The sequence below is a fragment of the Micromonospora sp. NPDC049645 genome, from assembly GCF_040675155.1.
Lineage (GTDB): Bacteria > Actinomycetota > Actinomycetes > Mycobacteriales > Micromonosporaceae > Micromonospora.
On the sequence record NZ_JBFAOI010000001.1, the window covers coordinates 112,769 to 170,439 of the forward strand.

Annotated in this window: 48 protein-coding genes and 1 pseudogene (1 of these 49 cut by a window edge); 25 read left to right on the forward strand and 24 right to left on the reverse strand. The window is 70.3% G+C overall.

Going from position 1 to position 57,671, the window contains the following annotated elements:
- Positions 1-48 precede the first annotated feature (48 nt).
- Positions 49-1,515 (forward strand): glycosyltransferase 87 family protein, encoded by a 1,467-nt coding sequence (locus AB0J33_RS00580; RefSeq protein WP_363608408.1) that lies wholly within the window; start codon positions 49-51, stop codon positions 1,513-1,515.
- A 4-nt stretch (positions 1,516-1,519) separates the two neighbouring features.
- Here the strand turns inward: AB0J33_RS00580 and AB0J33_RS00585 are convergent, their stop codons facing one another.
- From AB0J33_RS00585 to AB0J33_RS00605, 5 genes are all read right to left on the reverse strand, one after another.
- A complete protein-coding gene (locus tag AB0J33_RS00585; protein WP_363608410.1) occupies positions 1,520-1,948 on the reverse strand; it encodes a molybdenum cofactor biosynthesis protein MoaE in 429 nt (142 codons plus the stop codon).
- Complete coding sequence (locus AB0J33_RS00590) at positions 1,948-3,201, reverse strand: molybdopterin molybdotransferase MoeA (protein ID WP_363608412.1); 1,254 nt, start codon at positions 3,199-3,201, stop codon at positions 1,948-1,950. The genes AB0J33_RS00585 and AB0J33_RS00590 overlap by 1 nt, the downstream gene beginning before the upstream one ends.
- Positions 3,202-3,254: 53 nt before the next feature.
- On the reverse strand, positions 3,255-3,725 hold the full coding sequence (locus AB0J33_RS00595) for a MogA/MoaB family molybdenum cofactor biosynthesis protein (protein WP_363608414.1): 471 nt from the start codon (positions 3,723-3,725) through the stop codon (positions 3,255-3,257).
- Positions 3,722-4,213 carry a cyclic pyranopterin monophosphate synthase MoaC gene (moaC, locus tag AB0J33_RS00600; RefSeq protein ID WP_363608416.1) on the reverse strand — a complete coding sequence of 164 codons (492 nt, stop codon included), beginning with the start codon at positions 4,211-4,213 and terminating at the stop codon, positions 3,722-3,724. Before moaC ends, AB0J33_RS00595 begins: the two co-directional genes overlap by 4 nt.
- Positions 4,214-4,754: 541 nt before the next feature.
- The gene (locus tag AB0J33_RS00605; protein ID WP_363608418.1) at positions 4,755-4,889 is read right to left on the reverse strand and encodes a hypothetical protein; all 135 of its coding nucleotides are present in this window, start codon (positions 4,887-4,889) and stop codon (positions 4,755-4,757) included.
- A gap of 550 nt (positions 4,890-5,439) precedes the next feature.
- Between AB0J33_RS00605 and AB0J33_RS00610 the strand changes: the two genes are divergently transcribed.
- The 5 genes from AB0J33_RS00610 to AB0J33_RS00630 all read left to right on the forward strand — a co-directional run bounded on the left by AB0J33_RS00610 (position 5,440) and on the right by AB0J33_RS00630 (position 11,347).
- Positions 5,440-7,971, forward strand: coding sequence for a bifunctional diguanylate cyclase/phosphodiesterase (locus tag AB0J33_RS00610; RefSeq protein ID WP_363608420.1), 2,532 nt, complete (start codon positions 5,440-5,442; stop codon positions 7,969-7,971).
- 149 nt (positions 7,972-8,120) lie between these two features.
- A complete protein-coding gene (locus AB0J33_RS00615) occupies positions 8,121-9,488 on the forward strand; it encodes a glycosyltransferase 87 family protein (protein ID WP_363608422.1) in 1,368 nt (455 codons plus the stop codon).
- Positions 9,489-9,529: 41 nt separating this feature from the next.
- Positions 9,530-10,162: a phosphoribosyltransferase gene (locus AB0J33_RS00620; RefSeq protein WP_363608424.1), complete on the forward strand. Its 633-nt coding sequence runs from the start codon at positions 9,530-9,532 to the stop codon at positions 10,160-10,162.
- 22 nt (positions 10,163-10,184) lie between these two features.
- Positions 10,185-10,565, forward strand: coding sequence for a zf-TFIIB domain-containing protein (locus tag AB0J33_RS00625; protein WP_238670049.1), 381 nt, complete (start codon positions 10,185-10,187; stop codon positions 10,563-10,565).
- 104 nt (positions 10,566-10,669) lie between these two features.
- Positions 10,670-11,347 carry a maleylpyruvate isomerase N-terminal domain-containing protein gene (locus tag AB0J33_RS00630; RefSeq protein ID WP_363608426.1) on the forward strand — a complete coding sequence of 226 codons (678 nt, stop codon included), beginning with the start codon at positions 10,670-10,672 and terminating at the stop codon, positions 11,345-11,347.
- A gap of 24 nt (positions 11,348-11,371) precedes the next feature.
- Here AB0J33_RS00630 and dnaB read toward each other — a convergent pair whose 3' ends face one another.
- Positions 11,372-14,206 (reverse strand): replicative DNA helicase, encoded by a 2,835-nt coding sequence (dnaB, locus tag AB0J33_RS00635; RefSeq protein ID WP_363608428.1) that lies wholly within the window; start codon positions 14,204-14,206, stop codon positions 11,372-11,374.
- 381 nt (positions 14,207-14,587) lie between these two features.
- On the opposite strand from dnaB, the gene AB0J33_RS00640 reads away from it, so the two are divergent.
- The gene (locus tag AB0J33_RS00640; RefSeq protein WP_363608430.1) at positions 14,588-16,129 is read left to right on the forward strand and encodes a hypothetical protein; all 1,542 of its coding nucleotides are present in this window, start codon (positions 14,588-14,590) and stop codon (positions 16,127-16,129) included.
- 111 nt (positions 16,130-16,240) lie between these two features.
- On the opposite strand, the gene rplI is transcribed toward AB0J33_RS00640, so the two are convergent.
- The 4 genes from rplI to rpsF all read right to left on the reverse strand — a co-directional run bounded on the left by rplI (position 16,241) and on the right by rpsF (position 17,890).
- On the reverse strand, positions 16,241-16,687 hold the full coding sequence (rplI, locus tag AB0J33_RS00645) for a 50S ribosomal protein L9 (protein ID WP_088987066.1): 447 nt from the start codon (positions 16,685-16,687) through the stop codon (positions 16,241-16,243).
- 14 nt (positions 16,688-16,701) lie between these two features.
- Positions 16,702-16,941, reverse strand: coding sequence for a 30S ribosomal protein S18 (gene rpsR / locus AB0J33_RS00650; protein WP_013289355.1), 240 nt, complete (start codon positions 16,939-16,941; stop codon positions 16,702-16,704).
- Between the two features lie 41 nt (positions 16,942-16,982).
- Positions 16,983-17,519 (reverse strand): single-stranded DNA-binding protein, encoded by a 537-nt coding sequence (locus AB0J33_RS00655; protein WP_181518404.1) that lies wholly within the window; start codon positions 17,517-17,519, stop codon positions 16,983-16,985.
- 80 nt (positions 17,520-17,599) lie between these two features.
- On the reverse strand, positions 17,600-17,890 hold the full coding sequence (gene rpsF, locus AB0J33_RS00660) for a 30S ribosomal protein S6 (protein ID WP_036391391.1): 291 nt from the start codon (positions 17,888-17,890) through the stop codon (positions 17,600-17,602).
- A gap of 629 nt (positions 17,891-18,519) precedes the next feature.
- Here rpsF and AB0J33_RS00665 point away from each other — a divergent pair.
- From AB0J33_RS00665 to AB0J33_RS00675, 3 genes are all read left to right on the forward strand, one after another.
- Complete coding sequence (locus tag AB0J33_RS00665) at positions 18,520-19,311, forward strand: deoxyribonuclease IV (protein WP_363608434.1); 792 nt, start codon at positions 18,520-18,522, stop codon at positions 19,309-19,311.
- Entirely contained in the window at positions 19,308-21,638 is a 2,331-nt protein-coding gene (locus tag AB0J33_RS00670) for a hypothetical protein (RefSeq protein WP_363608436.1), read from the forward strand. Before AB0J33_RS00665 ends, AB0J33_RS00670 begins: the two co-directional genes overlap by 4 nt.
- 192 nt (positions 21,639-21,830) lie before the next feature.
- On the forward strand, positions 21,831-22,334 hold the full coding sequence (locus tag AB0J33_RS00675) for a DUF2690 domain-containing protein (protein WP_363608438.1): 504 nt from the start codon (positions 21,831-21,833) through the stop codon (positions 22,332-22,334).
- Positions 22,335-22,396: 62 nt separating this feature from the next.
- Here the strand turns inward: AB0J33_RS00675 and AB0J33_RS00680 are convergent, their stop codons facing one another.
- Positions 22,397-23,908 (reverse strand): glycosyltransferase 87 family protein, encoded by a 1,512-nt coding sequence (locus AB0J33_RS00680; protein WP_363608440.1) that lies wholly within the window; start codon positions 23,906-23,908, stop codon positions 22,397-22,399.
- A 484-nt stretch (positions 23,909-24,392) separates the two neighbouring features.
- On the opposite strand from AB0J33_RS00680, the gene AB0J33_RS00685 reads away from it, so the two are divergent.
- A complete protein-coding gene (locus AB0J33_RS00685) occupies positions 24,393-24,914 on the forward strand; it encodes a hypothetical protein (protein ID WP_363608442.1) in 522 nt (173 codons plus the stop codon).
- 265 nt (positions 24,915-25,179) lie between these two features.
- Here the strand turns inward: AB0J33_RS00685 and AB0J33_RS00690 are convergent, their stop codons facing one another.
- Positions 25,180-28,104: a transglycosylase domain-containing protein gene (locus AB0J33_RS00690; RefSeq protein WP_363608444.1), complete on the reverse strand. Its 2,925-nt coding sequence runs from the start codon at positions 28,102-28,104 to the stop codon at positions 25,180-25,182.
- Positions 28,105-28,301: 197 nt separating this feature from the next.
- Complete coding sequence (locus AB0J33_RS00695) at positions 28,302-28,751, reverse strand: DUF5318 domain-containing protein (RefSeq protein ID WP_363608446.1); 450 nt, start codon at positions 28,749-28,751, stop codon at positions 28,302-28,304.
- Between the two features lie 175 nt (positions 28,752-28,926).
- Between AB0J33_RS00695 and AB0J33_RS00700 the strand changes: the two genes are divergently transcribed.
- Positions 28,927-29,565, forward strand: a complete 639-nt coding sequence (locus AB0J33_RS00700) for a PadR family transcriptional regulator (RefSeq protein ID WP_030331823.1) — start codon at positions 28,927-28,929, stop codon at positions 29,563-29,565.
- Positions 29,566-29,588: 23 nt separating this feature from the next.
- Complete coding sequence (locus tag AB0J33_RS00705; RefSeq protein ID WP_238669615.1) at positions 29,589-30,668, forward strand: inositol-3-phosphate synthase; 1,080 nt, start codon at positions 29,589-29,591, stop codon at positions 30,666-30,668.
- A 79-nt stretch (positions 30,669-30,747) separates the two neighbouring features.
- On the opposite strand, the gene AB0J33_RS00710 is transcribed toward AB0J33_RS00705, so the two are convergent.
- Positions 30,748-31,227: a methylated-DNA--[protein]-cysteine S-methyltransferase gene (locus AB0J33_RS00710; RefSeq protein WP_363608448.1), complete on the reverse strand. Its 480-nt coding sequence runs from the start codon at positions 31,225-31,227 to the stop codon at positions 30,748-30,750.
- Between the two features lie 91 nt (positions 31,228-31,318).
- Between AB0J33_RS00710 and AB0J33_RS00715 the strand changes: the two genes are divergently transcribed.
- Both AB0J33_RS00715 and AB0J33_RS00720 read left to right on the forward strand, forming a co-directional pair.
- Positions 31,319-31,837, forward strand: coding sequence for a hypothetical protein (locus AB0J33_RS00715; protein ID WP_363608450.1), 519 nt, complete (start codon positions 31,319-31,321; stop codon positions 31,835-31,837).
- Between the two features lie 26 nt (positions 31,838-31,863).
- On the forward strand, positions 31,864-33,414 hold the full coding sequence (locus AB0J33_RS00720; protein WP_363608452.1) for an SPFH domain-containing protein: 1,551 nt from the start codon (positions 31,864-31,866) through the stop codon (positions 33,412-33,414).
- Between the two features lie 144 nt (positions 33,415-33,558).
- Here AB0J33_RS00720 and AB0J33_RS00725 read toward each other — a convergent pair whose 3' ends face one another.
- A complete protein-coding gene (locus AB0J33_RS00725; RefSeq protein WP_363608454.1) occupies positions 33,559-35,562 on the reverse strand; it encodes a S8 family serine peptidase in 2,004 nt (667 codons plus the stop codon).
- A 248-nt stretch (positions 35,563-35,810) separates the two neighbouring features.
- Positions 35,811-37,268 carry a CCA tRNA nucleotidyltransferase gene (locus AB0J33_RS00730; RefSeq protein ID WP_363608456.1) on the reverse strand — a complete coding sequence of 486 codons (1,458 nt, stop codon included), beginning with the start codon at positions 37,266-37,268 and terminating at the stop codon, positions 35,811-35,813.
- Between the two features lie 127 nt (positions 37,269-37,395).
- Here AB0J33_RS00730 and murJ point away from each other — a divergent pair, with 127 nt between their 5' ends.
- The 7 genes from murJ (at position 37,396) to AB0J33_RS00765 (ending at position 45,782) form a co-directional block, all read left to right on the forward strand.
- On the forward strand, positions 37,396-39,135 hold the full coding sequence (murJ, locus tag AB0J33_RS00735) for a murein biosynthesis integral membrane protein MurJ (protein ID WP_363608458.1): 1,740 nt from the start codon (positions 37,396-37,398) through the stop codon (positions 39,133-39,135).
- Positions 39,136-39,580: 445 nt separating this feature from the next.
- Positions 39,581-41,188 carry a protein kinase family protein gene (locus AB0J33_RS00740; protein ID WP_363608460.1) on the forward strand — a complete coding sequence of 536 codons (1,608 nt, stop codon included), beginning with the start codon at positions 39,581-39,583 and terminating at the stop codon, positions 41,186-41,188.
- A gap of 43 nt (positions 41,189-41,231) precedes the next feature.
- Positions 41,232-41,942 (forward strand): RNA polymerase sigma factor SigM, encoded by a 711-nt coding sequence (sigM, locus tag AB0J33_RS00745; RefSeq protein WP_363608462.1) that lies wholly within the window; start codon positions 41,232-41,234, stop codon positions 41,940-41,942.
- On the forward strand, positions 41,939-42,958 hold the full coding sequence (locus tag AB0J33_RS00750) for a hypothetical protein (RefSeq protein WP_363608464.1): 1,020 nt from the start codon (positions 41,939-41,941) through the stop codon (positions 42,956-42,958). Before sigM ends, AB0J33_RS00750 begins: the two co-directional genes overlap by 4 nt.
- Positions 42,959-43,141: 183 nt before the next feature.
- Positions 43,142-44,092, forward strand: coding sequence for a thioredoxin-disulfide reductase (gene trxB / locus AB0J33_RS00755; RefSeq protein WP_363608466.1), 951 nt, complete (start codon positions 43,142-43,144; stop codon positions 44,090-44,092).
- Between the two features lie 30 nt (positions 44,093-44,122).
- Complete coding sequence (gene trxA / locus AB0J33_RS00760) at positions 44,123-44,446, forward strand: thioredoxin (RefSeq protein ID WP_030331849.1); 324 nt, start codon at positions 44,123-44,125, stop codon at positions 44,444-44,446.
- Between the two features lie 172 nt (positions 44,447-44,618).
- Positions 44,619-45,782 (forward strand): N-acetylmuramoyl-L-alanine amidase, encoded by a 1,164-nt coding sequence (locus tag AB0J33_RS00765; RefSeq protein WP_363608468.1) that lies wholly within the window; start codon positions 44,619-44,621, stop codon positions 45,780-45,782.
- Positions 45,783-45,823: 41 nt separating this feature from the next.
- On the opposite strand, the gene AB0J33_RS00770 is transcribed toward AB0J33_RS00765, so the two are convergent.
- A complete protein-coding gene (locus tag AB0J33_RS00770; protein ID WP_363608470.1) occupies positions 45,824-46,489 on the reverse strand; it encodes a GNAT family N-acetyltransferase in 666 nt (221 codons plus the stop codon).
- A gap of 25 nt (positions 46,490-46,514) precedes the next feature.
- Between AB0J33_RS00770 and AB0J33_RS00775 the strand changes: the two genes are divergently transcribed.
- The 3 genes from AB0J33_RS00775 (at position 46,515) to AB0J33_RS00785 (ending at position 49,106) form a co-directional block, all read left to right on the forward strand.
- Positions 46,515-46,694 carry a hypothetical protein gene (locus tag AB0J33_RS00775; RefSeq protein WP_363608472.1) on the forward strand — a complete coding sequence of 60 codons (180 nt, stop codon included), beginning with the start codon at positions 46,515-46,517 and terminating at the stop codon, positions 46,692-46,694.
- 89 nt (positions 46,695-46,783) lie between these two features.
- Positions 46,784-48,097: a PLP-dependent aminotransferase family protein gene (locus AB0J33_RS00780; protein WP_363608474.1), complete on the forward strand. Its 1,314-nt coding sequence runs from the start codon at positions 46,784-46,786 to the stop codon at positions 48,095-48,097.
- Positions 48,098-48,104: 7 nt separating this feature from the next.
- Positions 48,105-49,106, forward strand: coding sequence for a D-alanine--D-alanine ligase (locus AB0J33_RS00785; RefSeq protein WP_363608476.1), 1,002 nt, complete (start codon positions 48,105-48,107; stop codon positions 49,104-49,106).
- A gap of 872 nt (positions 49,107-49,978) precedes the next feature.
- Here AB0J33_RS00785 and AB0J33_RS00790 read toward each other — a convergent pair.
- From AB0J33_RS00790 to yidD, 7 genes and pseudogenes are all read right to left on the reverse strand, one after another.
- Positions 49,979-50,569: pseudogene (locus AB0J33_RS00790) on the reverse strand (hypothetical protein); the annotation flags it as partial.
- 1,602 nt (positions 50,570-52,171) lie between these two features.
- Positions 52,172-53,188, reverse strand: coding sequence for a ParB/RepB/Spo0J family partition protein (locus AB0J33_RS00795; RefSeq protein WP_363608478.1), 1,017 nt, complete (start codon positions 53,186-53,188; stop codon positions 52,172-52,174).
- Positions 53,189-53,215: 27 nt separating this feature from the next.
- The gene (locus AB0J33_RS00800; RefSeq protein ID WP_363608480.1) at positions 53,216-54,541 is read right to left on the reverse strand and encodes an AAA family ATPase; all 1,326 of its coding nucleotides are present in this window, start codon (positions 54,539-54,541) and stop codon (positions 53,216-53,218) included.
- Positions 54,542-54,797: 256 nt separating this feature from the next.
- A complete protein-coding gene (gene rsmG / locus AB0J33_RS00805; RefSeq protein ID WP_363610148.1) occupies positions 54,798-55,508 on the reverse strand; it encodes a 16S rRNA (guanine(527)-N(7))-methyltransferase RsmG in 711 nt (236 codons plus the stop codon).
- A gap of 142 nt (positions 55,509-55,650) precedes the next feature.
- Positions 55,651-56,280 carry a R3H domain-containing nucleic acid-binding protein gene (locus AB0J33_RS00810; protein WP_363608483.1) on the reverse strand — a complete coding sequence of 210 codons (630 nt, stop codon included), beginning with the start codon at positions 56,278-56,280 and terminating at the stop codon, positions 55,651-55,653.
- A gap of 213 nt (positions 56,281-56,493) precedes the next feature.
- The gene (gene yidC / locus AB0J33_RS00815; RefSeq protein WP_363610150.1) at positions 56,494-57,483 is read right to left on the reverse strand and encodes a membrane protein insertase YidC; all 990 of its coding nucleotides are present in this window, start codon (positions 57,481-57,483) and stop codon (positions 56,494-56,496) included.
- 2 nt (positions 57,484-57,485) lie between these two features.
- On the reverse strand, positions 57,486-57,671 hold the 3' portion of the coding sequence (gene yidD / locus AB0J33_RS00820) for a membrane protein insertion efficiency factor YidD (RefSeq protein WP_363608485.1). The gene runs 111 nt beyond the window's last position; 186 of the gene's 297 nt are visible here — the last part of the coding sequence; the start codon falls outside the window, past its right edge; it ends in the stop codon at positions 57,486-57,488.

The window sequence follows — 57,671 nt, forward strand, 5'->3', positions numbered from 1 at the left end:
GCAGGACCTGGACGGGTAGGACGACCTTGGTACGGGGGTGGCCACGCCATGCCGACGGCTGTCGGTAGACGGGCGGACCGCCTCGCCCCAATCCAACGTGTGACACGCGGGCTCGACCGGGTGACGCGCGGGATCGATCGCAGGAACGTCGTACGGGGCGCCATAGTGGCCGCCGTCGCCTATGCCGCATGGCTCGCCATCGGCACCTTCGGGCGGCCGTACAACTTCTTCGACATGAAGATCTACCACGGTGCCGTGGTGTGGTGGGCGAGCGGTCACGAGCTCTACGAGTTCATCGCGCCCGGAACCACACTCGGGTTCACCTACCCGCCCTTCGCCGGGCTGGTCATGCTGCCGATGGCGCAGCTGCCGATCGGCGCGGCCGGCATGGTCAACGCCGCCGCCAGCATCGCCGCGTTGGCGCTGGTGCTCGCCGGGCTGCTCCGGCCCATCGTGGACCGGTTGGGGTGGCCACTGTGGTTCACGGTGGCCGTGGCGGTGCCGCTCGCGGTCGCCATCGAGCCAGGTCGGGAGACGCTCGGCTACGGCCAGGTCAACATCCTGCTGTTCGCCTTGATCATGGCCGACCTGATCGGCCTTCGATGGCGCTCCCGCCGGGGCACCCACTACGCCGCGACCGACGGCCCGCTGCTGCGCTTCGTCTATGGCGGGGCGTGGGCCGGCGCGGGCATCGGCCTGGCCACCGCGGTGAAGCTCACCCCGGCGCTGTTCATCGCCTACCTGCTGATCACCCGTCAGTGGCGGGTGGCGGCCACCGCCATCGGCACCACGATCGGTGTGACGGTGGGGAGCTTCGCGATCGTCGGTGACGAGTCGCGGACGTACTTCGGCAGCGTGCTCTGGCAGACCGAACGGGTCGGTGCGGCGGACATGACGCCCAACCAGTCCCTCGCCGGCCTCCTCGCCCGGCTGTACGACTCGATCGAGACCCCCGGGCTGCTCTGGCTCGCCTTCTCGGTGCTGATCCTGGCGCTGGGCCTGTCCCGGGCGGCCAGTTCCCGCGCCGACGGCGACGAGCTGACCGCGTTCACGCTCGTCGGTCTCACCGCGAACGTGATCAGCCCGATCTCCTGGACGCACCACCTGGTCTGGGTCATCCCGGCGATCATCGTGCTGGCCGACGCCGCCGTACGCCGCCGTGAGGCGAGCCGGAGCATGCCGCAGCGCACCGGCCAGGGCCCCGTGTTCGGCGGACTACCCGGGGTCAACGGGCTCCGCCCGCCGATCTGGTACCCCACGCTGACCGGGCTCCGCCACGGTGTCGCCGCGATCGGGCTCTACCTGCTCTTCCTGATCTCACCGATCTGGCCGTACGAACACCAACTGCCGGAGATGTCGCACTACCAGGACGGGCTCTTCGGCGCGCTGATGGAGAACTCGCTCGCGGTCGCGCTGATCGTGCTGGTCGCCGCCCTGCCGTGGCGTCCCGGCGCGGAGCCGGCGTTCTACGGCGACCGACTCGCCCGGGCCGTGGTGATCAACGGCCACCGGTGAGCGGTCAGGGGCAGTTGACCCACTCGTCGGTGCCGTCGGTGAAGACCTGCCGCTTCCAGATCGGCAGGCGCGCCTTGACCTCGTCGACCAGCCGGGCACAGGCCGCGAAGGCCGCCGCCCGGTGCGCGGTGCTCACCGCGGCGACCAGCGCCACGTCACCGATCGCCAGGGGCCCGACCCGGTGCGAGACCGCCACCGCGTAGACGTCGGGCTCCGCGGCGATCTCGGCGGCCACCTCGCGCAGGACCTGCGCGGCGCTCGGGTGCCCCTCGTACTCCAGGCTGGTGACCTGGCGGCCGTGGTCATGATCGCGGACCACGCCCTGAAAGGACACCACGGCGCCGGCCCGGCGGTCGGCGACCGCCGCCTCGTGCGCGGCGAGGTCGAGCGGCTGGTCGGTGACCTCGCCGAAGGTGATCGTTGGTGCGGTCATCACGCACGCTCCCCGGGAAACAACGGCAGTGGCACGATCGGCACCCGGTCGCCCGGCTCGCCGCCGGTGCCGGGTCGGATGACGGCGAACCCGGCCGCGCCGGCCAGGCCACGCAGCATCGCCGAGCCGACGTGCCGGACCGGGGTGGCGGTGCCGGCGGCCCGGTCCACCCGGACCAACGCCAGGTGGGTGTAGTCACCGCGACCGGGCACCGCCTCGGCCAACGTGGCCTGCGGCAGCACCGGCATCGCGCGACCCTGGAGGCCGGCGAGCAGCGGCGCGACCAACGACACCAGCGCGACGATTGCGGACTGCGGGTTGCCCGGCAGCCCCGCCACGAACCGGGCTCGACCGTCGTGACCGGTCAGCCGGGCCAGGAGCATCGGGAACCCCGGGCGGACCGCCACCGTGTTGACCACGTAGTCGGCGCCGAGCGCCTCCAGGGTCGGGTGCAGGTGGTCGACCGGGCCGTTCATCGTGCCGCCGGTGGTGCAGACCAGATCGGCGTTCGCCAACGCCGAACGCAGGGCCGCCACGTGCGCGGGCAGCGTGTCGGCCACCGGGCCGACCACGTCGGACGGGCGGACCTGGCAGCCGTAGCGCCGCAGCCACCCCGGCACCGAGGGGCCCAACGCGTCGCGGACGCGACCCGCCGCGGGCGGACCGGCCGTCAACAACTCGTCACCGAAGACCAGCAGCGCGGCGCGCGGCGCCCGCCGGACCCGCAGCGTGTCGTGCCCGCAGGCGGCGGCCAGGCCGATCACCGCCGGGTCGACGGGCGTGCCGGCCGGCAACAACTCCTCATCGGCGTACGCCTCCTCGCCGGGCTCCCGCCACTCGGGCGTCTCCCGGGGAACGCCGCTGACCAGACCGTCGGCGCTCGTCGACTCTTCCACCCGCAGCACGGCGGTGGCGCCCTCGGGCACCATGGCACCGGTCGCGATCTCGACGGTGGTGTCGTCCTCGGTGAGCGGCGCGGGGGTGCTCCCCGCCAGGACCCGGCCGACCACGCGCCACGGGCCGCGACCGCGCACCGCCCAGCCATCCACGCTGGAGGTCGGGAAGGCGGGCAGGTCGGTGCGGGTGGTCAGCGGCTCGGCCAGGGTCGACCCGTCGGCGTCGACGAGTGGTCGGGCGACGGCGGGCAACGCGGCGGCCAGACCGACCGCGTAGACCCGCGAGCGCGCTTCCTCCCAACCGGCTGGCGGCGGTGCGACGACCCGATCCGCGGTGGGTGCGGTTTCCGTGCTCACCGACCGAGCCTATCGGCCCGGACCGACACCCGCCCCAGCCTGGCCTGCACCGGTCAGTGGTCCCCGCCGCGAAGCTGGTCGACGGTGTGACTCAGGATCGGCCCGAGAACGGCCAGGCCGTCGCGGGCGCCGCCGGTCGAGCCGGGCAGATTGACCACCAGCATCCGGCCGGCGACACCGGCCAGGCCCCGGGACAGCACCGAGGTCGGCACCCGGTCACGGCTGTGCGCGCGGATCGCCTCGGCGATGCCGGGGATCTCGTAGTCGAGCAGACCCCGGGTGACGTCCGGGGTCCGATCCGTCGGGGTCACCCCGGTGCCACCGCTGGTCAGCACCACGTCCACACCATCGGCGCGGGCGGCCCGCACGGCGTCGCCGACCGGCTCACCGTCGGGCACCACCACCGGTTCGTCGACCTGGCAGCCCAACTCGCGCAGGCCGGCGACGAGCAGCGGCCCACTGGTGTCGGCGTAGACACCGGCCGCGGCCCGGTTGGAAGCGACGATCACCCGGGCCCGGATCACGGCCGGTCCTCCGGACGGACCCACTCGCCGGTCTTGCCGCCCTCCTTGCGCAGCACCCGGACCGCCTCCACCGACGCCGCCGGGTCGACCGCCTTGACCATGTCGATCAGGGCGAGACCCGCGACGGCGACGGCGGTGAGCGCCTCCATCTCCACGCCCGTCCGGTCCGCCGTACGGGCCGTGGCAGTGATCTCCACGGTGTCGGCGGTCAGCACCAGGTCGACGGTGACGCCGTGCAGGGCGATGGGATGGCAGAGCGGGATCAGCTCCGGAGTGCGCTTGGCCCCCATGATCCCGGCCAGCCGACCGACCGCCAACGCGTCACCCTTGGGTAACCCATCGCGGTGCAGCAGGTCGATGACCTCGGGGGTGGTGTGCAAACGGCCGGCCGCGACGGCCAGCCGACCTGTCACCGCCTTGGCGGAGACGTCGACCATGCGGGCCGCGCCGGCGCGATCGACGTGGCTGAGCTGCGCGGGTTCGGTCACGGTGCTGAGCCTAGCGTCGCGGTGCGACGGTGATCCGGAGGAGCGGTGTCCGGCTGACGCAGCCGAGTTCGGACACTTCCGAAGATGAGTCGGTGCCGGCCCAGATCGTATCCACTCCCATCATCTCCGAAGCGATGGAATCGCCAGCCCGAAACGCCCGATCCGGATGCCCGTCCGCGCGAGCAACTCAATCGCGAGACGGTGCTCCACCTCCGCCGCCATAGAACGAGCGGTGCGAACCGGGCCAAGCGGAACGTCAACGGGCATCGGCCCTTTTACTGGTCCACCGCCAGCCTGAGTAGCTCTTAGGTTGACCCGGAGAATCCCGTTCGACGGGGGCTCCTTGCCTCCCGGTACTGGTTTTCGAAATGGATAAGACCGATTCAGTTCGGGTCAAGTTGCGGTCGGTGGCCATTCCGATGCCGATTCACAAGAGCCCTGCCGCAATCCACAGATTCGAACATACGTCGGATTGGCGGTGTAAGCCACGCGCGGTCGGCCACGGCCGAATGCGGTAGCGCGGTCGACCACAGCCCAACGATCAGCTGGTCGACCGGAAAGATAAGTCAGCGTGAACAGCAGGCATCGCGAGCACCACCTGCTGGCTGAGCGTCCCGGGATGCAACTTGACGTCGGCAAGCCGCACGTCGGGTCCGCCCAGCACCTTGATCTCCAACAGTCCCCCGATCCAGAATCTGTGGGTGTCCGGATGATCACTCGGAGAAAGGTTGGCGGCGACGAATTCGACGTCAGAACCGTTAGCGCCGGCCCGGGAACCGCCGACATTCCGGCATGTGCCGCAAATTCATCCGACAGGACCTACGCTGAGCCAAACCCCGGGCGAGGAAGATGAGTTTGCTCGTTCAGACTGAGGGACGGAGACGGCAGGAGCCTGGACGCCAAGCACGCCCACGGCGATGGCCGGCAACATGCGACCTGCAGGCCGAACAACCTGACCCCGCTCCGCATAGGAGTCATGGACACAACGTTACAAAACCCTCTATCTTGGCTTATGTTGCGCATACCGACATTTATTGCTGCTAACCGCATCGAGTTCCCCCTAGGCTCTCGTCACGAAATACAGCCCGAGACACAGAACCGCGTCGCGGGTGACGAGAGTGGAGGGAGCGTGCAATGCGCGGCAGCGACTGGCACTGACATTCGAGTGACACACAGCGGTAGGCTCCTGTCGTCAACATGTAACTGTCGGCAACGACAGGAGCTTCATGAGTCGGGTTTCATCCGAGGACACCACGAGAGCAGACCGGCGACTCCTGTTGCTCGTCGGCATCATCGTCATACTGGCTGTCGGTCCGACGCTCATCGCCGTCACCGACCTACTGGCTCACCCGCCGAACTCGGTGGGCGATGGCGCGACGATCGTCGCGTTGACCTTCATGACGGCCCTCGGGACGATCATCAAGGCGCCCATCCGCATCCGTTCGACCACGCACGCGATCACCTGGATCGAGGCGGCGATCGTGATCGGGCTCGCGGTGGCTCCGCCTGCCTGGGTGTTGCTGGCGACCGGAGCGGGCGTCGGCATCGCGTCGGCGATCATGAAGCTTCCTTCGATCAAGACCGCCTTCGGAGTAAGCAAGAACATCCTCGTCGCCGGTGGAGCGAGCGCCACCGCGCTGGCGGTCCACTGGCAGTGGCCACCCGTGGGGCTGACGGAGCTCATCGGCCTGTTGGGAGCCATCTACCTGGTCGCCGCACTGTTGGACGATCTGCTGGCAATCCCGGTGATCGCGCTGGCGACCGGCACCCGGATCTCCCGCCAGTTCCTCAACAACCTTGACCTCCGGCTGGCCGGCTTCGGCGTGCGCTTCGTCGTCGCCCTCTGCACGCTGTTCATCCTCTGGGCGGACCCCCGCCTCCTGCTCGCCGTCCCACCCCTGGTCCTGAGCCTGCACCTGGCCTACTCCGCGCGCATCCGAGGCCGCACCGAGCAGCAGGCGTGGCAGCGACTCGCCCGCACCACCGACGCGCTCAACGTCGTCGACCTGGACAACGTCCTCACCACCGCCGTCACCCAGGCCGCCGAGTTGTTCTCCGCGGACGAGGTCGAGATCGAGCTGCGCGACGGTGGCCGCACCGTACGCGGCGGCACCGGCGGCATCACCTTCGACGGGCCGACCGGAACGCCCACCGACGTGGACGGCACGGTCATCCCCGCGCCGTTGGAAGGCCATGACCGGACGGTCGACGTCGGCATGCTCCGGCTGCGCTTCCGCGGCCCGGTGCAGCTCTCCGAGCGGGAGCAGTACACCCTGCGCACCTTCGCGTCCGCGCTCTGCACCGCCGTCCGCAACGCCCAGGCGTACGCCGAGCTGGCCCGGGTCGCCGACGAGCACGCGTACGCGGCCGCACACGACGCGCTGACCGACCTGGCCAACCGCCGACACCTCCTCGACGAGGGCACCGAGCAGTTGAGCACCCGGCACGCCGACGGGGTGACCGCGCTCGTGCTGATCGACCTGAACCATTTCAAGGAGGTCAACGACACGCTCGGGCACGCCGCCGGCGACCAGGTGCTGGTGCAGGTGGCCGACCGGTTGCGCGGCGCGGCCCAGGCGACCGACCTGGTGGCCCGTCTCGGGGGTGACGAGTTCGCCGTACTCCTGCGCGGTCTGCCGGCCCCGGCGGTGGCCGCGCACCGGGCCGAGACACTGCTCGTCGCCCTGCACGAGCCGTTCGAGCTGGACGGCATGCGGATCAGCGTCGAGGCCAGCGGCGGGATCTCCATCGCCCCGTCCAGCGGCGGCATGGCCGAGCTGCTGCGCCGCGCCGACGTGGCCATGTACCAGGCGAAGCGGGCCGGCCAGCGGATCGCCACGTACGCCCCGACCCGCGACACCGCGGACCTGGGCCGCCTCACCCTCGGCGGTGACCTGCCACGCGCCGTCGCCGACCACGAGTTCGTCGTCAACTTCCAACCGATCGTCGACCTGGGCAGCGGCGCGGTGACCAGCGCCGAAGCACTGGCCCGCTGGCACCACCCCACCCACGGCATGATCGACCCACTGCGGTTCCTGGAGGCGGTGGAACGCTCGGGCCTGCTCCCAGCCTTCGCCGAAGCGATCCTCGACCAGGCGTTGATCGCCGCGGCGACTTGGCGCGAAGCCGGCTTCGACGTACCCGTCGCGGTCAACGTGTCCCCCCGCAGCCTGCTCGACGCGCGGTTCCCGGGCTCGGTGCTGGCCCGCCTGCGCGCCCACGACCTACCACCGGACCGGCTGGTCCTGGAGCTGACCGAAACGCTGACCCTCAGCCAACTCGACGTGGTCGACCGGGTGCTCAGCCGGTTACGCGACGAGGGGGTCCGGTTGGCGTTGGACGACTTCGGCACCGGCTACTCCTCCCTCTCCCTGCTCTCCCGCATCCCGGTACACGAGCTGAAGATCGATCGGAGCTTCGTGACGACCATGGAGAGTTCGGCGGAGGCCGCCGCCGTCATCCGTTCCACCCTCGACCTGGGCCGCAGCCTCGACCTGGACGTGGTGGCCGAGGGGGTGGAGAGCGAACCGCAGCGACGCGCCCTGTGGGAGTTGGGCTGCGTCGCCGGCCAGGGGCACCTGTTCGCGCGGCCGATGCCGTCCGGCACCCTGCTCGCGGCGATGCAGCGCGGCTCGGGCGGTCGCCCCGGCACCCTCGCCGCGCCGTTGCACGACGCCGGCGCGGTGATCCGGTTGAACCAGAACCGCCGCCAGGCCGGCCGCTCCGGCGCCGACCGTCTCCCGCACCTGCCCGCCTGAGCAAGCAACAGCACGCCTGAGCGAGCAACGGCCTGCGGCGGCCCGGCTGCGCGAGCAGCGGCACGCGGCGGCCCGGCTGCGCGAGCATCGGCACGGCTGAGCAGCCTCGGGCCGCCGCGCCAGCAGGCCGATCTGCCAGACTGTCGCGCGTGATCGTCGACGACCCGACCGCCCGCCGTCGTCGCTGGCACTGGCGGACGCTCGACACCGCCGCCGGCGGACTCGCCCTCGACCTGGGTCTCTACGGCGTCTCGGCCATCTTCGCCGCGATCACCACGGTCACGTCGACGCTGCTGCCGCACCGGGCGTGGGGCGCCGTCGCCGCCGTCGGCTACCTGCTCGCGACGCTGGCGGTGATCGTTCAACTCCTACTACGTCGACGCTCTCCCACCTCCCGGCTGAGCGGTCTCCCAGCCCGCTGGGTGATCACTGGCCTCACCTGGGCGGCCACCACACTGCTACCCCTGCTCTGGCAGAGCATCGACCGGGCCGGCGGGCGCACCGACCGGGCGCAGGAGGAGGTGCTGGTCGTGGAACAGGCCGGCAGCCGCCTCCTGGAACACGGCACGCCGTACCTCGGACCCGACGCCATCGCCGCCCTGCCACCCGACGAACAACTGATGGGCTACACCCCGTACCAGCCCGGCATGGCGATGTTCGGCCTGCCCAGAGCACTCGTCGACAGCTGGTGGACCGACTCGCGGGTCTGGTTCGCGGTGGGCACCACGCTGGCGCTCGCCCTGGCCGTGGCCGCCCTGCGGCGCACACCGGCCACCGCCGGCCAGGCCACCGCCGGCCAGGCCACCGCCGCCACGACGCACCGGCGCGACGCCGCCCTGCTGCGCGGCGTGCAGGCCGCCACCGTACTGCCGATCTGTGCCCTCACCCTCGCCACCGGCGGCGACGACCTACCCGTACTCGCGCTCTGCCTGCTGGCTCTCGCGTTCGCCGCCACCGAACGACCCGGCCGCGCCGGCCTCGCGGTCGGGCTCGCCGGCGCGCTGAAGCTGTTCGCCTGGCCGGTCGCCCTGGTCCTGATCGTCTGGGGCCTGACCCGGCGCGCCGGCGCGCGGGTCGCCGCCGGCGCGATCGGCCTGCCCGTCGCCGCACTACTGCCGGCGCTGCTGGTGGACCACGACGCCCTCGCCGAGAACGTCCTCCGCTTCCCCCTCGGCCACGGGCTGGTCACCAGCCCCGCGCAGTCCCCGTTTCCGGGTTACCTGATCGCCAGCGCGCTGCCCGCCGGCCGGTTGATCGCCGCCGCGCTGCTGGTCGCGGCCGGAGCGGCCATCGCCGTCCAACTCGTCCGCCGCCCGCCCCGCACCGCCGTCACCAGCGCCCTCATCTGCGGGTACGGGCTACTCGCCGCGATCGCCCTGATGCCCACGACCCGCTTCGGCTACCTGCTGTATCCGCTGGCCCTGCTCACCTGGGCGCCCGCGCTGCACCGGACGGTCGACCAGCCACCGACCGCCCCGGCTCCCGGCGAGCGGTCCAGTTGGACCACTTCGGCGTAACTGCCGGGCGAAACCGCGCGTCAGGGCGTAGACCTGAAGGCATGACGACGTACCGCGACCGGGCCGACGCGGGCCGGGTGCTCGCCGACCGACTCACCGCACTCGTCGGCGAACCGGACGTCGTCGTCCTCGGCCTCGTCCGTGGCGGCGTGCCGGTCGCCCGGGTCGTCGCGGAACGGCTCGGCGCACCACTGGACGTGCTGGTCGTCCGCAAGCTCGGCATCCCCTGGGCCCGCGAGGTCGCCTTCGGCGCACTCGGGCCGGGCGGGGTCCAGGTGCTCAACGACGTGGTGGCCGGCCGACTCAGCAGCGACGACATCGCCGAGGTCAGCCGGCGCGAGCAGGCCGAGCTGGAACGCCGGGAGCGGCTCTACCGGGGCGGGCGCGCCCAACTGGACCTCACCGGACGGGCCGTGGTGATCGTCGACGACGGTCTCGCCACCGGCGCGACCGCCCGCGCCGCCGTCGAGGTCGTCCGCCAACTCGGGGCCCACCGGGTGGTGGTCGCGGTGCCGGTCGGCGCGCAGGAGGCGTACGAACTGCTCGCCGCCGAGGCTGACCAGGTGATCTGCGCCCAGCGCCCGCCGGACTTCGGCGCGGTGAGCGTCTACTACGACGACTTCCACGAGGTGTCCGACGAAGAAGTCACCGAGGCGCTCACAGCAACTGCATAGGTACAGCAGGTACCGTCGGGCGATGAGTAGCCTCACCTGTCCGAAGTGTCACGGAGAAATGCGCCAGTACGAGCGCAGCGGCGTCGTCATCGACCAGTGCGGGGAGTGCCGAGGCATCTTCCTGGACCGCGGCGAGCTGGAGAAGCTGTTCGAGGCGGAGGCCAACTGGAGCCGCCAACAGACCGGCGGCGCGCCAGGGCAACCCGCGCAGCAGCCGGCCGGCTACCCGCCCCCGCCGCCCCCGCCGCACCAGCCCGGTTACGGCGCCGTCCCGCCGCCGCCCCCGCCCGCCCACGGCTACCCGCCGCAGCCGGCCTACGGCCACCAGCAGCAGCACCACGGCTACCACGGCCACTACCGGCAGAAGAAGCGCAAGGGCTTCCTCGACGAGATGTTCGGCTGAGCCCTGCCGACCTCCCGCCCGGGTCGATCCACGCGTCGGCCCGGGCACACCACCCGAGCCATTGATCGTTGGCGGGTGTGGTGGTTCATGCGAGGCTGAGTCGCATGACCGCACACCGACCGGACGAGGCGCTGGCCCAGGCGTACGACGGGATCACCGCGGTGGTCGGTGGCCTGGACGACGCCGGCCTGCAACGGCCCACCCGCTGCCGGGGCTGGCTCATCGCCGATCTGCTCCTGCACGTGCTCGGTGACGCCCAGCGGGCACTCGTCGCCCTGGCCAGCCCCGTCGACGGCCCCGCCGACGTCGACGACGTGAGCTACTGGCGTGACTTTCCCGGCGGCGATGACGGCACCACCGGGCACGCCTGGTGGGTCCGCCGATCGGCCGCCGCGTTCGACCGCCCGACCGGGATCGTCGACCTGTGGCGGGACACCGCCCCGGCAGCGGTCCGCGCCGCCGCTGCCGCCGACCCTGACGGGTACGTGACCACACAGGGGCACGTGCTGCGCGTACCGGATTTCCTCGCCACCCTGACCACCGAGGCCGCCATCCACCACCTGGACCTGACGCTGGAACTCCCCGACGCCCCGCCGCCCGGCCCTCTTGCGGTACGCGTCGCGGTGGCGACCATGGACGGCCTGCTCAGCGACGACACGGTCAGACCCACCGCCTGGGACGACCACGACTACCTGCTGAAGGCCACCGGGCGTGTCCCACTGACCGACCGGGACCGGCTGGAGCTGGGCGAGTCGGCGGGCTGGTTTCCCCTGCTCGGCTGACCCGACGAGGGACCGCCGCGCCGGTCAGCCGATGGCCATGTCCACGAAACGGGACAGGTGCAGTTGGGCGGCGACGGTCACGGTGTCGGTAGGCCCATTCCGATGCTTGGCAACAATGAAGTCCGCCTCCCCGGCCCGCGGCGACTCCTTGTCGTAGTAGTCGTCGCGGTGCAACAGGATGACAACGTCCGCATCTTGCTCAATTGACCCAGATTCCCGCAAGTCGGACAATTGGGGTCGCTTGTCGGTGCGCTGCTCGGGACCACGGTTCAGCTGACTGACCGCGATGACCGGGCACTCGACCTCCTTGGCCAGCAGCTTCAGGCCACGGGACAGGTCGGCGACCTCCTGCTGCCGGCTCTCGGTGCGCTTCGGTGAGGTCATCAGCTGGAGATAGTCGACCACGATCATCTTGAGGTCGTGCCGCTGCTTCAGCCGCCGCGCCTTCGCCCGGATCTCCATCAGGTTCATGCTCGGCGTGTCGTCGACAAAGAGCGGCGCCTCGCTGATTTCGCCCATGCAGCGGGCCAGCTTGGTCCAGTCGTCGTCGGAGAGCTGACCGCTACGCAGCACATGCAGCGGCACCCGCGCCTCGGCGGAGAGCAGCCGCATGACGATCTCGACCTTGCTCATTTCCAGCGAGAAGATGGCGGCGGCCTGGTTGGCGCGGATCGCAGCATTTCGGGCAAAGTCCATACTTGCCGTGCTGTTGTGGGTAGGAATCATCGCTCGGCTGGCGAGGTACAGGTGTTCCTCGTTATCGACAGTCACGCACCGGACCGGAACGCTGGGAACCGGCCGAACGTCGACGATGAACCGCGAGGTCGTCCGAACATCGGAGGTGCGGCGGCGTTCGGCGTGCGCGTCCTGCTTCCGCTTGAGCCGGAAGATGACGTCCGGGGTGGAGAAGCTCAAGGTGTACGCCGTTGACGACTCGGGAGTGCGGCCGCGTACCGGCTTGGCGTTGACTCTGCAGCGGTAGCCGAGGCTGACGATCAGTTCGCGTACGTCCTCAGCCAGCCGCTTCGAGGTCGACGTGTACTGGAGGTTACCGGTGGGGGCCACCGTCCCATCGGTGTCCATCAGCCCAGCGAGCAACGCTCTGCGCTGAGCCTCAGATGCCCGCAGGTAAGAGACCGGGATGTGCTTGTCGGCCGCTACCCCAACCTGCCGCAACAGGCCGAGGAAGGAGCCGTCCCGGTGACGGCAGGCGGCGCACTTCCTGGTCCCTGGGTTCTCCCGCAACGCCCTGGTGGAAACGCCACAGTCCACGCAGACGCCGTTCGCCGGAGCAGCGGACGTGGGCCGCAGCAGGATGGTGTAGACCATCGGCCCGCTGGGCCGCACGACGAAACCGTCAGCCTCGACGAGCGTGACCATCTCTGGATCCGCAGTGGTGAAACGGCTGGCACCGCTGTGCCCGTCACCGAGCCACGCTCCCAGGGTGTAGGGCGGGACCAGCAACTCCCGGTCCGGGAGTTGGAGGGGAGCGGAGTTCCGCACAGCGTGGTTGAGCCGCCGGTCGGCGGTCTCCGTGTGCAGCGTGGCCGCGATGTCAGCAGTGGTGACGACACCGTCGTGCTCGGCCCGGCTGCCTGCGTTGACCTGCCGCTCGGCTCGCTCGGGAAGCGCGGTCAGCAGCGGACCGGCGGGGTAGCCGGGGGCACTCCAATTGCGTGTCTTGCCGTTGCGGACGATGGGGCGGCTGACCCGGCCGATCGGCCCGACCTCATGGGCGACCGCGTGCAGGACATGCCGGAACTCTGGCCCGGCCTGTTGGATCGTGTCGAAGAGGGTGATCGGCTGGTTTCGCAGGGCGCTGAGCGTCTTGTGGGCCGTACGTGAGCCAGCAAGCGACGCTTCGGGCCAGTGTCGTCGCTGCCGCGCCGGCTCCTGCCGCCGGCTCGCCCGCGTGGTCGTCTTCCACAGATGCTCCGCGTCCGCCACGATGACGGTGCCGTCCGAGAACTCGACCTCGTAGCAGGGGCGGTCGTGCAGCACGTCGAAGGCGTGCGTGACAGTGGTCGGGGATCCGTCGGCTGCCAGGAGCTGATCGCCCGCCTGGACCTCGCCCATCGTGGTCCAGCCGTCCGGCGTCGGCAGTGGGGTGTCGAGCGCGAGCGCCTTTCCCAGACCGGGTCGACCCGCCACGATGATCAACTGCCCGGCGTGCAGGCCGTTGAGCAGCCGGTCCAGGTCGCTGAAGCCGGTGGGCACGCCGGTCATCACACCGCCCTGCGCGCCCACCGCCTCGATCTCGTCAAGCGTGGGCTGCAACATGTCGGCCAGGATCGCGAAGTCCTCGCTGACCCGCCGTTCGGTGACGTCGTAGACGGCCTGCTGCGCGAGATCGACGACGTCGTCCACGTCGCGGCTGCCGCCGCTGGCGGTGCCGTAGCCCAACTGCACGATCTTGGTGCCGGCCTCGACCAGCCGGCGCAGCACCGCGCGCTCGCTGACGATGCGGGCGTAGTACGCCGCGTTCGCGGCGGTGGGCACGCTGGCGATGAGGGTGTGCAGATACGGCGCACCGCCGATGCGCACCAGATCGCCGGAATCGGCGAGCGCCGCCGCGACCGTGATCGAGTCGGCCGGCTCACCCCGCCCGTAGATGTCCAGGATGATGTCGAAGATGGTGGCGTGCACCGGCCGGTAGAAGTCGTTGGTCTTGAGGATCTCTACGACGTCGGCGATGGCGTCCTTGGAGAGCAGCATGCCGCCGAGGACGCACTGCTCGGCGGCGACGTCCTGCGGCGGAGTCTTGTCGAACTGGCCGTCCCGCTGCGCAGGTGGCTGGCCTCCGCCGGAGCGTGGCTCTGCCCGCATGTCGTCGGTGACCGACACGGGTCCCCCCTCCACTGCGCCGGATCCAGCCCCAGCTTTACCGCTGGGGTCTGACACTTCTCCTCCGACCGGGCCGGTCGATCGGGGGCCATCGCCGGCGGTCGAGGGCCAACCATACGGACCCCGAGGTCAGCGACTCAACCAAGCCGGTGGACGAGCCTCGGGACAACCTGTGGATCCCGGTGGACAGCATGTGCGCAGCGTGTGCACAGCCTGTGGAAAACCATTGGGGAATTCTCGGCCGAAAGTCGTTGACCTGCGGATACGTGCTTCACAGCCTGTGGAGGAGAATATTTCGGTCGGGCCTGTGACACGATCGTCCCGTACTATCTCCAGCGAACGGCTACACCTGGACAGCGGATTCCGCTTTCGGTTCAGAAGGGTCACACTCCGGCCGTGAGTTACCGGGACTGGGGACGCGGCGATGGCAGCCCGCGCGAGCGCCAGCCAACCGCCTCGTGGGGTGAGCGCGCGGCGTCCGTTCCGGTCGATCCGTACGACGAGGAGGGGCGCTACCGCACCTCCAGCCGGCGGCGTGCGTTGGATCGCGGTCAGGACGAGCCGGTCGACGCCTACCTGCCCCGCTGGGCGCTGGAGTCGGGGGTCCGGCACGCTGACGGTGGCGGTCGCCACGCGGCACCGGACGAGGACGAGCGTGAGCCCGAACGGCCGACGTCCGATGCCGGCAGGTGGTCCGCGGAGTCGTCGACCGGTCGGCGGCGGGGCCGGGAGATTGGTCGGCGGGAGCAGGCCGCGATCGGCCCGGCACCCGACTCGGACCACACCAGGGAGTGGACGCTCGACCGGCCACAGGAGCAGGGGTACGCGGGCCGTCGACGGGCCGATTCCGGGGAGGACGAGCCGGTCTCCGGCGCCGTCTCGGACCGGCGTCCCCGCCGTGCACCCGTTGGTCGTCCGCAGGTGATCTGGTCGGGCGGGGACTTGGAGGCGGCCCCGGCCGAGCAGGCGCCGGCCGAGGAGCCGAGCCGTCGCAGTCGGCGCAGCCGTCGGGCGGCGGAGGAGTCCTGGTCCCGTCCGGCGGCCGACCCGTGGGTCCGCGGATCGGATCCGGTGGCTGAACCCGAGCCGTCGTACCCGCCCGCGGTGGATCCTTGGGACGCCTCGGGCATGCACGCATGGCCGCCGTCGGCCGGCGCGGATGGCGGGGATCTGAGCGGGCAGTGGTCGGCGGTCGAGAGCGTCGGTGGTTGGGAGCGGTCCGACCGCACCGGCCAGTGGGAGCGGTCGGCGATCGAGGACGACGACTGGGACCGTACGTTGGCGCCACGCTCCGACCGCTCGGTGGCGGCGGAGGGGTGGCCGAGCCGGGACGGGGGATTCTGGTCCGGCACCCGGCTGGCCGACGACGATCCGCGGTGGGCGGATCCGGCGACGTCGGCGCCCCGGTCTCCGGTGGTGGGATACACCGCTCCGCGACCGCGCAGCGCGCCGGTGCAGCCACCCGCGCGTGCGCCACGGCGTCGGCCGGAGCGGCCGGTGGCGGGGACGGCGTCGGTGCGTCGGCGGGTCGAGTCGGCGGCCACGGGTGCCTGGGCACGGCGTCTGGAGGACGACCTGCTCGACCCGGATCCGGGTGGGTCCGTCCGGCCACTGATCTACACGGCTGCCTGCTACCTGGTGCCGGCGATGCTGATCTTCGTCTGGTTGTTGACGTTGGACAGCCAGGCGCCGGCCGGGTGTGTGACCGACATCAGCGGGGGCGGATGCGACTCGGCCCGGTCCCGCGCGTTGGAGTCACTGCTGGCCGGTTCGCCGCGCTTCGGGTTGGCGTTGGTGAGCAGTCTGGTGGTGGCGGCGCTGCTGCGCCGGGTGGGTACGACGTGGCGCTCGGCGACCATCGCGCTCGCCGCCGCGGTGGTGGGCGGCGGCCTCTCCACGGTGCTGATCAGCGCGGTGACGGGTCAACCGATCGGCTGACCGGCGTTCGGGGCAGCCGGGTCGGCGCGGGCACCGTCGGGTTGGACGAGGTACGCACGAGGGCCCGCACCGATCGCTCGGCGCGGGCCCTCGTGGTGATGTGTGCGGACGTCAGCCCTGAACGACGTTCAGGTTGAACGACGCGGTCACCTCGGGGTGCAGCTTGATCTTCACCGGGTAGCTGCCGGTCGACTTGATGTGACCGGGCACCTCCAGCCGACGCCGGTCGAGGACCGGGCCGCTGGCCGCCTTGACGGCGTCCACGATCTCGGCCGGGGTGACCGAGCCGAAGAGCCGTCCGCCGTCGCCGGCGCGGACCTTCAGGTTGACCTTGAGACCCTCGAGCTGAGCCTTGACCTCGTTGGCGTGGTCGAGGTCGCGGATCTCCCGGGCCGAGCGGGCCCGCTTGATGACCGTGACCTGCTTTTCCGCGCCCTTGGTCCAGGCGATCGCGAAGCCCTGCGGCAGCAGGTAGTTACGGCCGTAGCCGTTCTTGACCTCGACGATGTCGCCCGGGGCACCGAGGCCGGACACTTCCTGAGTCAGGATGATCTTCATATCGGTGCCTCCTCTCAGCGGGTGGTGGCCGTGTACGGCAGGAGCGCCATCTCACGGGCGTTCTTGACCGCACGGGCGATCTGCCGCTGCTGCTGCGAGGTCACGCCGGTCACCCGACGAGCGCGGATCTTGCCGCGATCGGAGATGAACTTGCGCAGCAGCGCGGTGTCCTTGTAATCGATATAGGTGATCCCGTCCTTGTCGAGCGGGTTCACCTTCTTCTTCGGCTTGCGAAGTGCCGCAGCCTTGGCCATTGCACGTGCTCCTGGTTTGCGATCGCGGGCGCTCGGCGCCATTAGAACGGTGGCTCCTCGTCAAAATTGGCGCCCGAACCGGCACGCGCGGGAGAGGGAGCAGCCGAAGCCCAGGGGTCGTCGAAGTTGCCTCCGCCGCCACCCTGGTTGCCACCGCCACCGCCGCCACCGAAGCCGCCGCCACCGCCGCCGGAGCGGGACATTTTCTGCACCTTCGCCGTGGCGTAGCGCAGCGACGGGCCGATCTCGTCGACCTCGAGCTCGATGACAGTGCGCTTCTCACCCTCGCGGGTCTCGTAGGACCGCTGACGCAGCCGGCCCGACACGATCACCCGAGCGCCACGCTGCAGCGACTCGGCGACGTGCTCGGCGGCCTGCCGCCACACGGTGCATGCGAGGAACAGCGGCTCGCCGTCCTTCCATTCGTTCGACGCCTTATCCATGAAACGGGGCGTCGAAGCGACTCGGAACTTGGCGACCGCAGCCCCGGAGGGGGTGAACCGCAACTCGGGGTCATCGGTCAGATTGCCGATGACCGTGATGGTGGTGTCTCCTGCCATGACCATCTCCTCGCGCACTCAGCGTCTCGTCGTAAAGGCTCGCAGAGCCGTACGACAGAGTCGCGGAGGCTGATCCGGACGAACCGGGGTTGGATGCTTTAGCGCATTTCCGGTCGGATGACCTTGGTGCGCAGCACGGACTCGTTGAGCCGGAGCTGACGGTCCAGCTCGGCCACCGCAGCAGGCGTGGCCTGCAGGTCGATGACGGCGTAGATGCCTTCGGCCTTCTTGTTGATCTCGTACGCGAGGCGCCGGCGGCCCCACACGTCGGTCTTCTCAACCGAGCCACCCGCGGTCCGAATCACGTTCAGGTACGTGTCGAGCGACGGTGCGACGGTGCGCTCCTCGAGGCTGGAATCGAGGATGACCATTAGTTCGTAGTGACGCAAGACGTGCTCACCTCCTGTGGGCTAAGCGGCCACGGTCCTTCCGTGGCAGGAGGTCTTGTGTCGCTGCCCGCACGCGCCGAGGGAACCCGGCCGGACGCGGACAACCTGACCAGGATACCCGGTCCCAACGATCATGCCCGGGGCGGTCGGGCCCGCGGCCGGACGTGCTGACGGGGGTCCACCATCCGACCGTTCGATCGGCCGATGGTGGACCCCCGTCTACAAGGCCGCGGGGCGTCCGGTCCGCATTCCTTGGGTGGGACCTGGGGAGGAACGACCACACCGATGAGGTTGGACCGAAGACGCCCCGCGGAGCTTTATCGTGTTGTTATCTGACGATACAACAGCACTCGTACCTTGTCGGGGGAAAAAGCACAAATTTCCGAGATTCTTCATCGGTCGGCACCCGGTGTGCGAAGGGGTCGCCCCCGCTGCGCCGGGCCGCGCGGCGGGAGTGACCTCGCTGTCGGCCGTCGACCACCGGTCGCCGCGCGCGAGGCTCGCGTCACTGGCGGCACCGGATGCTGGTCGCCGGTCCAAACCCATCAACGATCGTCGGTCCGTCCGGTGACGCGACACCGCCCCGGCCGTCGCCCGGCCGGTCAGGGTCGCGACGTAGGCTCGCTCGCATGCGTATCGGAGCCCACGTCGATTCGACCGACCCGCTGGCGGAGGCGGCCGCCCGGTCCGCCGACACCGTGCAGTTCTTCCTTTCCGACCCACAGGGGTGGAAGGCGCCCAAGCCTCGGGAAGATGCCGAACGGCTGCGCGCGGCCGAGGTCGACCTCTACGTGCACGCGCCCTACGTCATCAACGTCGCCACCCTCAACAACCGCATCCGGATCCCGAGCCGGAAGCTGCTGCTCGGGCACGCCAACGCGGCCGCCGCCATCGGCGCCAAGGGACTGATCGTCCACGGTGGGCACGTCAACGCCGGCGACGACCTGGCCGTCGGCTTCGACAACTGGCGCAAGACCTTCGCGTACGCGGCCGACTCCGGTGGCTTCGGCGTGCCGGTCCTGATCGAGAACACCGCCGGCGGCGACAACGCCTGCGCCCGACGCCTGGACGCGCTCGCCCGACTCTGGGACGCCATCGGCGACCACGAGGTCGGCTTCTGCCTGGACACCTGCCACGCCTACGCGGGCGGTGAGGAGCTGCTCGGCCTGGTCGACCGGGTGAAGGCGATCACCGGGAGGATCGACCTGGTGCACGCCAACAACTCCAAGGGCGCGTTCAACTCCGGCCAGGACCGACACGACAACCTGGGCGGCGGGACCATCGACCCGCAGCTGGTGGTGGCGGTGATCCGGGCGGCCGGCGCGCCGGTGGTCGTCGAGACGCCGGGCGGCGTTCCCGGCCAGGCCGCCGACATCGACTTCCTCCGTCAGCAGCTCGGGACGGGAAGCCCGGCGGCATGACGACCGGACAGCCCGGGACCGGCAGCGCCCGGCCTACCCCCACCGGCGCGGACGCCGAGGTTCGACCCGCCGTTACTGCCGCCGGGAGCACGCCCGCCCAGCCGGCCCGCAGCTCCGACCCCGCCAAGGCTTCCGTCGAGACCACCGCGGACCACACCCCGCCGGGCGATGGCGCGACGACCGCCCCCGCCCCGACCGGCGGCCCCGTTATCGAAGCCGCGCCGAGCGGTCCGGCCAAGAAAGCGGCCCCGCACGGCGACAAGGGGGACGTCGCGGCCAAAGACAGCGACGCGACCAAGGGCGACGACCCGACCAAAGACAGCGACGCGACCAAGGGCGACGACCCGACCAAGGACAGCGACGCGACCAAGGGCGACGACCCGACCAAGGACAGCGACGCGACCAAGGACAGCGACGCGACCAGGGACGGCGACACGACCAGGGGCGACGGCACGACGACCAAGACGGCCAAGGACGGCGACACGGCCAAGGGCGAGAAGACCGGCGACGCCGACAGTCCCGACAAGGCCGACGGCGAGGCGAAGCCCGTCACACCGGAACGTTGGGAGGCGTTCGCCTCCGCCCCGGAGCCGAAGCCCTCCATCGTCAGTCGGGCAGGGCGAGCCGTCGGTCGGTTCCTGATCCACGAGTGGACCCTGGCCAGCCTCGGCGCGTTGGCACTGGCCGTGCTGATGACCTGGCCGACGTTGCGCTATCCGCGCTACACGCTTCCGCAGGACTACTGGGACCCGAGCCTGCAGGCCTGGCAGATGGCCTGGTCCGGGCACATCCTGCTGGCCGATCCGGCGCGCCTGTGGCAGTCCAACACTTTCTTCCCCGAGCTGTGGAGCTTCGCGTTCTCCGACACCCTGCTCGGGTACGCCCCGGCCGGGATGCTCGGCAGCGGCCCCGAGGACGCGATCCTGCGCTACAACATCATGTTCGTGCTGGCCCACGCCCTCGCCACGCTCGGGGCGTACGCGTTGGCCCGGCAGCTCGGAGCCGGCCGGATCGGCGCGGCCGTGGCTGGCGTGAGCTACACCTACGCCCCGTGGTTGCTGGCCCAGGCCGGGCACCTGCACGTGCTCTCCAACGGCGGGATCCCGCTGGCATTGGCCATGTTGGCGCGCGGGCACGGCTGGTCGTTGCGGCACGGCTACCGGCCGGAACGCCGGCACGACGGTTGGGTCTACGCGGGTTGGCTGGTGGCGGCCTGGCAACTCAGCCTCGGCTTCGGCATCGGGCTGCCGTTCGCGTACTTCCTGGCCGGCGCGGTGCTGGTCGCGGCCGTCCTCTTCGGTGTCCGGCGACTGCGCACCGGCCAGGCCGTTCCGTTCGGTCGCCGGTTGTTCGCCGCCGACGTGCTCGGCGGGGTGTTGTTCGCCAGTGTGGGTCTGCTGATGGCGTTCCCGTTCTTCAAGGTGACCGAGCTGCACCCGTATGCCGAGCGCACCATCGCCGACATCGGCCTCTTCTCGCCGCCGGCGTCGGGCTTCGTGACGGCGCCCGCCGAGTCGCGCATCTGGGGTGGACTGCACGAGGGGGCCCGCGCGGCGCTGCCGTGGCACCCGGAGATGACCCTGCTGCCGGGCTTCGTGCTCTACGCGCTCGCGGCGGGTGGGCTGTTCTTCTCGGTCTGGCGGCTGCGGCACCGACTGCTGCTGCTCGCCGGGGTGCTGGTGACGATGGCGTTCGCGATGGGCACCCGTTTCTTCGACGGCACCGTGACCTACGTGCCGCTCTTCGAGCATGTGCCGGGCTGGAGCGCGCTGCGTACCCCTGGGCGGTTGATGCTCTGGACCACGTTGTTACTCGGCCTGCTCGCGGCGGGCGCGGTCACCGCGCTCACCGACCGGGTCCGTGAGTTGACCGCGCAGCGGATCCCGTCCTGGCCGGGGCCGTGGCTGCGGATGGCCACCCTGCTGCCACTGCTGCTGGTCACCGTGGAGGGCCTGAACACGACGCCGCATCCGGTGGTGCCGACCCAACCGGCCGCGATGCGCGCGGCGGAGGGCCCGCTGCTGGTGCTGCCCAGTAACCAGAGCCTGGACCAGCACGTGATGCTCTGGTCGACCAGCGGGTTCCCGGACGTGGTCAACGGCGGTAGCGGCTTCACTCCGCGTCAGCTCGACGACGTCCGTCGGGTGAGCCAGTCGTTCCCCGACCAGACCAGCGTCGACTACCTGCGCACGCTCGGCGTCCGCACGGTGGTGCTGCTGCGCGGCCAGATTGCCGGCACACCGTGGGAGGTCACCGTCAACGCGCCGGTCGAGTCGCTCGGCATCACCCGACAGGAGATCGGCGAGGCGGTCGTCTACCGCCTGTGATCCCGCGGTAGTTGAAGCCGTTGGTCGACCGAAAGTTCGGCCCGGGTCGGCACTCCGACGATGGAACACCGTTCATTCCATCGTCGGAGTGCCGACGTGATGGCGGTTTGATGGCCGCCCTGCCTAGCGTCGCTGGCTCAGCCTGTTCACGTCGGCCCCTTCGGTCGGTCGACGGTTCGACAAAGGAGACGGATGACGAAGCCGAAGGTGTCCCAGTCAAGCCGCCGTTCGTGGCACTCCCGACTGCTGCTGATGCTGGCGATGGGCCTCGCGATGGTCATGGGGTTCCAAGCGCCGGCGATGGCCGCCACGTCGGGCTGTGGCTCGGTCTGCGACGGCAAGGATCCCGACACGTACTTCGCGACGGTCGACGGGCAGGTCATGCGGTGCAGCTTCATCGACGTCATCACCCCGTACAGCGTGGCCAACGTCGAACTGCGCTACAGCCCCTTCTGCCGGACCGCGTGGGCGCGGCAGACCGACAGCTTCGGCTGGCTGTCCGGGGTGTTGGTCCAGAGCTACAACTCGAACGGGACGCTGCGTCGGACCGTTGACGACACGTCCACCTCGGGCTCCTGGTCGGCCATGGTCAACGACAAGGGCATGACCGCGCGGGCGTGCTTCTACCAGTACGACAGCGAGGCGGATTACGACGCCGGCAACCGCCGCATCCTCCGCTGCACGGCGCGCTACTGACGTCTGTCGTACGACGGGGACGCCACGGCGGCCGGAGCGTGACGCTCCGGCCGCCGTGGCGTCTATCGCGGGTGGCCCAGGGCCGGCGCCGCCTCGACCTGGGCGGCAGGTCGAGGTCGCCAGCGGTCGAGCCAGGGCGCGTCGGGTGCGCCGTCGAGCACGCCGCCGTCCGGGTCGTCCGGGTAGGTGGCCCGCACCGCGTCCCGCTCCGGGTGCAGGATCTCCTTGACCACCAGCACGCAGAGCACCACCACGGTGGCCAGCCGCAGCGTCGAGGCCAGTACGAACACCCCCTCCGGGAAGACCGGCCGGCTGGTTGCCGCACCGAGCAACTCTCCGTAGAAGGCGACGAAGTAGCAGACCTCGGCGATCTGCCAGGCCAGGAACGCACCCCACTTCGGCCGGGCAAGCACCACCAGTGGCAGCAGCCAGAGCACGAACTGCTGCGACCAGACCTTGCTGAAGATGAGGAACGCCGCCACCACCAGGAAGGCGAGCTGACTCAGCCGCGGTCGACGCGGTGCGCGTAGCGCCAGCACGGCCACGCCGAGGCAGGCCAGCCCGAACAGGGCGTACGACAGGGTGTTGAGGGTCGGGATGTTGGCGTTCAGCCACTCGAACGGGCCGAGCCGGGTGGGGTCGTTGCCGACCTTGCCGTCCAGATAGCGCCCGATGTACCAGAGCGTGCCCCAGTCGATCGGCCGGGTGGTGTTCAGTTCGAAGAATCGGTCCCAGTTCTCCGGGTACGCCCGCGCGGCCGGCAGGTTCACCAGCACCACGGCGGCGATCGCCGTGCCGATGGCGATCAGCGCGGCGCGGACCCGGTCGGCGCGCAGCGCCAGGATGAGGATCGGCCCGAGCAGGAACAGCGGCCACAGCTTCGCCGCGCCGGCCAACCCGAGCAGTACGCCGGCCGCCGCGGGTCGTCTTCGGGCCCAGGCCAACAGGCCGAAGGCGGCCAGCCCGATGGCGAGCAGATCCCAGTTGACGGTGGCGGTGAGCACCAACGCCGGGGCGAGTGCGAACATCGCCGCGTCCCAGGGTCGTCGACGGCGCAACGCCAGGATCACCGCCACGGTGGCGACCGCGAGCGCACCCAGCACCAGCGCGTTGAGGTTGTAGAACCACTGGCCCTGGTTGATGCTCGGGTCGCCGTCACCGATGGCGTGCACCGGCAGGCCCAGCGCCCCCATGAAGTAGCCGGTGAGCACCGGGTACTCGACCGGGTGGTCGCGGTAGGGCACCTTGCCCTCGTTGAGCCCTTCGGCGTAGTAGAGGGCGAGGACGTCGGTGTAGCAGAACCGGGTGTACTGGACGTTGTTCTGCCAGGCCCCGTTCTGACAGGGCGACTTCTGCACCCAGTGCAGCGCCAGCGTGAGACACACCAGCGCCAGCACGATCCGCACGGCGGTCCAGAAGCGCCGCTCCCCACCGGCCGGCCGGTCAAGTGCGGTCGCGTGGTCGCCCAGCGGGCCGCCGATGACGCTGGAGAGGCCCCGGACGAACCCGTCGGAGCGGGACGGGTGATCGGTGGTTCCGGCGTCGTCGATGCCGGGCGTCGACTGGGTACTCATGGGACAGCATCCTGCCGTACGACAGGGTCGGCGACGAGCTACCTCGGCGTGCCGTCGAACAGTCCACACAGCCAACATCCCCGCCGGGCTGGCCCGGGGGCAGGGCCGGTGCCAAGGTCCGGGCTTGGGTCTGGCACCTGGAATACGCCGAGCGACTCGGGCTACGGGTATTTCGACTCGCAGGTCGACCAAAGGCATGAACAATCGTCCCATCCAACGCCCATAAACCATATCCATTCACGTCGCCACGGGTCTTCTTCCGACGACTCGCGGCTAGCCGACCCAGGCCATGAACAGGTCATTTCGGGTTGACCAATTTTGCACGTCTTCCAGGTTGAAGGTATCCAACATTGCCTGATCAGCCTGCCAACCGCTTTTCCAGGCTCAGGCAGAGAGAATCAGCTGGTGTTGACGTGCTGAATTACCCGCCACATACTTGGGAAGTTCGGCAGAAAGCCGACGCCCGCGGGGGAATGGAGATTTAATGAAACCGAAACGGCTTTACGCTGCTGCCACGATGCAGCTATTTGCGTTTCTCCTGGTAATCGCAAGCGTGGTAGCCACCAGTTCGGCGCCTGCCAGCGCCGCGTCGAAAATGGACCCCCACCCGGAAACCTACTCGGCGTGTCAGGAGTTCGCAGCCGCAGATTATCTCACCGCCATCGGCGGGTGTAATTATATTGATTGGGTTGCCGGCCCGTCGTCGAACACGATCCAGCACAGCGGATACATCAAAATTGGACCTAACGCCACTTCGGCGACCGGCTGCAAGGTGACGGCGTACGTCACGATCAACTTTGTCAGCACTTGGACGACTCCCAAGGTGACGAGGGACTGCACCAACGCACTCACGAACCGGAGCGCCGGAGTGTCGACGTACTTCTGGGGCGGCCAAACGTCCGGAACCAGCGGGATCGGACAGATGTGCATCGATCTTTACTACAACAATTCCAGCAGCTCGGGCTGGCAGCGTTGCCGGCAGACTGGCGTGTCGCAAATGCCCTAACCTCGCCCTGTCATAAGGGCTGGTTGTAGTAGGTCTCGAACGTGAAGTGCCCTCTGTGGCGGATGATGGAACCTTTTGAAGGTCACATCACTCCGCGACGGAGGGCACTTTCTCGTTGCAGAGGCACGCCGAGCTGCCCGGCCAGGTGTCGTATGACGCGCTTCAGGTCCGTCTCGCGGGACGAGCGCACCGTGCGGGTACGAACGCGCCGCCGGCCGGGACAGGTCGTCCGGCCGGCGGCGGCGTGGTCGTGCGCTGGTGCGGGTCAGTCCCGGTTGGGGGGCAGGCCGGGCAGCACCCCGCCGCCACCACCACCTGCCCCGGGGCCGCCGGGGCCGCCGGGGTTGTTCTGGTTGTTGCCGCCCGGGTTGTTGCCGTCGGTACGCGGGCAGAACGGGTCGGTCAGCGGGTTACAGGGCGCGTTGGGCTGGCCCGGCTGATTCGGCTGACCCGGGAAGACCGGCGGCGTAGGCGGCGGAGGCGGCGGGGGCTTCTCACCGTTCCCGGAGTCGGGATCGCCGATGTTCGCCGCCGGCGGGAAGTCGAGCTTGGGCTTGCCCTTCAGCGCCTCGTTCATGAACCGCTCCCAGATGTCGCCCGGGAGGTTGCCACCACTGACCTTTCGCTTGTCCTTGAGGATGAGTGGCTTGCGGGCATTCACGTTGCCCACCCAGACCGCGGTGGCCAGCTGTGGCGTGTAACCGATCATCCAGGCGTCGCCGTTGTCCTCGCTGCCGCCCTTGAGTTCCCAGGTGCCGGTCTTCGAGGCTGCCTTGCGGCCGTCGTCGAGCCGGTGGTTGACGGCGGCCGGATAATCCTTCAGCACCGACGTCACGTCGTCCACCACGTTCTTGTCGATTCTCCGCTTCGAATCGAGTTTCTCGCTGTAGACCTTGTCCCACTTACCGGTGTTCGGGTTCTGCTTCTCCACCGAGTACAGGAAGTGGGCCTTGTTGTAGACGCCCCCGTTGGCGAACGTGGCGACGCCGTTGGCGTGGTCCAGCACCGTGATCGGGTACTGGCCGTAGCCGACCACGTTGAAGAACGGCTCCGGCGTGATGTCCTTCGGGTCGGTCTTGGTGAGGTCGTAGGCCTTCGCCGGGTTGGTGTCCGTGCGCCACATGGTGGTCACGCCCGCCTGCTTGGCCATGTCCACGACCTTGTCTGCGCCGATCTCCTCGGTGACGTAGTAGAACGGCACGTTCAAGGACTTGAGCGTGGACACCCGGAGCGTGCAGGAGTTACCGCAGTCGGGGTTGTCGTCGCCCGCGTTGCTGACCTTGAACTCGGTGCCTTCCGGCGTGAATGCCTTGCCCTTCCACCGAGATTCGAGCGCCTTCTTCTCCTTGAGCGCTGCCGCCAAGGTGTAAATCTTGAAGCTGGAGCCTGGTGAGTGACCGCCGCTGATCGCTCCGGTGGAGTCGGTGTTCTTGCCGGCGTAGTCGGTGCCGGTGCCGTTGTCGCCACCGTAGTACGCGAGCACTCGACCGTTCGTCGGGTCGATCGAGACGACCGCGGCCATCAGGTTGGACGGCTGGCCAGCCAACTCGGAGCCCTTGGACTTTCGCTGAGCGGTTTCGACCGCCGCCTGTTGGATCGTCTTGTCGACGGTCGTGCGGATCCGGTAACCGCCGGCCATCAGCGCCTGCGAGCACAGCGGCTTGGCGTCCGTCACCTGCTCGTCCTTCTCGACGCAGATGCCCCTGTCCCGCATCTCTTCCCGGACGTAGTTGATGACGTTGCCGTACGGCGTGTCGACGCCGAAGTCGACGCCGATGCCGCCCTTCTTCGGGGCCTTCAGGGTCTTCGTCGGGTACTCGGTAGGCCGTTCCTTCTTGCCGGGCACACCGAGCCAGCCCTCCTTGACCATCCCGTCGATCACGTAGTTCCAGCGATCCTGGGCCGCGGTCGGATTGATCGCCGGGTCGTACCCCTGGTGGGTGGAGCTCGGCTCCGGCTGCTTGATCAGGGCCGCGAGCACCGCTCCCTCGGCCGGCTCGAGCTTGCTCACCGACTTGCCGAAGTAGGTCTGCGCCGCCGCTTCGATGCCGTAGGCGCCGCGGCCGAAGTAGATCACGTTGAGGTAGTGCTGCATGATCTGCGGCTTCGTGTACTCGTCGTTGAGCTTGGAGGCGAAGATCGCCTCCTTCACCTTCCGGGCGTAGGTGTCGTCCTTGAGGTTGTCGTAGGCGTTGCGCGCGTACTGCTGGGTGATGGTGGAGGCACCCTGCTTGTCACCGCCGGAGAGGTTGTTCCAACCGGCGCGGGCGATGCCTTTGTAGTCCACACCCGAGTGTCGGTAGAAGTTCCGATCCTCGGCCGCGGCCACCGCGTTCTGTACCCACTCCGGGATCTGGTCGATGGTGACCAGGGTGCGGTTCTGATCGCCCACCTTCGCGATGATCGTCTTGTTGTCGAAGGCGTACAGGGTGGTCGCCTGCGGCGGGGTGATCTCGTCCGGGAGTACCACGCTTGTCGAGTAGTAGGTGAAGGTCACCACACCGAGGCCGGCGAGCATGATGAAGACCGCGAACCCGGCGATCAGCAGGTTCATCCGCTTGCGCTTCTTCGCCCGCCCCGCCGCGCCCGAGTCACCCGGACCACGACCGCCCCGACCGGGGCCGTTGGGGCCGCCCGGCCCGCCCGGACCACCGGGGCCACCGGAGACCGGTGAGACGCTCGCTCGGGCGACCGCAGCGCGACCACCGACCGAGGCGGAGCCGACGCTGGCCCGCCCCGCGGAGGCGGAGCCGACCGAGGCCGCGCCGACGGCGGCGGCACCGACCACTGCCCTACCCGCCGGCGCGCCGGGCGCCGGGGACACGGGCACCGAGGCCCGACCCGCGCCGGCTCGGCCAGCGGCCACTCCCGGTGCCGGCGACACCGGCACCGAGGCCCGACCGGGCCGGCCCGGGGATGCCGAACCCACCGAGGCGGACCCGGCCGCCGCGCCGCCGCGTGGCGGCACCGAGGCCGAGCCACCGACCGTGGCGCGGCCGCCGGCGGCTCGCGGGGTCACCGAGGCTCGGCCCGGGGTCGCCGCGCCGCCCTCCGAGGCAGACCAGCCGCTCCCGCCGGAGTCACCGCGAGGTCGGCGGTACGCGTCGTCCGCGCCCGGTCCGGGGTCACCGTCCGGACCCGGGTACTGGGCCCGTCCGCGCGCAGAACTGGGATCGCCGTACGAGTTCATTCCTCACACCCTGCCGGTCGCGGTGGGGCGCGACTGCGCCGCCACCGGGTTGCCGTGAGTTGCTTCACCCCGGACACCGGCACGGGGGTGCCTGGCGACCGGGGTCATTGCCGTATCAATCGGTCCAATCGGACCAATAACCGGTCGACCGTCCCGGGTTTCGTCTACGGCCCCGGGGCCGGTCCAACCAGCTGAGATCACCGTTGCGCCTCTCGCCTCCGCCGCCCGGCGCCCTCGGCGCCCGCCGCGTCCTGCTCGCTGGCGCCGTCGCTGTCACCGGTCAGGCCGTCCCGGCCGAGCAGGTACTGCTCGACGAGATGGTTCCAGTCACACCCGAGGCACACCTCCACCACGAAGACCTGGAACTCACGCAGCGTCATCGCCAGCACGGGCAGCTCGGTGAGTGTCCGGGCCTGCCCGGCGGACTGCTTGAGTTCGTCGCCGTAAATGTAGTGGACGAGGGTCAGGTTTTCGCTGCGGCAGATCGGGCAGCGCCGGTCAGTCGGCTCGCCGTGGAACCGAGCGGCGTTCTTCAGGTACGGCGACGCGTCACAGACGTCGTACGTGCCGACTCGCCCGGCCAGGAGCTCACGCAGCACTGCTCGCTTCTGAAGCGAGTAGTCGACGACCTGGCGCTGCGTACGCATGCGGAGAAGGGTACGCGGTCCAGCCCGAGCAGGCGACCATGCTCACAATCCGTAACGACGCCACCCCGGAACGGGGGTTTGCCCTGACTCGCGTGAACCGCTAACGTGCGATGTATCGGTCCGATACATCGCGGCGGTTACCACTCCACGCCGGAGGGTAAAGAGAGGGTGGCCAGTGCTCGAGTTCGCCATCCTCGGCCTCCTGCAGGAGTCTCCGATGCACGGCTACGAGCTGCGCAAGGAGCTGACCGCCAAACTCGGCGCGATCCGGGCGGCAATCAGCTACGGCTCGCTCTACCCGACGTTACGCAGGCTGCAGGCGGCGGGTTGGATCACCGAAGCTGCTGAGACACCCGCCACTGCCGAGGAGGTTCCCGCGCTGACCAGCCGACGAGGTCGGGTGGTCTACAAAATCACCGCGGAAGGCAAGGAACGCTTCGCCCAGCTGATCGCACAGGCCGGGCCCGAGACGTACGACGACACGGGCTTCGGGGTGCACTTCGCGTTCTTCGCCCGGACCGACCAGGCGACCCGACTGCGCATTCTGGAGGGTCGCCGCCGCAAGATCGAGGAGCGTCGCGAAGGGCTTCGCGACGTGCTGGGCCGGGCGGCCGAGCGCCTCGACGCTTACACGCTGGAACTGCAGCGCCACGGTCTTGATGCCTGTGAGCGCGAGGTCCGCTGGCTGGAGGAGCTCATCGCCAACGAGCGCTCCGGCCGAGCCCCGACGGTCCCGAACATCGGGACAGCCGGCGGCCGACGAGAAGACAACAGCCCGCCTCCGCCTGGAGAGACCAGGAATGAGCGGCCGTGACAGAAAAGAAGGAGGCAGACGCTATGGGCTCCGTCCGCGTCGCCATCGTCGGTGTGGGTAACTGCGCCTCGTCCCTGGTTCAGGGCGTCGAGTACTACCGGAACGCCAACCCGAACGACCGCGTCCCGGGTCTCATGCACGTCGCCTTCGGCGACTACCACGTCAACGCCGTGGAGTTCGTCGCGGCATTCGACGTGGACGCCAAGAAGGTGGGCATGGACCTCGCGGAGGCGATCGTCGCCAGCGAGAACAACACCATCAAGCTCTGCGACGTGCCGCCGACCGGCGTCAGCGTGCAGCGCGGTCCGACCTTCGACGGTCTGGGCCAGTACTACCGCGAGATCGTCGAGGAGTCCGACGCCACCCCGGTCGACGTGGCGCAGGCGCTGCGCGACGCGCAGGTCGACGTCGTCGTCTGCTACCTCCCGGTCGGCTCCGAGCAGGCCGCCAAGTTCTACGCCCAGGCCGCGATCGACGCCGGCTGCGCGTTCGTCAACGCCCTGCCGGTCTTCATCGCGTCCGACCCCGAGTGGGCCCAGAAGTTCACCGACGCCGGCCTGCCGATCGTCGGCGACGACATCAAGAGCCAGGTCGGCGCCACCATCGTGCACCGCGCCCTCGCGAAGCTCTTCGAGGACCGCGGCGTCGAGCTGCTGCGCACGTACCAGCTCAACTTCGGCGGCAACATGGACTTCATGAACATGCTGGAGCGCAAGCGGCTGGTCTCGAAGAAGATCTCGAAGACCCAGTCGGTCACCTCGCAGATCCCGCACGAGATGAGCAAGAGCGACGTGCACATCGGCCCGTCGGACCACGTGCCGTGGCTGGACGACCGCAAGTGGGCGTACATCCGCCTGGAGGGTCGTTCGTTCGGTGACACCCCGCTCAACGCCGAGCTCAAGCTCGAGGTGTGGGACTCTCCGAACTCGGCTGGCGTGATCATCGACGCCGTCCGCGCCGCGAAGATCGCGCTGGACCGGAAGATCGGCGGCCCGATCCTGTCGGCCTCGTCGTACTTCATGAAGTCCCCGCCGGTGCAGTACGCCGACCACGACGCCCACCAGGCTGTCGAGGAGTTCATCGCCGGCGAGGTCACCCGCTGACCCGCTGAGCGGCAAGCACGGCCGGGGGCCGGGTCCGAACGGACCCGGCCCCCGCCGCGTTCAGTGCCTCGCCATCCGGTCAGGACCACGCCTGTTGCAGGGCCACCCGGGCCTCCAACTCGAGCAGGTGCACCTTGCGCGGCAGGCCACCCCCGAAGCCGACCAGTCGCCCACCCGCGCCGACGATGCGGTGGCACGGCACGATGACCGGAACGGGGTTGCGGTTGCAGGCCACGCCGACCGCCCGAGCCGCCCCGGAATCGCCGACCCGACGTGCCACCTCGCCGTAGGTGAGCGTCTCGCCGTAGGGGATCAGGGTCATCTCCCGCCACACGGCCCGTTCGAAATCCGAGCCACGCGGGATCACCACCGGCACGGTGAAGCCGGTCAGCTCACCGGCGAAGTACGCCCGCAGCTCGGCGACGGCCTGCCGGGACAGCGCGTGGTCGGGCTCGTCGACCGCCCCGTCGACCCGGCCGAAGTGCGCGCCGCAGACGCTCGTGCCGTCGGTCGCGACGGAGAACTCACCGATCGGTGCGTCGAGCACGGTCCAGCGCATCCCCCCATTGTCCCCGACGCCCGCCCCTGCCGGCCGACCCCGGCCCTGCCCTGTTCCGCGAGGCCGAGGCGCGTTGCGCAGCGTCGATACCGTGCAGGTCGTGGCAACGGGGACGCTCATCTTTCTGATCATCGGTGGGGCGGGCATCGGCGTACTCGCGCTCGCCCTGCTCGGCACCGAGCTGTTCCAGTTCGGGCACACCGTGGACGGGCCGATCTCGGTCGAGACGGTCGCCGGTTTCGCCGGCGCGTTCGGGTTCGGCGCGGCCATCGTCAACGAGCTGCTCGGCGCGCGTACCCCGGGCATGATCGTCGGGGCGGCGGCCGGTGGGGTGCTCGCGGCCGTGCCCACCGCCTGGTTGGCCGCCCGGCTGAGCCGGGCGGCGCGGAACATGCGCACCGACCCCACCCCCACCCGCGACGACCTGGTCGGGGCGCTCGGCCTGGTCGTCACCCCGGTGCCGGTCGACGGTTACGGCGAGGTCCGGGTACGCCTCGCCGGCCAACCGGTCAAGCTCAGCGCCCGCGCGGACCAGCCGATACCGGTCGGCGCCCAGGTCTTCGTCGTGCAGGCGCTCAGCGAGACCAGCGTGCACGTCGAAACCTACTGACTCCCCCCTCTAGACGGGAATCCCATATGGCCCTGTTAATCGCCATCGGTGGCGCGGTCCTCCTCGCGCTCGTCCTGGTGCTCTTCGTGCTCTCCCGGATCAAGGTCGCCGGACCGAACGAGGCGTTCATCGTCACCGGCCGCAAGGGCCGCACCACGCAGACCGCCGACGGCGGGCGGTCGACCGACAACTCCGGGCAGAAGGTCGTGCTGGGCGCGTCCGTCTTCGTGCTGCCGGTGGTGCAGAAACTCCAGTCGCTCGACCTGTCCAGCCGGCGGATCGACGTCGGCATCCGGGGCGCGGTGAGCAAACAGGGCATCCGCGCCGACCTGCACGGTGTGGCGATCGTCAAGGTAGGCGGCACCGAGGACGCGATCCGGGCCGCCGCGCAGCGGTTCCTGCACCAGCAGGACGAGATCGACAACTTCACCCGGGAGGTGCTCGCCGGGGCGCTGCGCTCGATCGTCGGCCGGCTCACCGTCGAGGAGGTCATCCGGGACCGGGCGGCGTTCGCCAGTGCGGTGGCCGAGGAGGCCGAGCACTCGATGACCAACCAGGGGCTGGTGCTGGACACCTTCCAGCTCCAGGACATCCTCGCCGAAGGGTCCTACCTGCAGGATCTGGGCCGACCCGAGGCCGCCCGGGTGCTCAAGGACGCGGCCATCGCCGAGGCCCGCGCCCGGCAGCAGGCCGAACAGGAGCGGCTGCTCGCCGAGGAGGCCATCGCGGAGGCGAACCGGAATCTCGCCCTCAAGCAGGCCGGCATCCAGGCCGAGATCGACGCGGCCAAGGCGAAGTCCGCCGCCGCCGGCCCGCTCGCCCAGGCCGAACGGGACCAGGCGATCCTCTCCGAACAGCAGAAGGTCGCCGAGCGCAACGCCGAACTCAAGCAGCGCCAACTCGACACCGAGGTCCGCAAGCCCGCGGACGCGGCCCGGTACAAGGTGGAGCAGGAGGCTGAGGCGTCCCGCAACGCGGCGGTGCTGCACGCGGACGCCCAGCGGCAGTCGGTCATCGCCGCCGCACAGGCCTCCGCCGAGCAGGCCCGACTCACCGGTGAGGGTGAGCGGGCCCGACGTGCCGCGCTCGCCGAGGCGAACGCGATCGAGGGTGCCAAGGAGGGCGAGGCCGAGCAGCGCCGACGCTCCGCCATCGCCGAGGCGGTGGAACGGGAGGGCCAGGCCGAGGCGGCGGCCATCCTGGCCAAGGGTGAGGCCGAGGCCGACGCGATGGCGCGCAAGGCGGAGGCGTTCGCCGCGTACGGGGAGGCGGCGGTGCTGGACCTGCTGGTCAAGGTGCTGCCGCAGGTGGTGCAGGCGGCCAGCGCGCCGATCGGGGCGATCGACAAGATGACTGTCATCTCCACCGACGGCGCTTCGTCGCTGACGAAGTCGGTGGCCGGCAACGTGGCCCAGGGGCTCCAGCTCGGCAGCGATCTGACCGGGATCGACCTGCCCGCGCTGCTCGCCCGGCTCGGTGCCGGCGGTGCCGAAGCCCGCACCGTTCGCGCCGCCGATCCGGCGACGCGGGGCGACACGCCGCCGACGGGTACGGCTGTCGTCCCGAGCGCCCGCTGACCACACTTTCCCTCATCGACAGTGGCGCCGCCGAGCCGGACGGTTCGGCGGCGCCACGTGTCGGCCCCGGGGTGCGGTCAGCCGAACGCCGGCCGGCCCGCTGGGTTCAGCGGACCGACCGGCGTCGGTCGAACGGGGTGCCGGTCAGGCCAGCCCGATGGTGAAGTTCTCCCAGGCCCCGAGCCCGTAGGTGGGGCTGTACCAGTCGATGTACCGGTTCGCGATGAGCGGCTTGGTACCGGCGCTCTCGGCGGTCACGGCCATGTCGTAGGTGTACGTACCGAACATGACGGTGCCATCCGAGTTGTGGTCGATGATGTAGAAGATGGTCGCGTCGGTGATCGCCCCGCTACTGGAGAGCAGCGGGCTGACCCCGGCGGTCACGTACTTGTTGTTGACCAGTGTCCGCAGCGCGTAGTACTGGAAGCCGAGGTCGACAAGCTCGTACTTCTCCCAGGTGCTGACCGCCGTGCCACGGGCGATCAGCGGCTTGGTGCCCGCGCTCTCCGCGGTGACGAACTTGCCGTTCGCCGACGCCTTGAGGCTGATCACCGGGTTCGGCGCCTCCAGGTCGAACTTCTCCAGGGACCCGATGGTCGTGGCGGCGGCGAGCAGCGGCTGGGAACCGTCGGCCATCGCGCTGACGTACTTGCCGTTGATCTGTGCCTTGAGGCTGACGCTGCCGTCGGTGTTGTTGGTCAGCTGGAACTTCTCCCAGGTCCCGATGTTCGCGGCACCGGCGATCAGCGGCTGGGCGCCCGCGCCGTTCGCGCTGACGTACTTGCCGTTGACCTTGGCCTTGAGTGCGACCAGACCGGTACCGGCGGAAACGATGTCGAACTTCTCCCACGCGCCCAGGACCTCGCCGCGGGCGATGAGCGGCTTGGTGCCCGCGGAGTCCGCCGACACCAGGTGGTCGTTGACCCGGGCCCGCAGGCCCACGTCGGTACGGGTCGTGACCTCCGGCCCGATGTAGAGCAGCCGGTCCACGGACATGGTCGTGCCGAGCACGGCGCCCGAGACACCGCTGGTCACGATGGCGTTGCGCACCTCGGCGGGGCTCCACGTCGGGTTGGCGGCCAACCGCAACGCCGCGGCGCCGGCCACGTGCGGAGACGCCATGGAGGTGCCGTCACCGAGCACGGAGGCGGTGGTGCTGGCGATGCCCGCCGAGGTGATGCCCACGCCGGGGGCGAAGGTGTCCAGGCACGAACCCCAGTTGGAGAAGGTCGCCCGCATGTCGACCCGGTCGGTCGCGCCCACCGTGATCGCCGCCGGCACCGCGCTCGGCGAGTAGCCGCAGGCGTCGTCGTAGCTGTTGCCAGCGGCGACCGCGTAGGTGATGCCGGAGGCGATGGAGTTGGCCACCGCCTGCTCGATGACCGTGTCGCGGCCGGAGATGGTGCCGAGGCTCATGTTGGCGACGGCGGGCTTGACGGCGTTGGCCGTCACCCAGTCGACCCCGGCGAGGATCCCTTCGGTGTCACCCCCGCCCTCGCAGTCGAGCACCCGCACCGCCACCAGCTTGACGTCCTTCGCGACGCCGAAGGTGCTGCCGCCGAGGGTGCCGGCGACGTGCGTGCCGTGACCCTCGCAGTCATCGGCCACCGCGTCGTTGTCGATGAAGTCGTAGCCGTACGAGGCACGGGCGCCGAAGTCCTGGTGGTTGGTCTTGATGCCCGTGTCGATGACGTACGCGTGCACGCCGCTCGCCGACGTCGACGGGTAGGTGTACGACTTGTTCAGCGCCGGCGTCACCTGGTCGAGCCGGTCCAGACCCCACGACGGTGGGTTGGTCTGCGTACCGTTCGCCTGGTAACGCCGCACCGGCTGCACCGACGCCACGTCCTCGTGCGTCGCCAACCGCTTCGCCTGCGTCGCGCTCATCTGGGCCGAGTAACCGCGCACCGAGCGGGTGAAGACCTGCCGGACCTGGCCGCCGTTGCTCTTCGACAGCGCGGTCGCCGCCGAGCGGGTCTGCGCGGGGGTCGCCTTGCTGTCCTTCAGCAGGACGATGTAGCGACCTGGCACCACCGCGTCCGACTGGTCCTTCGCCGCGGCCGGGGTGCGCGGGGCGGAGGGCAGCTGCACCCCACCCGGATCGGCCATTGCCGGAGCGGCGGCGAGGACGGACGTCAGAGTGGTCACTGTGGCGAGCGCAAGGCCCGCCGCAGCCGTTCGGTGTTTCACGCCACGGCTGATTCTCACATGGACTCCCCGTAAGGCAGATCAGCGCCCGTCCACGATGGACATCGATGCAGGCCGCCACCTGGCGGCGCAAGACGGACGCTGGGATGTTGCCTAATCGTCCATGAGCGCCAATGTCGACGCTTCATCCGTTCGGTGGACAACGATGGCGATTCATCCCAGTCTGTGGTCGCCGGAGTCGTGTCGGGTTATCGAAGGCCCTGCTCACGGGCCCAGCGCAGCAGTTCCACCTCGGCGGCGTCGCGGTCCAGCGGGCCGTGCTCGAGGCGCTGTTCCTTGAGGTGCTTCCACGCCCGCCCGACCACCGGCCCCGGCGGGACGCCGAGCAGCTCCATGATCGCGTTGCCGTCCAGGTCGGGTCGGACCCGCGCCAGGTCCTCCTCGGCCGCGATCCGGGCGATCCGCTCCTCCAGCGCGTCGTAGTCGGCGGCGAGCTGCGCGGCCTTACGCCGGTTACGGGTCGTGCAGTCCGAGCGGGTCAACTTGTGCAGTCGGGGCAGCAGGTCACCGGCGTCGGCGACGTAGCGGCGCACCGCCGAGTCGGTCCACTCGCCCCGCCCGTACCCGTAGAAGCGTAGGTGCAGCGCGACCAACGCGGTCACCTTCGCGGTGACCTCCTTCGGGTACCGCATCGCCTTCATCCGGGCCTTGGTCAGCCGGGCGCCGACCACCTCGTGATGGTGGAAGCTGACCCGGCCGTCGGACCCGACCGCCTTCGTCGCCGGCTTGCCCGCGTCGTGCATGAGGGCGGCCATCCGCAGAATGAAGTCGCAGCCCTCCTCCTCGTAGGAGACCGCGTTCTCGACGACCGTCAGGGTGTGCTCGTAGACGTCCTTGTGCTGGGCGTGCTCGTCGATCTCCAGCTTCAGCCCGGTCAGCTCCGGCAGGAACCGGTCGGCCAGCCCGGTGTCGACAAGCAGTCGCAGCCCGGTGATCGGGTCCGCGCCGCAGAGCAGCTTGGTGAACTCGTCTCGGATGCGCTCGGCGGTGATCCGGTCCAGGTCGGCAGCCATCCGGGTCATGGCCAGGTGCACGTCCGGGTGTACGGCGAAACGCAGCTGCGCGGCGAACCGGGCGGCCCGCAACATCCGCAGCGGGTCGTCGCCGAACGACTCACCCGGCGTGCTCGGCGTACGGATCACCTTGGCGGAGAGGTCGTCCAACCCACCGTGCGGGTCGGTGAACCGGTGGTCGGGCAGGCTGACCGCCATCGCGTTGATCGTGAAGTCGCGCCGCTTCAGGTCCTCGTCGAGGCTGGTGCCGTACACCACCACCGGGTTGCGGCTGACCTGGTCGTACGACTCCGCGCGGAACGTGGTGATCTCCAGCCGGAGGCCGTCGCGCTGGGCGCCGATGGTGCCGAACTCCCGACCGGTCTCCCAGATCGACTCGGCCCAGCCTTTGATGATCCGCAGGGTCTCGTCGGGATGCGCGTCGGTGCAGAAATCGAGGTCGTCCCCGAGTCGACCGAGCAGGGCATCCCGTACCGAACCGCCCACCAGGTGCAACTCGTGACCGGCGCGGACGAAGCGGCGGCCCAACTCGTCGGCGACCGGGGAGACCCGGAGCAGTTCGGCGACGGCGTTGCGCTGCGCGGCGGTGAGTTCGCGGCGGTCGGCGGCGTGAGGAGCGGAGGCTTCGGACATGGGATCGCCAGCTTATCGGGCCGGGGTGTGATCCGATCCGCCGGGCGCGGGGTAACGGGTGGGGGTTGACTATGGTCTGTGGCGTGCGGGTCGGTGCCCGACCCGACGTACCCCTGGGAGGCTGGAGATGAGCGGCGGGCTCTACCGCAGCGCCAACGCCATGCCGGACGGTAACGTGCCGCCGGCTGACGGGGCGATCTTCATCTCCGCGGAGCCGCTGAACCAGCCGGCGGTGGAGGCCACGGCGCCACCGCCGGAGGTGGTCGCCGAGACCAGCGCCGCCGCGAACAGCGCGGTCATGGCGGTCGGCAGCCTGGTGAGCCGGGGCACCGGGTTCATCCGGAACCTGATGATCGGTGCCGCGCTCGGCAACCTGATCGGCAACGCGTACACGACCGCCCAGTTCCTCCCCAACCAGGTGTACGAGTTCCTGCTCGGCGGGGTGCTGACCAGCGTGCTGATCCCGGTGCTGGTTCGTCGCCGCAAGAGCGACCCGGACCGCGGCGAGGCGTACGCCCAGCGGCTGCTCAGCCTCGCGGTGCTGGCGCTGGCCGTCGCGGCCCTGATCGCCGTGGCGTCGGCCTCCTCGCTGACCGCCATCTACGCCAGCGGCAAGGACGAGGACTACACCGGCCTGGTCACGCACCTGTCGTGGCTGATGCTGCCGATGCTGTTCTTCACCGGCGTCAGCGCGTTGATCGCCGCGGTGCTGAACACCCGAGGTCACTTCGCCGCGCCGATGTGGGCACCGATCCTCAACAACCTGGTGGTGATCGGCGCCTTCGGGCTCTACATCCTGGTCTACGGGGCGAAGGGGCTCCAGCCGTCGGAGATGGGCCTGGGCCGCGTCCTGCTCGTCGGTGGCGGCACCCTGCTCGGCGTGGCGGTGCAGACCGCCGGGTTGCTGCCGGCCCTGCGCAAGGTCGGTTTCCGCTGGCGGTGGCGTTTCGACTTCCGGGAGCTGGGGCTGCGCGAGTTGGCCCAGCTCGGCGCCTGGATGTTCTGCTACGTCGCGGTCAACCAGCTCGGCCTCTTCGTGGTGGTCAACCTCCTCACCCGGGCCGCGGGCTCGGACCAGGCCGGCATCCTCATCTACAACAACGTCTTCCTGCTGCTGATGATGGCGCACGGCATCATCGCCGTCTCGATCATCACCGCGCTGATGCCCCGGATGGCCGCAGCCGCGGCCGACGGGCGGTTCCACGACGTCACCGCCGACCTCTCCAGGGGCGTCCGGATGGTCTCGGCGGTGCTCGCGCCGATCGCGGTCTGCTATGCCGTGCTGTCCACGCCGATCTCGGTGGTGGTCTTCAGGTACGGCGCGTTCAGCGCCGAGAACGCGACCGCCACGTCCACCGTCCTGTTGGCCGCCGCGATCGCCCTGGTGCCGTTCGCGATCAGCCAGCTCTTCACCTTTGCCTTCTACGCGCTGCCGGACACCCGCACCCCCGCTTTGATCAACATTCCGGTGGTGGCGCTGCGGGTGGGCGTACAGATCGTGCTCTTCGCCGCCTTCGCGGCGCACTTCGCGGCGGCCGGGATGATGATCGGCAACGCGGTCTCCTACCTGGCGGCGGCGATCGGCTCCGCCTGGTTGCTGCGACCTCGGGTGGGCCGGATCGGTCTGGGCGCCATCATGCGCACGCTGGGCCGGGTCCTGGTCGCCGCTCTCGGCGCGGCCCTGGTCGGATGGCTGGTCATCGCCCTGCTGCCCGGCGACGACAAGCCGAGCTGGATCGAGGCCGCGATCCAGCTCGTGATCGGCGGCGCGGTGATCGGCGGGGTCTACCTGGGTCTGGCCATGCTGCTGCGGATCGGCGAGATCACCGAGGTGGTCGGCATGGTCCGCCGCCGCCTCGGTCGCTGACCGCCAGTGTCCGATCACAACAAGTTGACACTCATACGCACCGTGACCGCGGATCACCAGGCTGGGGATGCTCCTGTGGATAACTCCGCGATTCGCCGGTCAACCACCGCATCAGCCTGTGGATAACCAACCGTAAGGCTGAGGGTGGCAACCCGATCGGTGGGAACGTACGAGGCAGCGCGAGTGCCACGCCAGCCCGGCCCCGGCGTCGGTCACTTGCGGTGAAGCCGTAGATTAGCTAGTACATGTGCCAGCAACGTGGCTGACAACGGTCGTAACCGGACGAGTTCTCCGACTGCCGGAACCCTGCCAGGTACGGCAGGAAGATGACATGTCGAAGAGGCGGGCAACCCGGGTAAGGTCGCTCTCGACGGGTACGGCAGGGGCCGACGCTGCGCGTCGACACCGGTCGGCCGGTTCCTTCAACGGCAGAGCGGGAAGCCACATGCCCAGCAGTTCGGGTTCATCGATCGACACGATCACCGAGGGAGGACGGGTGACCCAGGTCGGCGAGGGTCAGGAGGCAGACGAAAGCGCTCCTCCGGTCATGACCTTCGGTGCTCCCACGGCCGGTGAAGTCCTCGCCGAGCGGTACGAACTGGTTGAGCACATCAACAACGACAGCGCGGGTCGGCTGGTCTGGCGCGGGGTCGACGTCATCCTGCGTCGTCCCGTCGCGGTGGTGCTGCGTTACCCGGGTGGCGACTCCGCCACCGAGATGCTTCAGGCCGCCGTCGCGGCCAGCCGGGTCATCCACCCGAACCTGGTCGGCGTCTACGACGCGATCGACGAGGCCGACCGGGCGTACGTGGTGCGCGAGTGGGTCGACGGGCAGTCCCTCCGGGACCTGGCGACCGACGGCCCGCTGGACCCGGCCCGGGCCACCGCCATCGGCAACGCCGTCGCGAGCGCTCTCGCCGCCGTGCACGCCACCGGCATGGTGCACGGCAACGTCCACCCCGGCACCGTCATGATCAGCGACGAGGGCCGGGTGGTCCTGGCCGACGCCCGCACCGACGGCGCCGACAGCCAGGAGAACGACATCCGCGCGGTCGGCGGTGTCCTCTACTTCGCGTTGACCGGTTACTGGCCGCACACCGAGGCGCCGCTGCGTGGCGCCACCGCCGGCCACGGCCGCGCCGCCATCCCGGACGCTGTTCGGGACGCCACCGGAGCGATCGCGGCGCCCCGCCAGGTCCGGGCGGGCGTTCCGGCGTACCTGGACGACCTGACCATGGATCTGCTCGACGCCGAGATCGCGCCGCCGTCCTCCGACGTGCTCGCCGCCGAGCTGGCGCGACTGGACGTGCCGGCCGAGGAGGAGCACTACCTCGACAACAGCGGGCCGCTGCGGTTCGCCGCCGACACCGAGGAAGAGCCGTCCCCGCTGGCCGCGGCCGGTGGCCGCAAGGTCGCCGTGGGCATCGCCGGCCTGCTGGCCGTCGCCCTGGTCGGCCTGCTGATCGGGATCAGCGCGCTGGGCGGCGACGACAAGGACCCGCAGTCCAACCCGGTCGCCGCACCGACCTCCAGCGCCCCGGCCGGCGGTGCCACCCCGGCCGCCGCGACGGCCCGCAAGCTGACCGTGAAGAGCGTCCGGATCATCGACCCGGACAGCAAGAACCGCAGTGAGGTCGACGGCGCCGAGAAGGTCATCGACGGTGACGAGGACAAGGGCTGGGAGACGGAGACCTACCGGGACCGGCCCAACTTCGGCAACCTGAAGAAGGGCATGGGCGTCTGGATCGACCTCGGCGAGCCGCACAACGTCAAGTCGGTCCAGGCGGTGCTCTCGGCCACCGGCGCGTCCGCACAGCTTCTCGCCGGCACGACCAACCCGCCGTCCAGTTCCAGTGGTGACAAGCAGTTGGTCGCGAGCTACAAGACCGCCATCGGTCAGCCGTTCGAGGATCACGACGGCACCACCATGACGTTCAACGGCTTCGACGCCGACAAGAAATACCAGTACCTGCTGTTCTGGATCACCGAGCTGGCCGCGGCCGAGGGTGGGTTCAAGCTGGGGGTGCAGGAGATTACGGTCCAGGGGTCGTGAGCCGGGCACCACGATCCGGGCACTGCATTCGCTGGACGCGGTGATGGACGGGCGCGACGCAACGGACCTGGAACTGCTGCGCGCCCACGTCACCGGAGACCGCAACGCCTTCGCCGAGCTGTTCCACCGGCACCGCGACCGGTTGTGGGCGGTGGCCCTGCGGACCCTCGGCGACCGTGAGGATGCTGCCGACGCCCTCCAGGACGCCCTGCTGTCGGCGCATCGGGCGGCAGCCCGGTTCCGCGGCGACTCCGCGGTCACTACCTGGTTGCACCGGATCGTGGTCAACGCCTGCCTGGACCGGATCCGACGCCGGCAGGCGCACCCCACGGTGCCGCTGCCGGACGGCAACCGGGCTGAGGACGGACCGGGCATCGGCGGGTCGGAGCCGGCGGCCCCGGCGGCGGACCACGACACCGTGCTGGTGGTACGCGAGGCGCTCGCCGCGCTGCCTCTTGAGCAACGCGCCGCGCTGGTGCTGGTGGACGTTCAGGGCTACTCGGTCGCCGAGGTCGCCCGCATCCTCGGCGTCGCCGAGGGGACGGTGAAGAGCCGGTGTGCCCGGGGCCGGGCGCGACTGGCCGTGCTGCTCGGGCATCTTCGCCCCGTCGTCGCGACGCCTTCGACCCGTCCGGACCCGTCTTCCCCGATCACCGGCGTGCCCGGCGTCACGCCGGGGAACCCCGGCCCGGTGGAGGGCGTCGGATCGGGGTCGGGCCGATACCGGCGGGACGCCAACCAGGAGGAAACGTGACGACCGAGGGGTTCCGAGAGGTCGATGTCGACCTCCTCGCCGACTACCTCGGCGGGGCGTTGGAAGGCACCCCGCAGCAGAACGAGGTCGACCAGTTGGTGTCCGCGGACCCGGCCTGGGCCGAGGCGTACGCGCTGCTGGCCCTCGCCGTGACGGAGGTCCGGGCGGAGCTGACCCGTTGGGCCGAGCCATCCCCGGAGATGCCGCAGACGATCGCCGACCGTCTGGTGGCCGCGCTGACCGCCGAACCGCCGAGCGAATCCTCGACCGACGGGGAAGCGACCACCACGCCCAGGGCCGACTCGGGCGGCGACGCCGCGACGCCGCTGGTCGTGCCGGTGCAGGGCGGGGCCGGTCGTCGACCGGCCGCCCCCACCCCTGCCGGGTCGGGGCGCGGGGCGTCCACCGGTCCGGGCCGCCGCCAGCGCGGCTGGGCCCGCCGTGGCGCGCCCCTGGCCGCCGGCGCGATCGCCGTCATCGCGGTCGCCCTGGGTCTCAACCAGCTGTCGATGCGGGCATCGGACGATTCCGCTGCCACCAGCGCCCTGGACCACCCGGCCAGCGCGCCCGAGGGCGTCGCGGGTGCCGGGACGGTCCGCACCACCGGGCCAGCACTGCACAGCGGCACGAACTTCACCCCGCAGACCCTCGGCAACGCCTATGGCACCTCCGGTCCGAGCGCACCGGGTGCCAGCCGGGCGACTGGCAACGCCCCCGGTGGGCAGCCGGAGGTGGATACCAAGGACGAACGACGCCGCTCGCCCGACGGGTCGGACCAGCTGGCCCGGCTGACCGACGAGGTCGCGCTGACCACCTGCCTGGCCAGCGTCGCGGCGGAGCACGGGGCCGCCCCGTTGGTGGTCGAGGTGATCGACTACGCACGGTTCCAGGGCGATCAGGCGCTGGTCGTTCGGTTCACCGACGCGACCGGAGCCCGGTGGGCCTGGGTGAGCGGCCCGGAGTGCGGAGTGCCCGGGTCCGGCTCGGACAGCCGGTATTCGGCGCGGGTAGGGTGAATCCACGGTCAACGGCACGATGACCGCCCACGTGACCTGACCCACCGGATGCCCGGCTCGGGAATCCCCGGTTCGTACGATGACGTTCTGGAAGTCAGCTGCCGGCCCCACCCAGGCGTCGGCAACTCGGATCAGCATCGGTGCTCGCGCCGACGCCGAACACACACAACTCGGGAGACGGCAGTGGACGAGGTCCGCAACCTGATCATCATCGGCTCCGGGCCGGCCGGCTACACAGCGGCGGTCTACGCCGCACGCGCCAACCTGAAGCCGCTGATCATTGAGGGCGTGCAGTCCGGTGGCGCGCTGATGACCACGACCGAGGTGGAAAACTTCCCCGGCTTCGCTGACGGCATCCTCGGCCCCGAGCTGATGGACAACATGCGCAAGCAGGCCGAGCGGTTCGGCGCCGAGTTCCTCACCGACGACGTGACCCGGGTCGAGCTGGTCGACACCGGCGACGCCGGCTCCGGCGCGGTGAGCACCGTCTGGGTGGGCGAGACCGCCTACCGGGCGCGATCCGTCATCCTCTCCACCGGTTCGGCGTGGCGTCCGCTGGGCGTGCCCGGTGAGCAGGAATACCTGGGCCACGGCGTCTCCGCGTGTGCCACCTGTGACGGCTTCTTCTTCCGCAACCAGCACATCGTGGTCGTCGGCGGCGGCGACTCGGCGATGGAGGAGGCCACCTTCCTCACCCGCTTCGCCGAGTCGGTCACCATCATCCACCGCCGCGACTCCTTCCGGGCCAGCAAGATCATGGCCGATCGGGCGCTGAGCAACGAGAAGATCAAGGTCGAGTGGAACAGCACCGTCGAGGAGATCCTCGGCGAGGACGGCAAGGTCACCGGCGTACGCGTCCGCAACGTGCACACCGGTGAGACCAAGGTGATGGACGTGACCGGCGTCTTCGTCGCCATCGGTCACGACCCCCGCAGCGAGCTGTTCCAGGGTCAGGTCGAGCTGGACGACGAGGGCTACGTGAAGGTCCACGCCCCGAGCACCCGTACCAACGTGCCCGGCGTCTTCGCCGCCGGCGACGTGGTCGACCACACCTACCGTCAGGCGATCACCGCGGCCGGCACCGGTTGTGCCGCCGCGCTCGACGCCGAGCGGTTCATCGCGACGCTCAGCTGAAACAAGAACACATCCCGGAGGAGGGGCACAGTGGGAACAACCAAGGCGGTCACGGACAAGAGCTTCGTCGCTGACGTGCTACAGGCCGACAAGCCGGTGCTGGTGGACTTCTGGGCGGAGTGGTGCGGGCCGTGCCGCAAGGTGTCGCCGCTGCTCGAGGAGATCGCCCGGGAGATGGGTGACCAGGTCACCATCGTCAAGCTCAACATCGACGAGAACCCGGAGACCGCCCGCGCCTACCGGGTGATGTCGGTGCCGACGCTGACCGTCTTCAAGAACGGTCAGCCGGTGCAGTCGATCGCCGGCGCCAAGCCGAAGGGCGAGCTGGTCCGGCTCATCGAATCGGCCCTCTGACCAGCAGAAAACGTCAACCGCACCCCGTACCCGCCCAGCGGGTGCGGGGTGCGGTGTCTTCCGGCCCGCCCTCGTCGACGTATTTCCCGGCCCAGCCACCTGGCCGCCCCGGAGCGCATAGCCTCAAGCCTGGGCCGCCCGGCCAGCCAGCGTCGTGCAGAGGGGGTCGTGCGTGCGTCCGATCCGACCCGGTGACCGGGGACCAGCGGTCACGGAGATCCGTACCATCCTGACCGGCCTCGACCTGCTCACCGCCGCCGGCCCGCAGACCGACGAGTTCGACCTGGACACCGAGCGGGCGGTCCGCGCGTTCCAGCAGTCGCGGGGGCTCAGCGTGGACGGCCGGGTCGGGGCGGAGACCTGGCGCGCTCTGGACGCCGCCCGCTGGCGGCTCGGCGCCCGCACCCTCTACCACGCGGTCCCCGAACCGCTCACCGGCGAGGACGTCCGGTCACTGCAGGAGCGGCTCCTGGAGATGGGGTACGACGTGGGCCGAGCGGACGCCATCTACGGTGTCCGGACGTCCCGGGCGGTGGCCCAGTTCCAGCGCGAGGTCGGGCTCACCCCCGACGGCTCCTGCGGCCCGCACACCATGAACGCGCTCCGCCGGATCGGCCGCAAGGTGGTCGGTGGCCGCCCGCAGTGGCTACGCGAATCCGACGCGATCCGACAGTCCGGGCCGGCGCTGGTCGGCAAGACGGTCGTCATCGACCCCGGGCACGGGGGCACCGATCCCGGCATGGTGGTGCCCGACGGGTCGCTGCGCTGGACGGAGGCGGACCTGGTGCACGACCTGGCCAGCCGCCTGGAGGGGCGACTCGCCGCCTCCGGGGTGCGGGTGCAGCTCACCCGGGGGCCGTCGCCCGACAGTTGCCTGCCGGACACCGACCGGGCTCTGCTGGCCAACTCGCTCGGCGCCGACGTGTTCATCTCGCTGCACCTGGACGGCCACGCCAACCCGGACGCGGAAGGCGTGGCGACCTACCACTACGGCACCGACAACGGCGTGACCTCGGCGACCGGCGAACGCCTGGCCGGGCTGGTGCAACGGGAGATCGTGGCCCGCACCGGGCTGCGGGACTGCCGGACCCACGCCAAGACGTGGGAACTGCTGCGACTGACACGGATGCCCGCCGTTCGGGTCGAGGTCGGCTATCTCACCTCGCCGAGCGACCGCGCCCACCTTGTCGACCCCCGGTTCCGAGACCGTGTGGTGGAGGCCATCGTGGCCGCGGTGCAGCGGATGTACTACCCGATCGAACGGGACGTACCGACCGGGTCGCTCGACGTCAGTGAACTGCGCGCCGTCGTGGCCGCCGGCACGGTGGTCGACTGATCCGCCGCCGGGCGGACGGTCAACCGCGATGTCGCGGTCGGTCAGCCGTTGGTGGAGCGGGTGGCCGGGGCGGGGCGCACCGGTCGGAGCAGGGTCTCCGGGCTCATCGACCCGAGCAGCTTCTCCAGCGCGTACTCGACGTCGGACTTCCAGCTCAGCGCGGTACGCAGCTCAAGGCGCAGCCGGGGGAAACGCGGATGCGGACGTACGGTTTTGAAGCCCACGGAGAGGAAGAAGTCGACAGGCGCCACACAGCCGCCGGCCGGGTCGTCCGCGTCGCCGAACTTGGCGTCGCCGAACGCCTCGATGGCCTTGATCCCGCGCTTGGTCAGGTCTCGGGCGACACCCTGCACGAGCATCCGACCCAACCCACCGCCGGCGAACGCGGCGACCACGTTGGCGGTCATCAACAGCACCGCGTCCGCAGAGACCGGTGAGGTCGGGAACGCCATCGACCGGGGCACGTAGGCGGGCGGGGCGTACGTCACGAAGCCGGCCGGCATGCCGTCGACGTAGGCGAGCTTGCCGCAGGAGCCCCATTCCAACAGTGTCTGGGAGACCCACGCCTCCTTCTCCAGGCCCGGATCGCCGGCAGCGCAGGCGCGGTCCGCGGAGACCGGATCGAGCTCCCAGTAGACGCACTGCCGGCACGGGCGTGGGAGGTCTTCCAACGTGTCGAGGGTCAGGCTGACCAGACGTCGCGACATATGGAGCATCCCCACAATAGGCTCGGTGGTGAGACCGGCATGGAACGACAGCGCCGCCTTCCTGCCCCCGACGAGCGATCGTACGCCGCCGATCGGCGAAGCGGGAGGGGACGCGCGAATGCTCACCACACCGGGGGCGGCGAGGATCGTCCGCCATGTGGTCGATCCGCTCCGGCACGGCGGCAACCCGATCGTGGCCGACTAGGATCGACAATCGGTGTGCCTGCCGCCATGGTCAGCGGCGTGTGGGGTACCCGGAGCGGGAGCCACCCGAGCAGCGATCGAGGTGAGGTCATGACCGGCACGACGCTCGACGACTACACCGACCGGTACGCCCGGCGGGTACGCGGGATGACCGCCTCCGAGATCCGAGCATTGTTCGCGGTGGCCAGTCGCCCGGAGGTCGTCTCGCTCGCCGGCGGCGCACCGTACATCGCCGCTCTTCCGCTGGACGCGGTCGGCGAGATGCTCGGCCGGCTCGGCTCCGAGCACGGCGTGACCACCCTCCAGTACGGCATCGGTCAGGGCACCCTCGAGCTGCGCGAGCGGATCTGCGAGGTGATGGCGCTCTCCGGCATCGACGCCGCGTGCGGTGCCTCCCCGGAAGACGTCGTGGTCACCGTGGGCGGGCAGCAGGCACTGGACCTGGTGGCCCGACTGTTCCTCGACCCGGGTGACGTGGTGCTCGCCGAGGGGCCCACGTACGTCGGTGCGCTCGGCGTCTTTCAGGCCGCCCAGGCGCAGGTCGTCCACGTACCCATGGACGCGGACGGGCTGATCCCGGAGGCCCTGGAAGTGGCGATCGCCGACCTGGCCCGGGCGGGCCGGCGGGTCAAGTTCCTCTACACCATCCCCACCTACCAGAACCCGGCCGGCGTGACGCTCAGCGAGGAGCGCCGGGAACGGGTGCTCGACATCTGCGAGCGTGCCGGCCTGCTCGTGGTCGAGGACGACCCGTACGGTCAGCTGGGTTTCGAGGGTGAGGCCCCGGCGCCCCTGCGGGCCCGCCGCCGCGACGGCGTCTTCTACCTCAGCACCTTCTCCAAGACCTTCGCCCCCGGGCTGCGGGTCGGCTGGATCCTGGCGCCGCACGCGGTGCGCGACAAACTGGTCATCGCCAGCGAGGCGCAGATTCTCTGCCCCAGCGGCTACGCCCAGGCCGCGGTGGCCACCTATCTGAGCACGATGCCCTGGCGTCAGCAGCTCAAGGTCTATCGCGAGGTCTACCGGGAACGCCGGGACGCCCTGCTCGACGCGATGGCCGACCTGATGCCGGAGGGCACCAGCTGGACCACGCCGGCCGGCGGTCTCTTCGTGTGGGCCACCCTGCCGGAAGGGCTCGACTCGAAGGCCATGATGCCGCGAGCGGTCGCCGCCCGGGTCGCCTACGTGCCCGGTACCGGCTTCTACGCCGACGGCACCGGCACCGGCTCCATGCGGCTCAATTTCAGCTTCCCGCCGCCGGAGCGGATCCGTGAGGGCGTCCGCCGGTTGGCCGGTGTGATGGAGCAGGAGATCGCCATGCGCCGGGTCTTCGGCCCCGTGGGTGGCGCGGCCGGCCGTCGCGGCCAGGCCGGCTCGGACGTACCCGGGCCCGACTTGGCATGATGCCGGCATGGGTACGACCGCCGAGCGCCTCCTCGTGACCGATTCCGCCGTCTCGGCCGACCTGCGCGTCGTGGTGCTCGCGGGTGGGCTCTCCTACGAACGGGACGTGTCACTGCGCTCCGGGCGTCGGGTGCTCGACGCGCTGCGTGCCGTCGGGGTGGAGGCCGAGCTGCGGGACGCGGACGTGGCGCTGCTCCCGGCCCTCCAGGCCGATCCGCCGGACGCGGTGGTGATCGCACTGCACGGTGCCACCGGCGAGGACGGCTCCCTGCGCGGGGTGCTGGATCTGTGCGACATCCCGTACGTCGGCTGCGACGCTCGCGCCTCCCGGGTCGCCTGGGACAAGCCCTCGGCCAAGGCGGTGCTCCGCGAGGCCGGCATTCCCACCCCGGACTGGGTGGCCCTCCCGCACGATCGTTTCTCCGAGTTGGGCGCGGTCGCCGTACTGGACCGGATCGTCGACCGTCTGGGCCTGCCCCTCATGGTCAAGCCGGCACAGGGCGGGTCCGGGCTGGGCGGCGCGGTGGTCCGGGACGCCGCGGCGCTGCCCGCCGCGATGGTCGGCTGCTTTGCGTACTACTCCACCGCTCTCGTGGAGCGGTACGTGCCGGGGATGGACGTGGCGGTCTCCGTCGTCGACCTGGGCGACGGCCCGCAGGCGCTGCCGCCGGTGGAGATCGTGCCGCGCAACGGCGTGTACGACTACGCCGCCCGCTACACGGCGGGACGGACCACCTGGCACGCCCCCGCCCGGCTGGATCCGGAGGTGGCTGCCACGGTCGCCGACGTGGCCCTCGCCGCGCACACCGCGCTCGGTCTGCGGGATCTCTCACGCGTCGACGTGATCGTGGACGCGGCCGGTCAGCCGCACGTGCTGGAGGTCAACGTCTCGCCGGGCATGACGGAGACATCACTGCTCCCGCTCGCCGTGCAGGCGGCGGGTCTGGACTTCGGCCGGCTCCTCGGCACCCTGGTCGCCCGGGCAGCCGCCCGCCTCACCACCCACTGACCCATCCGCCGAGCCCTCAAATCGCGGGGCCCCGCAGGCCGACCATGAGGTTGGCCGGTCGGGCCAAGCTCATGGTCGGCTCCGGCTCATTGGCTCGCGCGTACGTCGGGTGTGTCGCTGCCATTGCTCCGTGCGGTCGTGTCCGGCGTTGCGCCCGGGGTGTTGGCGTCCCGGGCGGCGCTCTCCCCGACGACCTCGCCGCCGTTGGCGGGGTCGAAGGCTGCCGTGTTGGCGGCACCCGAGGTGGGCTCGTCGGCTCGTCCGCTCATTGGGCCGACGTCGGGCCTGCCGGTGGTCGGACCGACCTGCGGGCCGTTGTTGGGTGCCGCTTCCGGGCGGTGGTGTGATCCACCGGTGGGCGTCTCCGCAGTGGCGACGGCTGTGCTGCCGGACGCTGTGCTGCCGGACGCTGTGCTGCCGGAGGGTGCGGCGGAGTCTTCGTTGGTGGAGTCCCGAGTGGCAGGGTCCCGAGTGGCGGGGTCCCGAGTGGCGGGGTCCCCGTCAGCGGAGCCCCGAGTGGCGTCGGCGGAGTCCCGGGCGGCGGAGTTCGGTACGCCGGCGAACTGCGTGCCCGGCAGGGTGGTTGCGGATGCCGGCCGAGCGGATTCAGTCGCCGGACCGGTGACCGTCGCCGGTCGAGCGGGCTCGACCGTCCAGTCGGCGGCGGTGGTCGCCGTCGAGCCGTCGGCGGTGTCTGCGGCTACCGAATCGCTCGGGGGCGGGCCGTCGGCGTCGGTCGAATCGGGACTGAAGTCGAGCGCTGGTTCCGGGATCTCCTCGGCCGCCTCGATGACCGAGACCGCTTCGGCTGCGGCTGCGGCTGCTGCCTCCGCTGCGGCAGCGGCGTCCGCGGCAGCGGACTGGGCCAGCAGGCTCGACGGCGCCTGCCATTGGATGCGGGGCGGTTCGGCGAGCGGACGGCCACCGAACTCGGCGAGCCAGGCCGCGACGAGCGCCAGATTTTCCCGCCACTGCGCCTCGGAGATCGGCGGCAGGATCGAGTCCCACAGGGACAGGAAGGTGCCCCGCAGCTGAAGGCGGCCGTACGGTCGGGCGAGGAACCACATGTGCAGGTGAGCCGAGCCGTCGCCCCACCGATTGACGTGCACCCGCGCCACCCCGTCGAGAGACCGGATGGCCCGTTCCAGACGTACGGTCATCACGCCCAACTCGGCGGCCAGCAGGTTCGGCAGGTCACCGAGGTCGAGGTGGGTGCGCGATTCCAGGATGAGCACCATGGGCAGCCCGGTGGGCCGGTCCATCGCGCGGACCCGCCACCGCTCGCCCACCCAGATGTAGGCGTCGTCGGGTGCGTTGCAGGCGGTGCATTCCCGGAGACCCTCGCCCTTCCGGGGCGGTTCGACCGGGACCGGATCATCGAGTTGCTTCACGCGGAGGTCACCCTCGAAGGGGAATGACGGCCACTGGGTGAAGTCCGGGACTGAGGGAGGGGTGTCGTGCACGACGCTGACCCTAACCGAGTCTGGCACCGCTGTCCCTACCTGTTCGAGTGGTCCCGGGCCAGCGGATCGGCGCCCCGCCGTCGACCGGAGCCGTGTGGTTGCGTGGGCACTCAGAGGCGATATCCACAGGCTGCCGAGATCCTGAACACAGGCCGTCATCCACAGGCCCACACCCACTCCCACGCGCTGTTTCACGTGAAACGAGGGGTGCCTGTGGACAACCGGTGTGGATAACTTTTCGGTCGGTCGGTCGTTGTCGCAGCCACCAATTTGGCGGGCTTGACTGATCACCGGGGAGGAGGCCGAACGGAGGTGTTCCGATCACACCGGGGCGTGGCGGTCAGGCGGCACAGCTCGAACCTGCGGCACCGCCGCGGGGCCTCCCGGACGCGGCGGACGACTCGCTCCGAGCCGTCACGTGGCCTTGGGATCGGTCAGCCCTCGCGAGTGGGGTGGTCCCGTTTCACGTGAAACGGGACAGCCGAGAGCGCCGCGCGAACGGAACTGCTTGGCACGTCGGCCGACTCCGTCAGGTGCACCTCGTACAGGCACCCACCGAGACGGATCGCAGCGCGAACCTGGGCACGCTCGACGGCAGCGCGGAAGATGCATTGCGAGCCACTCAGCGGCTCGCTGACGCGTCGGGCGGGGCAGGGGGTGGTTGCGGTCGATTGGACCATGCCGGGCCTTCTGCGACGCGTGTGGGGACTACCGCTGGATGGTGCTCGACGGCGCTCGCCCCGGCGGGTCGTAGGAGTAGCGGGGTAAGGCCATCTTCGGGTTGATCGAGGCTCGCTAGCCATGGCTCAACGCGTCGCACACTCATCCGCTTGGCGGGCCGCGTCACGCTGACCGGCACCCGTGCCTCACGCGGTCGCCGCCGATGCGACCGCCGCCCATGCACCCGTGTCCGACCCAAGCGCGCCCCCGCAGTCGCCACCCATGCACTCTTCGCACGCCCTCGTCGCGCACGCGGCCCGCCACGCTCCCTTCGCCGCCGTCCGGCGTTCACTCTCCCGAGCCTCATCACCCGCCTCCCCACGCCCTCATCACCCACGTCCGGAGTGGATGCCTTGCCGTGCACGCACTCACCGCGCCTCGCCCCTTATCCACACGCTCCGGGAAACAGGCTCTCGGCGCGTACCCACTCGCCCCGTGCCCGGGAAGCACGCTCTCAGCGCGCACGCACACGCACCGCGCCCTCGTCCCGCAACCCCTCGCCCCTCGTCCATCCCGCGTCGACCCATCGGCGTCGGAGGCCGGCGGTTGCCCCTAACTCACCGTCGAAGCGCTCGCCGACCGCGTAATCCGACCGCGTAATCCGATCGCGCCTCGGCGACTGCGCCAGCGAAAGTGCGGGCCCACCGCGAGCCGGCCCGAGCACGGCTCCGAAAGTCCTCGTCGTCCGAGCGGGGTCACGTCGTCGCTCTTGACCACCGTGCTGTCGCCGGGCTAGCCGAGCGAGCCAAAGACGGACCTTCGTCGTACACGCCGACCGGTCCAGGCGGGACCGCCGACTGTTTCACGTGAAACGCGGCGACCCGGGACGCAGAACGGCCGCGCCCCCTGCGGGTAGCGCGGCCGTGGAAGGAGAGGGCGGGCTCAGTCCCCGCTCTCCTCCTCCTGCTGCACACCGATGATTCCGACGATCCGCTCGAGGTCGTCCACCGTCGCGAACTCGATCGTGATCTTGCCCTTGCTCCGACCGATGTCCACCTTCACCCGAGTGTCGAATCGGTCGGACAGCCGGTCGGCGAGATCGGTCAGGGCCGGCGCGTGTGCCTTGGGTCGCCGCTTCGCCGTCTGGCCCTTCGCCGGCCCGTCGTTCAGCGTCAGGGCCACGATCTCCTCGGTCGCTCGGACCGAGAGGCCCTCGGCCACGATCCGCAGCGCCAACTGCTCCTGCGCCTCGGCCTCGTCGAGGCTCAGCAGAGCGCGGGCGTGCCCCGCCGACAGGATGCCGGCGGCGACCCGGCGTTGCACCTGTGCGGGCAAGTTCAGCAGTCGGATGGTGTTGGAGATCTGCGGGCGGCTCCGGCCGATCCGACGAGCCAACTCCTCGTGGGTGGCCCCGAACTCCTCCAGCAGTTGCTGGTAGGCGGCGGCCTCTTCCAGAGGGTTCAGGTTGGCTCGGTGGATGTTCTCGAGAAGGGCATCGCGGAGCATGGCGTCGTCGCGGGTGTCCCGGACGATCGCCGGGATGCTCTCCCGCCCCACCGCCTGGGCGGCACGCCAGCGCCGCTCGCCCATCACCAGTTCGTACTTCTCGTCGTCGAGCTGTCGGACGACGATGGGCTGGAGGAAGCCGACCTCCTGGATCGAGGTCTTCAGCTCCTCCAACGCCTCCTCGTCGAAGACCTGGCGGGGCTGCTTCGGGTTGGGCATGATCGCGTCGACCGGGATCTCCGCGAATCGCGCGCCCGGCACCGGGCTGAGCGCGGGCTCCGGTTCCAGAACCGGCGCTCCGGCGGGCACGGTGGAGACCGTCGCGGAGACCGCGTCGTCCACGTGCTCGTGCTCCGGCTCGGCCGTCGCGGTGCCGACGGCACCCGGCGCCGGTCCGGTCGGGATCAGCGCCCCCAGGCCCCTACCCAGACCGCCCCGAGGACGGTTCTTCATGCCACGCCTCCCAGCGACTCGTCCGCACTACGCATTCCGGCCCACCGGCTCCTTGACGCCTCGCTCGGCGATCTCCTGGGCGGCCTCGAAGTAACTCGTGGCACCCCGCGAACCGGGATCGTAGGTCATCACCGACTGGCCGTAGCTCGGTGCCTCCGAGACCCGGACGTTGCGGGGGATGACCGCCTGGAGAACCTTGTCGCCGAAGTGGTTGCGGACGTCCTGCTCGACGGCGTCGGCCAGCCGGGTACGGCGGTCGTACATGGTCAGCAGGATGGTGGAGACGTCGAGCTTCGGGTTGAGGTGTTGGCGCACCAGGTTGATGTTATTGATCAACTGGTTGAGCCCCTCCAGCGCGTAGTACTCACACTGGATCGGGATCAGCACCTCCTGCGCGGCAACCAGAGCGTTGACCGTGAGCAGCCCGAGCGAGGGCGGGCAGTCGATGAACACGTAGTCGAACTCGCCCGGGTAGGCGGCGATCGCCCGGTCCAGCCGCGACTCCCGTGCCACCACCGACACCAACTCGATCTCGGCGCCGGCCAGGTCGATGGTCGCGGGTACGCACCACAGGTTGGGGATGCCCTCGACCGCCTGTGCCACCTCGGCCAGCGGCACGCTGTTGATCAGGCAGTCGTAGACGTCCGGGATGCCGGTGTGGTGCGGGACGTTGAGCCCGGTCGAGGCATTGCCCTGCGGATCGAGGTCCACCACGAGCACCCGGTTGCCGTGCAGGGCGAGCGCCACCGCAAGGTTGACGGTGGTGGTGGTCTTACCCACGCCGCCCTTCTGGTTGGCGACGCACATGACCCGGGTCCGGTCCGGCCGAGGCATGGTCACCTCGCCACTGGGATTCAGGATCTGCACGGCGCGCATCGCCTCCATAGCCAACGGTGGGTCATCCTCTTCGCGCGTCGGGGTTTCACGTGAAACGTACGTGGGGTCGGCAGCAACGGCAGCCAACGACTCGGTCGAAGCGACCGGCGCATCGGCGACCACCGGCGCGGCGTCCCGAACGACAGCCGCAGTGGGTTGATGCGGAACCGCCGGCTCGAAGCGAACCGCCGCGGCGGTGTTGCGGCGACCCGAGGTCGACCGCACCTCGGCGGCGTTGACCGGTCGACTCGGTCCCTCGCCCGACCGGCGAACGCCCGCCGGCTCGGGAACGGCGGAATCCTCCGATCGCCCGGCCGCCACGGATTGATCGAACACCGTCGGCGGATCGCTGTCCGTAGGTCGGGTCGATGGCCCGGTCGCGCCGGGCGACCAGCTTGGGTAGTCGGTTTCACGTGAAACGGGATCGCTGGTCGACCCGGTCACGCGTGGATCGTCGTACCTGCCGTCGTCATGCACCTGTCATCCCTGCCCGCTTCGGATGGTCGGTCCGCGCCCCGGTCAACTTGGCCGCATCCACGCCCGCATCCCGGAGCGTACGGCCCAAGGGAGCGGTCGGAGACCCGCGACGTCCGTCACCCGCTCCACACTATCGACGCGCGGTCAGCCTACGGCGGACGGGCGCGGCCGGTCCACGTCGGGTTCTCATCCCCTCGTCCATCCGTACCGGTACAACGAGGCAACCCACCGGCCGGAAGCCCGATGGCGCGAAGTGTCAGCCTCGGCGGGAGCGCCCGCTGCGGGCACGCTTCTTGGTCGCCGGGCGGGGCGGACCGACCATCCGCTCACGCACGATCTCCACCACCGTGGTCGGCGGATCGATCACCCCGACGCCGCAGAGCCGCACGGCAGGCTCCCCGCCACCGAGTCGCGCCACCACCTCGGCGTGCTCCTCGATCTCGGCCGCGGCGGACGAACCCTTGAGCGCCAGCAGCCGGCCACCGCGAACCGCGAGCGGGAGGCTCCAGCCGGCCAGCCGATCCAGCGGCGCGACCGCGCGGGCGGTCACCACGTCCCCGCTGATCGGCTCCCGGCCGCTCGACCCGCTGGCCGCCTCGTCGGCCCGGCCGCGGAACACCCGCACCGACCTGGCCAGGCCGAGTCGCTCGACGACCTCGATCAGGAACGACGTCCGTCGGGCCAGCGGCTCGATCAGAGTGACCGTGAGATCGGGACGGGCGATGGCCAGGACGAGACCCGGCAGACCAGCACCGGACCCGACGTCGAGCACCGTCGCGTCGGTCGGGATCCGCTCGGCGACCGCCGCGCAGTTGAGCAGGTGCCGATCCCAGATGCGAGGTGCCTCCCGGGGACCGATCAGGCCGCGGACCACCCCGTCGGTGGCGAGCAGTTCGGCGTACGCGGCGGCCAGGTCGAGACGATCACCGAAGAGGGTCAGCGCGGCCGGAGCCAGCTCGGGCGGCAACGCCGCGTCGGCCGGCGACGGGGCGGCGTCGCGGCCGGTCGCTTCGGCGTCGGAGGTGTCAGGCCGGACAGCGGACGGCCCGGGCGGCGTACCGCCCGGGCCGGACACGGCGTTGGCCGTGATGTCGTCGTGGGTCACCCGGTCAGTCCGCCGGCCGTACGACGATGCGCCGGTTCGGCTCCACGCCCTCGGACTCGCTGGCCACGCCGGACATGGCGTTGACGACGTCGTGCACGCACTTGCGCTCGAACGCGGACATCGCCTCCAGGCGAACCGGCTCGCCGTACTCCTTGACCTTCTCGACGGCGTTCTTGGCGACCGCGGCGAGTTCCTTGCGGCGGTTGGCCCGGTAACCACCGACGTCGAGCAGCAGCCGGCTCGGCGTGCCGGTCTGCCGGAAGACGGCGAGGCGGGTCAACTCCTGAAGCGCCTCCAGGGTGGCGCCGCGCTGGCCGACCAGGTTCTGCAGTCGCTCGCCGACCACCTCGACCATCGGACGGCCGGCGGAGACCAACTCGTCGATGTCGCCGTCGTAGTCGAGGATGTCGAGCAGGCCCTCCACGTAGTCAGCGGCGATCTCGCTCTGCCGGAACAGGTCGCCCTCGCCCACAGCCTTCTTTGCCCGGGTGCCAGCGGTGGTGCTGTCGTCGGCCTCGGTGTCGTCGGCGTCGTCGGCGTCGGTGTCGTCGGCGTCGTCGCCGTCCACCGCGAGCGTCGCGGTCTCCTCCTCGTCCAGGGACTGCTCGGCGCGGGGGATGCTGGTCTCGGTCACGGTCTCATCTCCGTACTCGCTCGGCCGGACCGTCGGGTCCGACTGGTTTCCCGGGGCCGGCTGGAGGTCACCGGTGCCCACGGGCACGTCTGTACGGGCAGTGTCGCCCGTGGCCGCGCGGTGCGCGGTCGGTTCCACCCGGCGCCGGCCGTACGGCGGCTGCGCGGGTGCGGAACGGGCCGCCGCCGGTGCTCCGACGGCGGCCCGTACCGGTTAGCCCTGCCGCTTGGCGGGGCGACTCTTCTTCGGGTTGTTCACCGGCTTGGCACCCGGCTTCGGCCCGGCCACCTTGGGCGCGGTCGCCTTGACCGGTGCGGGCGGGGCCGCCTTGCCACGACCGAACAGACCGCCGGTCTTGGCGGGCTGCACCGGGTTACGGGAGGCGGCGGGGGCGACGGCCTTCTTGGCGGTTACCGGCGGCGGGAACTTCCGCAGCACCCACTGCTGCTGGCCGAGGGTGAAGAGGTTGTTGGTGACCCAGTAGATGATGACGCCGATCGGGAAGATCGCGCCGGAGATCAGCAGCGACGCGGGGATGCCGTAGAGCATCAGTCGCTGGATCATCCGCTGCTGCGGGTCCTCCGCCCAGCCGGTCTTGAGGATCATCTGACGGCTGGTCAGGTAGGTGGTCGCGATCATGACCAGGACCAGGACACCAGCAATGATCTTGACGGTGCTGCCGTTGGCGCCGAGGCTGGCCAGCTCGTCGGCCGTGGAGCCGAACTTGCCGGCGATCGGGGCGGTGAAGAGCTTCGCCTGCGAGGCGCTCTGGAACTGGTCGACGGTCCAGCCGTAGAGCGTCTTGTTCTGCTTGTCCGGGTCGAGCCGCCGAAGCACGTGGAAGAGGCCGAGGAAGACCGGGATCTGAAGGAACATCGGAAGGCAACCCATCAGCGGGTTGGCCTTCTCCTTCTTGTACAGCTCCATCATTTCTTTCTGGAGCGTCTCCCGGTCACCCTTGTGCTTCTCCTGAAGCTCCTTGACCTTGGGCTGGAGCGCCTGCATCGCCCGCTGCGACTTGATCTGTTTGACGAAGACCGGGAACAGGATCACCCGGACGGTGACCACCAGGAAGATGATCGACAGGATCCAGGCGAAGTTGGTGCCGATCACCGCGCCGACCGGCACCCCGATGGCGTCCCAGGCAGAGTGCCAGGTCAGCAGGATCCACGAAATCGCGTAGTAGATCCAGTCGAGACTCAGACTCAATTCGGGGCTCCAGTCACATCAGCACGGCGGCGGCCGCCCGGCTCCGGCACCGGGTCATATCCACCAGGGTGAAAGGGGTGGCAGCGCAACAACCGCCGGACCGCCAGCACAGCTCCCCGGAGCGCGCCGTGCCGGGCGACCGCCTCCTGGGCGTACGCGCTGCACGACGGGTAGAACCGACA

Excerpts from the sequence above, each read along its gene's own strand:
- AB0J33_RS00580 (WP_363608408.1), top strand. The coding sequence starts at position 49 with ATGCCGACGGCTGTCGGTAGACGGGCGGACCGCCTCGCCCCAATCCAA.
- AB0J33_RS00585 (WP_363608410.1), bottom strand. The coding sequence starts at position 1,948 with ATGACCGCACCAACGATCACCTTCGGCGAGGTCACCGACCAGCCGCTC.
- AB0J33_RS00610 (WP_363608420.1), top strand. The coding sequence starts at position 5,440 with ATGAGTCGGGTTTCATCCGAGGACACCACGAGAGCAGACCGGCGACTC.
- AB0J33_RS00620 (WP_363608424.1), top strand. The coding sequence starts at position 9,530 with ATGACGACGTACCGCGACCGGGCCGACGCGGGCCGGGTGCTCGCCGAC.
- AB0J33_RS00625 (WP_238670049.1), top strand. The coding sequence starts at position 10,185 with ATGAGTAGCCTCACCTGTCCGAAGTGTCACGGAGAAATGCGCCAGTAC.
- AB0J33_RS00630 (WP_363608426.1), top strand. The coding sequence starts at position 10,670 with ATGACCGCACACCGACCGGACGAGGCGCTGGCCCAGGCGTACGACGGG.
- rplI (WP_088987066.1), bottom strand. The coding sequence starts at position 16,687 with ATGAAGATCATCCTGACTCAGGAAGTGTCCGGCCTCGGTGCCCCGGGC.
- rpsR (WP_013289355.1), bottom strand. The coding sequence starts at position 16,941 with ATGGCCAAGGCTGCGGCACTTCGCAAGCCGAAGAAGAAGGTGAACCCG.
- AB0J33_RS00665 (WP_363608434.1), top strand. The coding sequence starts at position 18,520 with ATGCGTATCGGAGCCCACGTCGATTCGACCGACCCGCTGGCGGAGGCG.
- AB0J33_RS00670 (WP_363608436.1), top strand. The coding sequence starts at position 19,308 with ATGACGACCGGACAGCCCGGGACCGGCAGCGCCCGGCCTACCCCCACC.
- AB0J33_RS00675 (WP_363608438.1), top strand. The coding sequence starts at position 21,831 with ATGACGAAGCCGAAGGTGTCCCAGTCAAGCCGCCGTTCGTGGCACTCC.
- AB0J33_RS00680 (WP_363608440.1), bottom strand. The coding sequence starts at position 23,908 with ATGAGTACCCAGTCGACGCCCGGCATCGACGACGCCGGAACCACCGAT.
- AB0J33_RS00685 (WP_363608442.1), top strand. The coding sequence starts at position 24,393 with ATGAAACCGAAACGGCTTTACGCTGCTGCCACGATGCAGCTATTTGCG.
- AB0J33_RS00690 (WP_363608444.1), bottom strand. The coding sequence starts at position 28,104 with ATGAACTCGTACGGCGATCCCAGTTCTGCGCGCGGACGGGCCCAGTAC.
- AB0J33_RS00695 (WP_363608446.1), bottom strand. The coding sequence starts at position 28,751 with ATGCGTACGCAGCGCCAGGTCGTCGACTACTCGCTTCAGAAGCGAGCA.
- AB0J33_RS00705 (WP_238669615.1), top strand. The coding sequence starts at position 29,589 with ATGGGCTCCGTCCGCGTCGCCATCGTCGGTGTGGGTAACTGCGCCTCG.
- AB0J33_RS00710 (WP_363608448.1), bottom strand. The coding sequence starts at position 31,227 with ATGCGCTGGACCGTGCTCGACGCACCGATCGGTGAGTTCTCCGTCGCG.
- AB0J33_RS00720 (WP_363608452.1), top strand. The coding sequence starts at position 31,864 with ATGGCCCTGTTAATCGCCATCGGTGGCGCGGTCCTCCTCGCGCTCGTC.
- AB0J33_RS00730 (WP_363608456.1), bottom strand. The coding sequence starts at position 37,268 with ATGTCCGAAGCCTCCGCTCCTCACGCCGCCGACCGCCGCGAACTCACC.
- murJ (WP_363608458.1), top strand. The coding sequence starts at position 37,396 with ATGAGCGGCGGGCTCTACCGCAGCGCCAACGCCATGCCGGACGGTAAC.
- AB0J33_RS00740 (WP_363608460.1), top strand. The coding sequence starts at position 39,581 with ATGCCCAGCAGTTCGGGTTCATCGATCGACACGATCACCGAGGGAGGA.
- sigM (WP_363608462.1), top strand. The coding sequence starts at position 41,232 with ATGGACGGGCGCGACGCAACGGACCTGGAACTGCTGCGCGCCCACGTC.
- AB0J33_RS00770 (WP_363608470.1), bottom strand. The coding sequence starts at position 46,489 with ATGTCGCGACGTCTGGTCAGCCTGACCCTCGACACGTTGGAAGACCTC.
- AB0J33_RS00780 (WP_363608474.1), top strand. The coding sequence starts at position 46,784 with ATGACCGGCACGACGCTCGACGACTACACCGACCGGTACGCCCGGCGG.
- AB0J33_RS00785 (WP_363608476.1), top strand. The coding sequence starts at position 48,105 with ATGGGTACGACCGCCGAGCGCCTCCTCGTGACCGATTCCGCCGTCTCG.
- AB0J33_RS00795 (WP_363608478.1), bottom strand. The coding sequence starts at position 53,188 with ATGAAGAACCGTCCTCGGGGCGGTCTGGGTAGGGGCCTGGGGGCGCTG.